The organism is Lacticaseibacillus huelsenbergensis, from assembly GCF_029726355.1.
In the GTDB taxonomy this organism is placed as follows: Bacteria; Bacillota; Bacilli; order Lactobacillales; family Lactobacillaceae; genus Lacticaseibacillus; species Lacticaseibacillus casei.
In genome coordinates, this window is record NZ_CP120687.1 from 980415 (window position 1) to 1038085 (window position 57671).

General features: G+C 48.1%; 53 protein-coding genes (2 of these 53 cut by a window edge). 12 read left to right on the forward strand and 41 right to left on the reverse strand.

The features are described 5' to 3' along the window. A protein-coding gene (locus tag LHUE1_RS04370; RefSeq protein ID WP_049172849.1) for a zinc-dependent alcohol dehydrogenase crosses the window boundary here: on the forward strand, positions 1-931 show its 3' portion. 134 nt of this gene lie to the left of the window's left edge; the window shows 931 of its 1065 coding nt (coding positions 135-1065); its start codon lies beyond the left edge, outside the window; its stop codon occupies positions 929-931. 212 nt (positions 932-1143) lie between these two features. On the opposite strand, the gene LHUE1_RS04375 is transcribed toward LHUE1_RS04370, so the two are convergent. The 5 genes from LHUE1_RS04375 to LHUE1_RS04395 form a co-directional block, all read right to left on the reverse strand. Then, positions 1144-1872 (reverse strand): L-ribulose-5-phosphate 4-epimerase, encoded by a 729-nt coding sequence (locus LHUE1_RS04375; protein WP_049172851.1) that lies wholly within the window; start codon positions 1870-1872, stop codon positions 1144-1146. Positions 1873-1922: 50 nt separating this feature from the next. Then, the gene (locus LHUE1_RS04380; protein ID WP_049172858.1) at positions 1923-2993 is read right to left on the reverse strand and encodes a galactitol-1-phosphate 5-dehydrogenase; all 1071 of its coding nucleotides are present in this window, start codon (positions 2991-2993) and stop codon (positions 1923-1925) included. A gap of 67 nt (positions 2994-3060) precedes the next feature. Then, positions 3061-4503: a PTS galactitol transporter subunit IIC gene (locus LHUE1_RS04385; RefSeq protein WP_049172853.1), complete on the reverse strand. Its 1443-nt coding sequence runs from the start codon at positions 4501-4503 to the stop codon at positions 3061-3063. Between the two features lie 52 nt (positions 4504-4555). Continuing rightward, complete coding sequence (locus LHUE1_RS04390) at positions 4556-4867, reverse strand: PTS sugar transporter subunit IIB (protein ID WP_049172855.1); 312 nt, start codon at positions 4865-4867, stop codon at positions 4556-4558. Positions 4868-4880: 13 nt separating this feature from the next. Then, on the reverse strand, positions 4881-5360 hold the full coding sequence (locus LHUE1_RS04395) for a PTS sugar transporter subunit IIA (protein ID WP_049172857.1): 480 nt from the start codon (positions 5358-5360) through the stop codon (positions 4881-4883). 466 nt (positions 5361-5826) lie between these two features. Here LHUE1_RS04395 and LHUE1_RS04400 point away from each other — a divergent pair, with 466 nt between their 5' ends. Beyond that, complete coding sequence (locus LHUE1_RS04400; RefSeq protein ID WP_049172630.1) at positions 5827-8214, forward strand: phosphoketolase family protein; 2388 nt, start codon at positions 5827-5829, stop codon at positions 8212-8214. Positions 8215-8334: 120 nt separating this feature from the next. On the opposite strand, the gene LHUE1_RS04405 is transcribed toward LHUE1_RS04400, so the two are convergent. Then, on the reverse strand, positions 8335-9090 hold the full coding sequence (locus LHUE1_RS04405) for a DeoR/GlpR family DNA-binding transcription regulator (RefSeq protein WP_049170800.1): 756 nt from the start codon (positions 9088-9090) through the stop codon (positions 8335-8337). Between the two features lie 180 nt (positions 9091-9270). On the opposite strand from LHUE1_RS04405, the gene LHUE1_RS04410 reads away from it, so the two are divergent. Continuing rightward, on the forward strand, positions 9271-9594 hold the full coding sequence (locus LHUE1_RS04410; RefSeq protein ID WP_047106919.1) for a PTS sugar transporter subunit IIB: 324 nt from the start codon (positions 9271-9273) through the stop codon (positions 9592-9594). 164 nt (positions 9595-9758) lie between these two features. After that, a complete protein-coding gene (locus tag LHUE1_RS04415) occupies positions 9759-10340 on the forward strand; it encodes a sugar O-acetyltransferase (RefSeq protein ID WP_049170802.1) in 582 nt (193 codons plus the stop codon). Between the two features lie 191 nt (positions 10341-10531). Here the strand turns inward: LHUE1_RS04415 and LHUE1_RS04420 are convergent, their stop codons facing one another. Further along, a complete protein-coding gene (locus tag LHUE1_RS04420) occupies positions 10532-11122 on the reverse strand; it encodes a flavin reductase (RefSeq protein WP_080978124.1) in 591 nt (196 codons plus the stop codon). A gap of 62 nt (positions 11123-11184) precedes the next feature. On the opposite strand from LHUE1_RS04420, the gene LHUE1_RS04425 reads away from it, so the two are divergent. Then, entirely contained in the window at positions 11185-11904 is a 720-nt protein-coding gene (locus LHUE1_RS04425; protein ID WP_049170807.1) for an ArsR/SmtB family transcription factor, read from the forward strand. 93 nt (positions 11905-11997) lie between these two features. Here the strand turns inward: LHUE1_RS04425 and LHUE1_RS04430 are convergent, their stop codons facing one another. The 4 genes from LHUE1_RS04430 to LHUE1_RS04445 are packed head-to-tail and all read right to left on the reverse strand — an operon-like array spanning position 11998 to position 15964. Then, a complete protein-coding gene (locus tag LHUE1_RS04430) occupies positions 11998-12915 on the reverse strand; it encodes an ROK family protein (RefSeq protein ID WP_049170809.1) in 918 nt (305 codons plus the stop codon). 30 nt (positions 12916-12945) lie between these two features. Then, on the reverse strand, positions 12946-13908 hold the full coding sequence (locus LHUE1_RS04435; RefSeq protein WP_049170811.1) for a N(4)-(beta-N-acetylglucosaminyl)-L-asparaginase: 963 nt from the start codon (positions 13906-13908) through the stop codon (positions 12946-12948). Further along, positions 13905-15224 carry a Sapep family Mn(2+)-dependent dipeptidase gene (locus LHUE1_RS04440; RefSeq protein WP_049170813.1) on the reverse strand — a complete coding sequence of 440 codons (1320 nt, stop codon included), beginning with the start codon at positions 15222-15224 and terminating at the stop codon, positions 13905-13907. The genes LHUE1_RS04435 and LHUE1_RS04440 overlap by 4 nt, the downstream gene beginning before the upstream one ends. A 20-nt stretch (positions 15225-15244) precedes the next feature. Then, complete coding sequence (locus LHUE1_RS04445; RefSeq protein ID WP_277848311.1) at positions 15245-15964, reverse strand: GntR family transcriptional regulator, LSA1692 subfamily; 720 nt, start codon at positions 15962-15964, stop codon at positions 15245-15247. Between the two features lie 457 nt (positions 15965-16421). Between LHUE1_RS04445 and LHUE1_RS04450 the strand changes: the two genes are divergently transcribed. The 3 genes from LHUE1_RS04450 (at position 16422) to LHUE1_RS04460 (ending at position 20225) form a co-directional block, all read left to right on the forward strand. After that, entirely contained in the window at positions 16422-17627 is a 1206-nt protein-coding gene (locus LHUE1_RS04450) for an MFS transporter (protein WP_049170817.1), read from the forward strand. A 16-nt stretch (positions 17628-17643) separates the two neighbouring features. Further along, the gene (locus LHUE1_RS04455; protein WP_049170818.1) at positions 17644-18705 is read left to right on the forward strand and encodes an alpha-L-fucosidase; all 1062 of its coding nucleotides are present in this window, start codon (positions 17644-17646) and stop codon (positions 18703-18705) included. A 296-nt stretch (positions 18706-19001) separates the two neighbouring features. Beyond that, positions 19002-20225 (forward strand): AAA family ATPase, encoded by a 1224-nt coding sequence (locus LHUE1_RS04460; protein WP_049170821.1) that lies wholly within the window; start codon positions 19002-19004, stop codon positions 20223-20225. Here LHUE1_RS04460 and LHUE1_RS04465 read toward each other — a convergent pair. Continuing rightward, a complete protein-coding gene (locus LHUE1_RS04465) occupies positions 20205-20705 on the reverse strand; it encodes a GNAT family N-acetyltransferase (RefSeq protein WP_049170822.1) in 501 nt (166 codons plus the stop codon). The two genes, LHUE1_RS04460 and LHUE1_RS04465, sit on opposite strands and share 21 nt — an antisense overlap. Before the next feature lie 73 nt (positions 20706-20778). On the opposite strand from LHUE1_RS04465, the gene LHUE1_RS04470 reads away from it, so the two are divergent. The 3 genes from LHUE1_RS04470 to LHUE1_RS04480 all read left to right on the forward strand — a co-directional run bounded on the left by LHUE1_RS04470 (position 20779) and on the right by LHUE1_RS04480 (position 22767). Further along, positions 20779-21342 (forward strand): helix-turn-helix domain-containing protein, encoded by a 564-nt coding sequence (locus tag LHUE1_RS04470; RefSeq protein ID WP_241484820.1) that lies wholly within the window; start codon positions 20779-20781, stop codon positions 21340-21342. Then, on the forward strand, positions 21332-22144 hold the full coding sequence (locus tag LHUE1_RS04475) for an ImmA/IrrE family metallo-endopeptidase (RefSeq protein WP_049170827.1): 813 nt from the start codon (positions 21332-21334) through the stop codon (positions 22142-22144). Before LHUE1_RS04470 ends, LHUE1_RS04475 begins: the two co-directional genes overlap by 11 nt. A 128-nt stretch (positions 22145-22272) precedes the next feature. Next, positions 22273-22767, forward strand: coding sequence for a hypothetical protein (locus LHUE1_RS04480; RefSeq protein ID WP_152902750.1), 495 nt, complete (start codon positions 22273-22275; stop codon positions 22765-22767). 55 nt (positions 22768-22822) lie between these two features. On the opposite strand, the gene LHUE1_RS04485 is transcribed toward LHUE1_RS04480, so the two are convergent. Further along, on the reverse strand, positions 22823-23995 hold the full coding sequence (locus LHUE1_RS04485; protein ID WP_049170831.1) for an AAA family ATPase: 1173 nt from the start codon (positions 23993-23995) through the stop codon (positions 22823-22825). A gap of 148 nt (positions 23996-24143) precedes the next feature. Further along, the gene (locus tag LHUE1_RS04490; RefSeq protein WP_049170833.1) at positions 24144-25517 is read right to left on the reverse strand and encodes a TMEM175 family protein; all 1374 of its coding nucleotides are present in this window, start codon (positions 25515-25517) and stop codon (positions 24144-24146) included. Between the two features lie 320 nt (positions 25518-25837). Between LHUE1_RS04490 and LHUE1_RS04495 the strand changes: the two genes are divergently transcribed. Then, positions 25838-27199, forward strand: coding sequence for a hypothetical protein (locus tag LHUE1_RS04495; protein WP_049170835.1), 1362 nt, complete (start codon positions 25838-25840; stop codon positions 27197-27199). 112 nt (positions 27200-27311) lie between these two features. Here the strand turns inward: LHUE1_RS04495 and LHUE1_RS04500 are convergent, their stop codons facing one another. The 27 genes from LHUE1_RS04500 to LHUE1_RS04630 all read right to left on the reverse strand — a co-directional run. Then, entirely contained in the window at positions 27312-28319 is a 1008-nt protein-coding gene (locus tag LHUE1_RS04500; protein ID WP_160312071.1) for a DNA glycosylase AlkZ-like family protein, read from the reverse strand. A 459-nt stretch (positions 28320-28778) separates the two neighbouring features. Further along, positions 28779-29102, reverse strand: a complete 324-nt coding sequence (locus LHUE1_RS04505; RefSeq protein ID WP_049170840.1) for an AbrB/MazE/SpoVT family DNA-binding domain-containing protein — start codon at positions 29100-29102, stop codon at positions 28779-28781. A 111-nt stretch (positions 29103-29213) separates the two neighbouring features. Beyond that, positions 29214-29843 carry an NUDIX hydrolase N-terminal domain-containing protein gene (locus tag LHUE1_RS04510; protein WP_049170843.1) on the reverse strand — a complete coding sequence of 210 codons (630 nt, stop codon included), beginning with the start codon at positions 29841-29843 and terminating at the stop codon, positions 29214-29216. A gap of 288 nt (positions 29844-30131) precedes the next feature. Further along, positions 30132-30338, reverse strand: a complete 207-nt coding sequence (locus LHUE1_RS04515) for a hypothetical protein (protein WP_049172020.1) — start codon at positions 30336-30338, stop codon at positions 30132-30134. Positions 30339-30517: 179 nt separating this feature from the next. After that, positions 30518-30730, reverse strand: coding sequence for a DUF3923 family protein (locus LHUE1_RS04520; RefSeq protein ID WP_049172022.1), 213 nt, complete (start codon positions 30728-30730; stop codon positions 30518-30520). A 5-nt stretch (positions 30731-30735) separates the two neighbouring features. Beyond that, the gene (locus tag LHUE1_RS04525) at positions 30736-31308 is read right to left on the reverse strand and encodes a helix-turn-helix domain-containing protein (RefSeq protein ID WP_049172024.1); all 573 of its coding nucleotides are present in this window, start codon (positions 31306-31308) and stop codon (positions 30736-30738) included. A gap of 274 nt (positions 31309-31582) precedes the next feature. Continuing rightward, a complete protein-coding gene (locus LHUE1_RS04530) occupies positions 31583-36946 on the reverse strand; it encodes a TIM-barrel domain-containing protein (RefSeq protein WP_277848310.1) in 5364 nt (1787 codons plus the stop codon). Positions 36947-37378: 432 nt separating this feature from the next. Next, complete coding sequence (locus LHUE1_RS04535) at positions 37379-39691, reverse strand: MucBP domain-containing protein (protein WP_213291481.1); 2313 nt, start codon at positions 39689-39691, stop codon at positions 37379-37381. Positions 39692-40172: 481 nt separating this feature from the next. Next, positions 40173-41618, reverse strand: coding sequence for a nicotinate phosphoribosyltransferase (locus LHUE1_RS04540; protein ID WP_213291480.1), 1446 nt, complete (start codon positions 41616-41618; stop codon positions 40173-40175). A gap of 35 nt (positions 41619-41653) precedes the next feature. Further along, a complete protein-coding gene (locus tag LHUE1_RS04545) occupies positions 41654-42214 on the reverse strand; it encodes a cysteine hydrolase family protein (RefSeq protein ID WP_049169516.1) in 561 nt (186 codons plus the stop codon). A gap of 111 nt (positions 42215-42325) precedes the next feature. Then, positions 42326-43036, reverse strand: coding sequence for an NUDIX hydrolase (locus LHUE1_RS04550; RefSeq protein ID WP_049169517.1), 711 nt, complete (start codon positions 43034-43036; stop codon positions 42326-42328). Between the two features lie 167 nt (positions 43037-43203). Further along, positions 43204-43698 (reverse strand): DUF4411 family protein, encoded by a 495-nt coding sequence (locus tag LHUE1_RS04555; protein WP_049169518.1) that lies wholly within the window; start codon positions 43696-43698, stop codon positions 43204-43206. Next, the gene (locus LHUE1_RS04560; protein ID WP_049169519.1) at positions 43695-44825 is read right to left on the reverse strand and encodes an ImmA/IrrE family metallo-endopeptidase; all 1131 of its coding nucleotides are present in this window, start codon (positions 44823-44825) and stop codon (positions 43695-43697) included. Before LHUE1_RS04560 ends, LHUE1_RS04555 begins: the two co-directional genes overlap by 4 nt. Before the next feature lie 106 nt (positions 44826-44931). Beyond that, the gene (locus LHUE1_RS04565; protein WP_160312065.1) at positions 44932-45102 is read right to left on the reverse strand and encodes a hypothetical protein; all 171 of its coding nucleotides are present in this window, start codon (positions 45100-45102) and stop codon (positions 44932-44934) included. A gap of 206 nt (positions 45103-45308) precedes the next feature. Further along, complete coding sequence (locus LHUE1_RS04570; RefSeq protein WP_047106888.1) at positions 45309-46007, reverse strand: glycerophosphodiester phosphodiesterase family protein; 699 nt, start codon at positions 46005-46007, stop codon at positions 45309-45311. Positions 46008-46088: 81 nt separating this feature from the next. Beyond that, a complete protein-coding gene (locus LHUE1_RS04575; protein ID WP_049169520.1) occupies positions 46089-47462 on the reverse strand; it encodes an ABC transporter substrate-binding protein in 1374 nt (457 codons plus the stop codon). Next, a complete protein-coding gene (locus LHUE1_RS04580; protein WP_049169521.1) occupies positions 47459-48274 on the reverse strand; it encodes a carbohydrate ABC transporter permease in 816 nt (271 codons plus the stop codon). The genes LHUE1_RS04575 and LHUE1_RS04580 overlap by 4 nt, the downstream gene beginning before the upstream one ends. After that, positions 48271-49203 (reverse strand): carbohydrate ABC transporter permease, encoded by a 933-nt coding sequence (locus tag LHUE1_RS04585; RefSeq protein ID WP_049169522.1) that lies wholly within the window; start codon positions 49201-49203, stop codon positions 48271-48273. Before LHUE1_RS04585 ends, LHUE1_RS04580 begins: the two co-directional genes overlap by 4 nt. Beyond that, entirely contained in the window at positions 49193-50308 is a 1116-nt protein-coding gene (locus tag LHUE1_RS04590) for an ABC transporter ATP-binding protein (RefSeq protein ID WP_049169523.1), read from the reverse strand. Before LHUE1_RS04590 ends, LHUE1_RS04585 begins: the two co-directional genes overlap by 11 nt. A gap of 252 nt (positions 50309-50560) precedes the next feature. Further along, a complete protein-coding gene (locus LHUE1_RS04595; protein ID WP_049169524.1) occupies positions 50561-51346 on the reverse strand; it encodes a serine hydrolase in 786 nt (261 codons plus the stop codon). Between the two features lie 134 nt (positions 51347-51480). Beyond that, on the reverse strand, positions 51481-52500 hold the full coding sequence (locus LHUE1_RS04600; protein ID WP_049169525.1) for a serine hydrolase domain-containing protein: 1020 nt from the start codon (positions 52498-52500) through the stop codon (positions 51481-51483). Continuing rightward, positions 52484-53404: an N-acetylmuramic acid 6-phosphate etherase gene (murQ, locus tag LHUE1_RS04605; protein WP_277848309.1), complete on the reverse strand. Its 921-nt coding sequence runs from the start codon at positions 53402-53404 to the stop codon at positions 52484-52486. Before murQ ends, LHUE1_RS04600 begins: the two co-directional genes overlap by 17 nt. Further along, complete coding sequence (locus LHUE1_RS04610; protein WP_049169526.1) at positions 53331-54263, reverse strand: MurR/RpiR family transcriptional regulator; 933 nt, start codon at positions 54261-54263, stop codon at positions 53331-53333. The genes murQ and LHUE1_RS04610 overlap by 74 nt, the downstream gene beginning before the upstream one ends. Next, positions 54260-54745 carry a PTS system mannose/fructose/N-acetylgalactosamine-transporter subunit IIB gene (locus LHUE1_RS04615; RefSeq protein ID WP_010490599.1) on the reverse strand — a complete coding sequence of 162 codons (486 nt, stop codon included), beginning with the start codon at positions 54743-54745 and terminating at the stop codon, positions 54260-54262. The genes LHUE1_RS04610 and LHUE1_RS04615 overlap by 4 nt, the downstream gene beginning before the upstream one ends. Positions 54746-54774: 29 nt before the next feature. Then, positions 54775-55611 (reverse strand): PTS system mannose/fructose/sorbose family transporter subunit IID, encoded by an 837-nt coding sequence (locus LHUE1_RS04620; protein ID WP_047106871.1) that lies wholly within the window; start codon positions 55609-55611, stop codon positions 54775-54777. Next, the gene (locus LHUE1_RS04625) at positions 55604-56440 is read right to left on the reverse strand and encodes a PTS mannose/fructose/sorbose/N-acetylgalactosamine transporter subunit IIC (RefSeq protein WP_049169527.1); all 837 of its coding nucleotides are present in this window, start codon (positions 56438-56440) and stop codon (positions 55604-55606) included. The genes LHUE1_RS04620 and LHUE1_RS04625 overlap by 8 nt, the downstream gene beginning before the upstream one ends. Before the next feature lie 296 nt (positions 56441-56736). Beyond that, a protein-coding gene (locus LHUE1_RS04630) for an endonuclease/exonuclease/phosphatase family protein (protein WP_049169528.1) crosses the window boundary here: on the reverse strand, positions 56737-57671 show its 3' portion. 133 nt of this gene lie beyond the right edge of the window; only the last 935 of its 1068 coding nucleotides appear in the window; its start codon lies beyond the right edge, outside the window; the stop codon is at positions 56737-56739.

Here is a 57671-nt window from a genome sequence, read left to right on the forward strand (position 1 = left end):
AGTTTATACAGGTGTCAACAAAGTTCACTTTCCATTTATTGGCGGTCATGAAGAAGCAGGAATTATCATTGATGTTGGGAAAAAAGTTGACACCGATTTATGGCAAATCGGAAACCGGGTTGTTGTTGGCCTGCTGACTTCTTGCGGCTACTGCGATAATTGCCGGACAGGCCACGAAGGAAGTTGCACCCAGTTCTCTTACGAAAATCATGTTGGCGGTTTAAACATTCGCGGTATGGGCGGGCTCGCAGAGTACTTAGCCGTTCCGGTGACTAAACTCTTTAAAATTGGTGATCAATTAACCTACGAAGAAGCGGCACTTACCGAGCCGTTGTCTTGTGTCGTTCATAGCGTAGATACGGCAAAGGTTGAATTGGGTAATGATGTAGTGGTTATTGGTGCAGGCATTATGGGCATATTCCATGCGATGCTTGCACGAGAGCGCGGTGCGCGTGTTATTGTCAGCGAACCTGATGGAAATCGGCAAAAATTTTTGAAACAGCTTGGGTTTCACGAAATAATCAATCCTAAACATCTGGACCCAGTTAACGCAATTAATACATTAACAAACGGAAAAGGTGCAGACGTTGTATTCGACACCCTGCCTATTTCGCCAGTTGCCGAACAGGCCGTATCAATGGCTGCTATTGATGGGCGAGTTATTCTATACAGCTCTTTTCATCCAGACATGCCAATTTCTATTAGTCCTCACACCCTTCATCGGCGAATGACAAAGTTAATGGGCAGCGCAAACTCAGATTCTGGCGATTTTCTTAAAGCTATGAAGTTGCTAAATAACGGAAGTGTTGATGTAAAGCCATTGATCGCGGGTACCGTGCCTTTGTCCGAAATCGATAAAGGTATGCAATGGGCGCTTAAGCCAGAAACTTATCGTGTCATTGTTGAGTTAAACCGAAATGATGACAAATAGATACATTTCGAAGAGACAACCAAAAACCATAGTGATATGAAATACCCCGCAATCGTAGTCAATGCTCAACTGCGATCGCGGAGTATTTTTCGGCTTTAATACAAGTTTTTCACCGATTCAATCGCATATCTCAAATGCTTCGGATCGTTGAATAAGAATCTAACTTCCAGCCTTTTTCCAAAAATTTTTTAAGCGGACAACGAACGCAGAGCTTAAAGTTTTACGGCATGGCTCTTTGACTTAGCATTATTCTGCCCGTAATATGCGTTTTTCCCGTGCTTACGATAATAGTGCTTATCCAGCAGATACTGAGGAACATGAACATCCGCATGTGTTAACGTCAGGGCATGATAATCGATATCGGCAACTACCTCGAGAACTTTTGCGTTGTAAACTGCTTTTTCTGGTGTTGCGCCCCAACTAAACGGGCCGTGCTGACTAACAATGACTGCAGGAACGGCGTTATGATCAATTCCCCTGTCCTTGAAAGTCTTAACAATTACCTTGCCTGTGTTTTCTTCGTAAGCTTCCTCAATCTCTTGTTTAGTTAATGCTTCAGAGACTGGAACATCACCATAGAAAGTGTCGGCAGCCGTCGTATTTAGATTCGGCACATCCATATGAGCTGAGGCAAATGCAACTGCCCAAGGTGAATGGGTATGAACAATGCCGCCAATGTCTGGAAATTCGTTATACAATACCGTGTGGGTTGGCGTATCACTAGAAGGGTTTAAATCACCTTCCACTACTTCCCCTTGAAGGTTAACCACCACCATATCGTCTGGCGTAAGATCTTCATAGGCAACACCTGATGGTTTAATAACGAATAGGCCTTTTTCTCGGTCAATTCCAGATACATTTCCCCAGGTAAAAGTAACCAATCCTAATTTAGGTAGCTGCATATTGGCATCGTAAACCTGTTTCTTTAAAGATTCTAACATTTTAAAATCTCTTCCTTCCTATAGTGGCGCTTCCAGCATCAGTGATTTTGTTAATCGATATCTTGATTGATCTTTACGACTACCTTGTTAAATTCAATTTCTTTGTTGTACATTTTCTTCAAGGTATCTCCGAGCTGATCTAGACTAATCTCATGTGAAATCATTGATTTAAAGTCCAGCCGGCCTTTGCTCATGGCATCAATGACGATATCCCATGCCCGACCAGGATATGGCATGGTGTATGACATCCATGATCCGTGAATATTCAAGCCGCCGCGCAAAACATATTGTTCAAAGACATCTTTAGGAATCGGCAAATCATCTCCTGAGATACCGATATAGACAACATTGCCGTCTCGCCGCGTAATTTCCAGGGCTTCAATTTCGGTGAACCGACTGCCTGCACAGTCCACGGCAACGTCTACCCCATGTTTGGTAATCTTTTTAACTTCTGCAATGACGTCCTGCGTCTTTCCGTTGATGGTATAATCCGCACCAAGCTTTTTCGCCAATTCAAGTTTGTCGTCAAATACATCAACAGCAATGACGTTGCTTGCGCCATAAAGTTTTGCATTCTGAATCGCAAATTGGCCGATTGATCCGGCACCAAGAATTGCAACAGTATCTCCAGCCTGAATGTGCCCGCGAGCTAATCCATATCCACTAACCGTAGCCGGTTCAATGCCAGCTGCTGTCTTCAAATCGACTGAATCAGGCAGATGCAAAACATGACCTTTGGGTACTTTAACGTATTCCGCGAATCCGCCATTGCTACCTGTCCCTATCAGGTTGTAGTGTTCGCTGAACCCATACAATCCCATTTTGGTGTAAATCGAATCCGGATTAGGCAGCAACGGCGCAATGGCAACATGATCGCCTTCCTTAAATCCTTCGATGTTGGCGCCCATTTTTTCCACTGTACCGCTAAATTCATGCCCCATAATCAACGGATACAGTCTAGCTCCATTTTCTTTTTGGCTTCTGGGTAGATCTGAACCGCAAACGCCTGAATAAGCAACTTTAATCAGAAAATCGTCATCAGAAATTTCCGGAACCGGGACATCTTTGTACTCGACGTTACCAGCACTAATCAACACAGCAGCTTTCATTGTATTAACCATGAGAATATTGCCCACCTTTTTTAAATCTTTCGTCCGCGTTAACAACTTGTTCTAATCTTTCCAAACATCAATCATCGGTTGCCGCAGTGGCATTTTTAGCAGCAGCCCGTTCCAAATAAGCGCGGAATTTCTCTTTGTTCTTTTGGAACGCTGCCCATAAAACGAAGTAAAGAACGATAGTCAACCCTATCCAAAAAATATTTTGGCTTAAAAAGGCATAGAAGATTAAGCCAAAGAACGGCTTGCCAAGAATGTTAAAGCTTGTGACCATCAATGCGGCTGTTGGAATAGCAACGCCAATTCCAGAACTTGCAATGTGTGTGAATAAAGGAGCAGTTGCGGTACACATATAAAGCCCTAAGCTGAACCAGATGACGGCATTGATCATTGTTTTGACCATGTTACCGTTCGACAACGCGATCAGACCTTCAATCCAATATGGGATCGCAAGCAAATCAATAACCGGTAAGACTTTATTACCTGGTAACAAGATAGCCAGAACAACCATGATAGGAATCAGTAAAATTCCTGTAATCAGAGTAGCTGTTTCACCAAAACCAACCGCATCATTGACACCCAAGAACCATAGACGAGGCTTTTTACCTTCAGGTTGATTTGCCGCTTTGCCTTTATTGCTTTTACGAATCGAGCGACTGGCAGCTTGAGAAAGAGGTGCAAAAGCTTGAGCAAAAATACCAGCAATTTTAGGGAAGATAGCCATAATTGCACTTGTAGCAATCGCCACTTGCGTAATTTGTCCCCAAGATGCTAATTCGCCGAGATGTTTAAAGTTACCAAGGATACCTAGCAGAAAGCCTAAGAAAAATCCCAAGGAAATCGGTTCCCCTAAGAAGCCCAACTTTTCTTGAAGGTACTCAGGACTTAATTTAATTTTGTTAATGTGCAATTTGTTCCAAATGGGATCCATTAAAATGCCAAAAATTGCCGGCTCCAAATTATGCAGAGCAATGATTGTCGTTCTGGGATAACCATAGTAAGTTGACCAGCGTTGAGCGATTGAGTCTGAAAGAAGAAGACTATACATATTTAAGAGGCACATCAAGAGTAGCGAAAGCCACATGTTTTTCGTGACGTAGTAACACATCGATCCCCAAACCATGTAGGAGTAGTTATTCCATAAATCTGAAGGCTGGAAGACGTCTGTCCAACGAACTAAGAACAAAACTGTTTGCAGAATAAACGCCACAACCAGAAAGATCATACCTGCTTGGGTGGAGTAAGCCACTAGCGATGCCCCTTGCCAACCAATATCGAAAACAGGCAAGTTAACTCCTGTGTCACTAACCATCTTTTTGATGACTTTACTAATGATCGGTGTATATGAGTTCAATAATAGAGTGAATCCAGTTAACCCAACACCGGCATATAAAGCCGAGAGAAAAGCTTTTTGGGTCTTAACTTTTAGTATTAAGGCGATGAAGAATAAGATAATCGGAACAAAGACGTTTGCTCCAAAAGTGTCAAAGACGAGCTTTACTGTCGTTAGCATTTCGGCATCTCCTCGTATATTGATGATTTTGTATAAGAACTAACAAAGAGCTCTAAGCTTTCGCACTAATTCCAGCAACGGTCTTTTTTAGTTCTTCCCAAAATTCGTCCTCGCCAATGCCAGTCAACAAGCCTGTCCCATTTATAACCGGAACTCCATAGTCAGCTTTAGGGAGTGGGCTTGTATACACTACTAAATCAAATTTGCCACTATCAATTAACTGTTTGGCTTCTGTTGGCCGAGCTTCTGTTGCCTTGACTGTGTAACCGTCATCGCTTAGTTCATCTTGGATTTCACCAGCGACCATAGATGACGTTACAGTTCCCGAACCGCAAACTGCCAATAAATTAATACGTTTGGTCATAAATTCCATCCTCCTAAGATTTGCTGCTTTGCTCCTTAACGGTATTTGACTTCAATAACTTATAAATCCCTGATGCTGTATCTTCTGACATAATTTTTTCCATCAAATCTTGATCTTGGAAAAGGCGCATTAATTCGCGTAAGATTGTGACTTGTCCTTTAGGGTCGCTAACGGCGATCATAAACATCATGCTGACCGGTAATTCTTGTTCCGGATCAATCATGCTGTGGACTTTAACTGGTTCTCTTAAAGTGGCAACCGCTACAGCTGTTTTCTTGACATATTCAGCTTCCGTGTGCGGAATACCAATATTCATGTTTGCCAATACCAATCCTGTCGGAAAATTCTTTTCCCGAGCAAGCACTTGATCGGGATATTCAGAAGTGACATAACCTTCCTTTAAGAGATTTTGTGACATTTTACGAACCGCATCTTCATAACTTTTGGCGTCTAGCTTTGGATAGATAAACGCCTCTTCAAATTTTAAGGCCATCTGGCTTTCTCCTTTCACACACCCTGAAAATCGCTTATAGCTTTGTTTGTTACCTGAAATCTGTCCCCGTCAGAAACAAGAAGGAAACGCTTTCAACGTCATCAATGTATCACCTTTGCTTTTTGTTTGCAACAACATTGCATTAAATTTTTTAGCAAAGAATTTTAAGGCATATCGTGTTTATTGATATTGCAAATTTCTTAACAAGGTTCATAAAAACTAATGCATCGTTAACTTCCCTTTATTTATAGGCATTCCTTCTTAAGTATAGATGCACTTCAAGTTCTTAATCCTAAACTTCGCTCATTATTTATCTTGGCAAAAAGTCTGCTTCGATTTTTTTACGGATTTTTTGTGCTCATCTTGCCCTTTTAGCGAATTAACAATTGCAATCGGTTACATTTAGATATACTATACGGTTTGTAGACAACAATATGCGAACATTTTGCAAAGGAGATTGCCAATTATGGACCAAACAATTGAAAAAACCACCGACTATTCGTCGAAAGACTATCTGGCTGAAGTCGATAAGTATTGGCGGGCGGCTAACTACCTGTCGGTCGGTCAGCTTTACTTGAAAGACAACCCGCTGTTGAAGCGGCCATTGAAGGCGTCAGATGTTAAAGTGCATCCGATTGGTCACTGGGGAACGATTTCGGGTCAAAACTTTATTTACGCCCATTTGAATCGGGTCATTAACAAGTACAATCTGAACATGTTTTACATTGAAGGCCCGGGTCATGGCGGCCAGGTGATGGTCTCTAACTCCTATTTGGATGGCAGTTATTCGGAACTGTATCCAAAGATTGAACAGAACGCGCAGGGCTTACAACGGCTGTTCAAACAGTTTTCATTCCCTGGCGGCGTTGCGTCACATGCCGATCCCAAGACACCGGGCTCCATTCACGAAGGCGGCGAGCTGGGTTACTCCATTCTTCATGGAGCCGGTGCGGTGCTGGACAACCCTGGTTTGATTGCGGCGGTTGTCGTGGGTGATGGCGAGTCGGAAACCGGTCCGTTGGCAACTTCTTGGCAAGTCAATAAGTTTCTCAATCCAGTAACCGATGGAACGGTGCTGCCGATCTTGAACCTGAATGGTTTCAAGATTGCCAACCCAACCGTTTTGTCGCGTGAATCCCATGAAGAGTTGGAAGATTACTTCAAAGGCTTGGGTTGGGATCCGCATTTTGTCGAAGGCAAAGATCCGGCCAAGATGCATGTGCTTATGGCAGCCGAAATGGACAAGATCATCGAAGAGATCCAGGCGATTCGGAAGAACGCTAAGGACAACGATGATGAAAGTCGTCCGGCATGGCCAATGTTAGTCTTCCGCGCTCCTAAAGGCTGGACCGGTCCGAAAGAATGGGACGGCGAACCCATTGAAGGCTCCTTCCGTGCCCATCAGATTCCAATTCCGGTGGACCAAGGCGATATGCAACATGCCGATCAACTCGTTGACTGGTTGAAGTCCTACCATCCAGAAGAATTGTTTAATGACGATGGCACCCTTAAAGCTGACATTAAGGCGATCATTCCTAAGGGTGACAAACGTATGGCGATGAATCCGGTGACGAATGGTGGTCAGCTGGCCAAGCATCTGGAGAAGCCAAACCCATCTGATTACGCCTTGGATAACAAGGATCATGGCGCCATCGAAGGTCAAGACATGATGGTGCTCGGTGCCTACATTCGTGACCTGATCAAGCTCAATGATAAGAACAAGAATTTCCGCGGCTTTGGACCGGATGAAACCTTGTCCAATCGGTTGAATAAAGTCTTTGAAGCCACGAAACGGCAATGGATGGAACCGACCGACCCGCCATATGATGCCCTGTTGGCGTCACATGGCCGAATCATTGATTCAATGCTTTCCGAACACATGGACGAAGGTATGTTAGAGGCTTATACCCTGACCGGCCGTTATGGCTTCTTTGCCAGCTACGAATCCTTCCTGCGCGTGGTTGATTCCATGCTCACCCAGCACTTCAAGTGGTTACGCAATGCCCATGAAGAAGCCGACTGGCGTGCTGATGTGCCATCTTTGAACGTCATCGCTTCTTCCACGGCGTTCCAGCAGGATCACAACGGTTATTCCCATCAGGATCCTGGCGTCATCAGCCACTTGGCAGAAAAGAAGACCAAGTACATCCGCGCTTATCTGCCAGCCGATGCCAACACATTGGTGCGGGTCTTCGACAAGGCCGTTGATTCCAAACAACTGATTAACCTGATCGTTTCCAGCAAGCATCCGCGTCCGCAGTGGTTTACGGATACTGAAGCCAAGGATCTGGTTGAAAAAGGCCTCGGCATCATCGATTGGGCCAGCACCGACCAAGGCGCTGAGCCGGATCTGGTTATTGCGGCTGCCGGTTCGGAACCAACGCTGGAAAGCTTGGCCGCCATCTCCATCCTGCACAAGGCCTTGCCAGACCTCAAGATTCGCTTCATCAATGTCGTTGATCTGCTTAAGCTGAAGAAAGACGATCCGCGTGGCTTGTCCGATGATGAATTCGATATGTACTTCACCAAAGACAAACCGGTCATCTTCGCTTATCACGGCTATGACGACCTGATCAAAGACATCTTCTTCGATCGTCATAACCACAACCTGCATGTTCACGGCTATCGTGAAGAAGGCGACATCACGACCCCATTTGATATGCGGGTACGGAACGACCTAGATCGCTTCCACTTAGTCAAGGAAGCTGTCCTGGATGTGCCGGACTTCACGGAAAAAGGCGCTCATCTGATGCAGGAAATGGATGATCTCCTGCAGAAGCACCACGACTTCATTCGTGAAGCCGGGACCGATCTGCCGGAAGTCGAAGAATGGAAATGGGAACCGTTGAAGTAAGTTTCCTCCTCCTTGGGAAATAGTTTAAAAAGCTCCTCTGCAAGCATCTTCCAATGTTCAAAATTGGAATGCTGCTACAGAGGAGCTTTTTTGTCGAAGCAAATTTTCAAAGCTCAATGTTCAAACTACAAGGTTTTTCACGCCTATATGCTGAACTAGATCCTTATTGATACCAGAGTCGGAGATGATGAAATCAACGTCATCTAACTTAAACATGCTGACTAATGAGCTAGCGCCAAATTTACTATGATCCGCCAAAACAATGCTTGTTCGGCAATGCTGTTTCATTGCTTTGGCCGTTTGGGATTCTTCCAAGTAGCGGTTCGTAATACCTGAAACTTCATCGATCCCTCCACAGCCAAAGAAGCCAACGTCCGCATAAATCGACTCAATTGCTTGCAAGGCAATTGGCCCTGATACCGATCCTTCATCTCCACGGACGACGCCGCCAAGCAAAACAATTTGGATACCTTTCATAACAAGCAAAGTCTGCGCTACAAAGGTGGAACTAGTAATGATTGATAAATCATGGCGAGGTTCCTGCTTAAGGGCTTCAGCTAATTCATATGAACTGGTTCCGGAGTCCAAGAAAATCGTGGCGCCATCTTTTATATACGACAGAGCTCGTTGTGCCATTTCACGTTTTGCATCTTGATTGACCGCTTTCCGCTGATCAAATCGTGATGTCGGATCATCATCGACTGCCTCTGCTCCGCCTCTGATCGCGCTAACGAGCCCCTTCTCCGCCAAGTTATAAATATCTTTGCGAATGGTTTCCCGTGAGACCGCCATCTTCTTGCTCAACGCTGAAATTCTCACATTTTTATTTTGATTAACGGCGTCTAGGATATAACGCCTGCGTTCATCGATTTTCATACGATTACCTCCGAAGTCCCTCTTTAAAATAATTAACGACCAGTTTGCAAACCAATTATATCTTTTTTGCAAACAATTTGCCAATGATAGAAAAGCTAAATCCTTGCAATTTCAAAAAATGAATGCCATAATTGTTTCGATGTAAGGGCTTTCTACACTATGATAAAAGGGGTAAGCACTATGAGCAAGCGAATTAATCTGTTATCTGTCTGCGGTTCTGGTACAGTGACATCATCGATGATAGCCGGTGAGATCACGGATAACTTAAAAAGTGATGGCTATCATGTCAACGCCACCGAAGCAAGACCGACAGAGGCAAAGCAATTAGTCGATAGTGGTCATTATGACTTGATCGTTTTTACTAGCCCATTGCCAAAAGCGGACTATGGGATTCCTGTGATTAACGGAACTGGATTACTAACTGGTATTGGCGAAGATGAATTCTGGGACGAACTCAAATCAACACTTGCCAAACTTGAAACGGATAAAACAAACAAAGTCTGATTTCTTTTAAATTCAAAAAAGTACTGTCCTCACCGTAATAAATGAGGTCAGTACTTTTTCATTGGCCAAACTTCTAAATCAAACCTTCTGTCCCAACCACCCAACCTCCTGCCCTTGCCCCCGCCAAAAGAAACCGCTTTAATTTAACCAAGGAAGTGATTTCATTGACGACGGAGAAGCAGAAGTTCCTTGCTGGGCAGCCTTATCGGATTTTTGATGAGGAGTTGGCGGCGGATGAGGAGCGGGCGCGGGCGTTGTGTCGGGAGATTAATCGTTGTACGACGGATGATGCGCATAAGATTGGCTTGATTCGGCAGTTGTTTGGCAGTGTTGGTAAGAATGTTTATGTTCAGCCTGATTTTCATTGCGATTTTGGGTACAACATTCATGTAGGTGATAACTTTATTTGCAATTACAACAATGTGATGCTGGATATTGCGCCGATTACGATTGGCGATGATTGTATGTTTGGGCCGTTGGTGCAGCTTTATTCGGCGTCGCATCCCCTTGATCCGGAGAGGCGGCGGGAACGCATCGGTGAAGGTTCCCCGATTACGATTGGTAACAATGTCTGGATTGGCGGTGGCGCTGTGGTGTTGCCTGGCGTTTCGATTGGCGATAATACGGTGATTGGCGCCAATGCCACGGTCACGCACAGTTTTGGTGCGAATTTGGTGGTGGCTGGTAATCCTGCGCGGGTGATTAAGCAGATTCCACAGAAGGATGGCTCGTCGTCGGCCTCGTGATTCATTCATTGTTTGACAGCGGGTTAACTATTGGGTGCTAGCAGCTTTGCTGGCACTTTTTTGACTGCCTTTTTCCAACTGCCTTCATACTTGAGCTTCCGTGTCGTGGACATTGGCCATTCCGGTGTTTCTTGGATAGTGCATGCAGAGGATTACCTCTATGATCATGATTTAAGCCAACTTTTTAACGGCTATCCCTCGTGATGCTTGTTTAATTGGGTCCGCTGACGGAAGAATTGCCCGGTTGTTTTGACTTGCTGATTGACTTCACGATAAACCCGCTGATGATGATCGCCTGCATAAAGCGCTGGTGTGATGGTGGCAACATTGAGGCGCCCATTTTGAAGCGCGTCTTCTTGTACCAATCGGCGGGTAATGTGGCCGATGAAGTTGATGTAGCCGTGATAAGGAACGCTTTTTTCGATATCAATGAAGAGTGTGCTTAAGGCATCCGTTAGAATCGGCAGATCAGTTTGGGGATCAATTTGGTGGGGCAGTTGACCACTGTTTAACTTTTCGCGGCGATGTAGGTAGCCGGCATATTCAATTTGATCTAAGTGAGCGCTTGTCATGTAATTGATCGTGCAGTGCCGGGTTCTTTGCAATTGTCTGGCAACATTTTCGTCGTTGGCCACGCTGAAGGTGAACATGTCGCCTAAGGAATATGATGAACTGCAGGTGGTTACATTGTAGCGGCAACGGTCATCTTGATAACCAATGATGAAGATTGGATAAGCGTAGTAGAGTTTCTTAGTCGTGTAGGGTACCAGCATTGCCAACATTCCTTCCTTGACCAGTTAGTGGTATAACCATAACAAAAGTAATAATCGAGGTGGATCGAAATATGGCATGTTCTGAAGATCGAATTGTCGCGGCTCCGAACGTGACGGATTTGGCGGCGATGCTTGCTGATAACACCCGTTCGGCTATCATTGATGTTTTAATGGACGGCAAAGCCTATACCTTATCTGAGATCACGCAGCGGCTGACGGTGACGCCGCAAACCGTGAGCTATCATTTACATAGAATGTGGGCGATTGGCGTTGTCAATCAGATTAAAAGTGGTCGGCATCATTACTATCGCTTGGCTTCCAATGAATTAGCGGCCACTTTTGAATCCTTAAGCACAGTGGCTCCTAGGCAAATCGAACATCGCTTGAGTCAGCGGCAAAGTGCCACCGCAATGACTTATTGTCGCTCCTGTTATGACCATTTAGCCGGCAAAGTCGCGGTCAGCTTACTGCATGCGTTGGAAGAGCGGCATTTTGTGATGGCGCATTCGAACCATCGTCTTGAAGTATTGTCAGCTGGTAAGGATTTTCTGAAAGCGGAACTGGCCATTGATCCCGATAGCATCGATCGTACCAGACGCCAAAACACCGTTGCCTGCCTCGACTGGAGCGAACGTGACTTTCATTTGGGCGGCGCGTGGGGACATGCACTTTTCAAAGGGCTGTTAGCCAACGACTATGTGCAGCAAACGCCAAATTCGCGCATTGTCACCGTAACAGCAGACGGCCGCCAGTGGTTTGCCAGTAAGCTGGCACTTCAGCTGCATGCCTGATTCCTTGAAGGATAAAAACCAAAACAGCAGCGCAACTTCCTGTCATTTGGAAGTTGCGCTGCCGTTTGTTGATCATTTGATTCTTTGGCGATGCTAAGACTTAGAGTGGATGCCCGTGCGTTGCAGCAATGGCACCACCGCGCCAATCAAGTTTGCCTCGTTGTGGTATTTAGCTGCTTCAATCACTGGCATCTGGATGGTTCGCGCAGCAAGCGGCGTCACGTCGCGGTATGCCGCCACGCCTGACTGAATAGCGGCGATAACGCGTGGTTGGGCGCTGATACCGCCGCCGATGACGACTTTTTCCAGATCCAATACGGTTTGCATGTTGTAGATCATGGCTGCCACGCCACGGGTGAAGATTTCGAGGATGGCTGCGGCAGGTGTGTTGGGTTTGAGCGCTTGGAAGACGCGCGGACCCAGTGGTGTTCGGTGGATGTTGAGGGCAGCGGCCATGGCGTTGACGGTTTTGACCGCGGAAAGTCCGGCTGCAGTCTGGTCGCGGGTGATCGGGCGCAAGCCGTTGGTGACCATGAAGCTAGGCTCGCCGCCGACTTGATGGCTTCCGGTATAGAGTTGGCCGTTGATAAATAGCGAAGCGCCGACACCGGTGCCTAAGACGACCATGGCGCTGTTGGTGGTGCCGGCGAGTTGCCCGCGCCAGAATTCGGCTAGTGCTGCTGCGTTGCCATCATTTTCGAGGACCACGGGCACCGTTACTACGGCAGCATCAGCGAGCCGTGTGGTTAACGCGACATTTTCCAAAAATGGTAAGACAGCGCAGGCTTTGACGATGCCTCGTTGCGGATCCACAACGCCGGGTAATGCCAGGCCGATGCCGGCAATCTGGGTTTGATAGCGTTTGATGAGCTGATTGATGGCCTGTGCGAAGTCGGTCAAGTTGCTGTGGACGGTTGCTTGTTTGCCTTGTTCGGACAAATCGCCTTGGTCAGAGACTAACGCATATTTGGTCGTGGTGCCGCCAACGTCAATGGCTAAATATTGCTTCATATGGCTGTTTCCTCTTTTTCCAAGATAATCTCATTCAATCGGCGCCTTGATGCGCTTTTCATAAGCATCGAGCCATGCCTGCGTGATCGGTTCGATGTTCGTCGTTTGGTTCGGGCCCGGATGCGCGATCAGAATAGCCGGTTCTTGGCTGGCGGTGCCCACACTGAAGGTGAATTCCACGTTAGTCGCCACGCCCCAATTGCCTTGACGATCCAATGCAATCAAGGAGAATTCGCCGGCTTTGCCGTAGCGGCTTTTCAACTTTTCGATAAATGGGTAGACGGCTTCATCGCAGGCTTGTTGCGGGGTTCGGCCTTCGCCCATGCGGCGGACGATGTCATAGGAGAGACACCCTTTCATGATGTCTTCGCCTAGGCCGGTTGCTGCGGCGCCGCCAACGTCACTGTCCACGTAGAAGCCGGAGCCGGACAGCGGTGAATCGCCCACGCGACCCGGACGCTTCATGAACAAGCCGGATGTTGACGTAGCCGCGGCCATCGATCCGCCCGGTGCCAGCGTGATCGCGCCGACTGTGTCATGACCGTCATAGGGTTTGACTTTGGCGTCGGCAATTTCCTGACGCCGCTTTTCCCAACGTTGCTTGGCGCGATCGGTCAACATATTACGCATTTCAAAGCCGTTTAGCTGCGCGTATTGCGTGGCCCCTTCGCCAACCAGAAAACTGTTGTAATGCTCGTGGCTGAGTGCCCGCGCCACCGATACGGCGTGGAAAACATTGTGAATGCCGGCAACGGCGCCTTGAGCCAGGGTATCGCCGTCCATAAATGCGGCGTCCATTTCCACGACCCCATTTTCATTAGGTAAGCCGCCGTAGCCAACCGATTTGTAATAGGGGTAGGCTTCAACGGTTTTGATCAGCGCTTCGACGGCATCCCCGGCGCTGCTATTGGCTTGCAGCATCTGGCTGGCCTGCTTAACGCCATCATGCGCCATCCGCCAAGTGGCAATTGCGCCCCACGTAGTTTTATTCAATCGGTCATTCCTCCTAGTTTCATCATCGCAGTCATATCAATCAGCATATTCAGTTTAAGATCCTGTTCGTCCATCCATTCATCCGCGTTATGGGCAATGCCTTTTTGCCCGGGAAAAGACGGGCCAAATGCCACGATATTCGGCATTGCCCGGGCGTAGGTCGCGCCGGTGGTGGTGACGAGTTGCCCCGGTTGGCCGGTGATTTGTTCATAGGCTTGGCTTAAATCCTGCAGGCGCGGATCCTGGCGATCGTGCAAAACGCCAGGCAGGCTGCGAATGACCTCAATGGCTGTTCGCGGTAACACCGCCGCAGCCAACGCCTGCATGACATCGGCCTCGTGGTAAGTGACCGGATAGCGTATCGCGAGGCGCAAAGTCAGCGTTTGGCCTGCCTTTTGCCATTGGTATGGGGTAACGATGAGATTGCCACTGGCCGCATCGGCAAACGCCATGCCCAAGCCCACGCCATTGTGCTGGTCGGCTAGTTTGGTGACTAGCCACCGGCAATAGTCGGCGAATTGCCCGTGGACTGCAGGTTGGTTGAGCAATGTGTCGGCTAGGCGAGTGATCGCATTATCGCCAAGTTCGGGCGCATTGCTAGGTGCCCGTTTGCCGGTGACCCGGATCAGCTGGCCGTTAACCATTACTTCCAGCTGATCGGGAACGTGGTCGCTGGCCTGATCGCCGCGGATTTCGCCGATGTTAGCGAGCGACCCATCCGTGATCGGCGTGGTTAACTGGTAATTCACGATCCCACGTTCGCCATACACGACCGGGAATTTGCAATCCGGCGTGAAGCCAAAGTCAGGCGGTGCTTGGCTGGCGAGGTAGCGCGGTACATCAGCCGAACCACTTTCCTCGTCTGAACCCAAGATGAGGCGGATCGTTTTGGTCGGTCGATAACCAGCCTCTTTCAACAGCTTCATCCCAAACAAGCATGCCATGCTCGGCCCCTTATTGTCGAGAATGCCGCGTCCATACAAGCGGCCGTTTTGCTCAGTGAGGTCGTATGGGGGAAAATGCCACGCTACTTCACCGGCCGGAACAACATCTAAGTGGCCGACAATCCCGATATAGTGTTGATCGTCGTCACCCCACTGGATGGCCGTCATGGCGCCATTGATCACTTTGGTTTGAAAGCCGTACGCTGTGCCAAGTTCGGCCGCTGCATCCAGTGCTGCGCGTGGGCCGGAACCGAATGGCGCGTCGGGGCGACTTGGGCCGCGCACGCTTTTGATTTGCATGATTGAGCGCAGTGCATCCATGAATTCTGGCCTCTGCGCATCGTATAAGGCAGCCAACGTTTCTTTTTTCACCGGGTTCTGCTCCTTTGGCTTCAGACGTGATCGCGGGTCAGCGTTGACTTAAAGGAATACTTGTCGGCGCGGTAATAGGAAATATCGTACAGAATCGGTTTGGCATCTGCCGTGTAAGTCACAGAATGGACCAGTAGGATCGGATCGCCTTTTTTCCCATCCAGTAACGCAGCTAAATCCGGATCCATCAGCACCGCTTCGACTTCCTGATGTGAGTAGGCGATCGCCACCCGCTTTTCGAGTAGCGCAAAAAGCGAGCCTTCAAAGTCCTGCGGCTGCAGGCCTTCGATGTATTCGTGGCAGATGGCGATATGTTCGACCGTCATCGGCTCTTCGTCCCAGAACCGGCGCCGCACCAACAAGTCGACGGTTTTATGAACTTGTTGGTCACAGCCCAACACGCGGCCGATTTCTTCCGGGATCGGCTCCAGCGGCCCAAAGCTGATGACTTCGGTGCGGCTTTTTTTGCCGTATGCTTTGGCGGCTTCGGTGAACCCTTGCAGCCCCATCCGCCCGCTTTCGACTTTATCCGAATATGACATGACATACGTGCCCTTGCCTGGCGATTTGACCAACAGTTGCTTGCGAATCAACAGGTCGATGGCTTTGCGAACCGTCAACCGACTGACCGCGAACTCTTTGGCTAAATCATATTCGGATGGCAGGCGCTGACTTGTGGTGTAAATGCCATCACGGACACGGCGACTCAATTCATCTGCGACTTCTTCAAGTTTTGCCATTTTGTAGCCTCCGGTTTCTTGGTGGGCGGACTGTCGCTAGGTTTCATGGTGTTCAAGTTCATGCGGCCCGCTGCGCATCTATACTTTTTAGTATATACTATTTGATCTACTTTTAAACTGCAACCGTTTGCGTGAATTTAAAAATGGCACCCACGAGCGGCTCTTGCATTTAAGGTTTCCGCCGGCGCAAAAGAACATCCTGAATCGGCAGCGTGAACCTGGTACCACACGAAAATAACTTCACACCGCCAATGTATGCCCTTTCATTTTTGCTTGTCATTCAAGAAGCGGCCGGTTATAATCAGTATGTACTAACTAGTATATACTAAAATATTCATATTTTTACAGGCGCCTCGGTTGATAAGTCGCCGCAAACCGTGTCATACCACACATTGCCGGCGCATTTTTACTGGTTGGGTAACGAAACGCGACAAAACTTAACGAAGGAAGTGGCATCATGTTAACATCTACCAACGTCCCCGAAGACAAGCGCTCACCGTTTTTAGCGCTTGGCATTTTATCGATTTCGTTTCTGATATCGGTCAGCAATGCCGTGTCTGGCACGATCCCGTTAATGGAAAAATATTTTTCCGATGTCTCCCGCGCCAACGTGGAATTGCTGGTGGTGATTCCAACCGCTGGCGTCCTGCTGGGAACCGTTATCAGCGGCTTGGTCTCCAACTTGCTGGGTAAAAAGTATACGGTGATCGCTGGCTTGACGATTTCGCTGATTTTCGGCATTATTCCGGCGTTCTTCTTCAGCTATCCGGCGATCTTGATTTCCCGCGCGATGTTTGGCGTCGGCATGGGCGTTTTCACGCCACTGAGTGTGTCTTACATTACCGACCTATTCCCTGAAGAAACCCGGAATCGCCTGTTGGGTTGGCGTAATTCGGTGGGCTCGATTGGTGATGCGATCATGCTTTTCATTGCCGGGTTCTTGATCAACATCAGCTGGCACACGACTTACTTAGTCTTCCTCTTCTTGCTGGTGCCGATTATTTTAGTCATGATGCTGGTGCCTAAGCAATATGACAATATCGTGGTTGAAGAAGGTGGCGAAGTCGTTGAAGAAGTGGCCAAAGCCAAGCCAACAACCAACGGCGGGGTCATTCAACTGGCGATTATTTTCCTCTTCGTTTGCCTTTTCTACTCGGCGATCGGACTGAAGCTGGCCAGCTACATGGTCAACAACCACGTCGGTACGGCCGCCGACGCAACCCGCATCTTCGGCTTTTTGGTCCTGTGCTCGATTGTCTCCGGCGTGGCGTTTGAGAAAATTGCCAAGTGGTTTGGCAAGTATACCGTGGCCATCGCCGAACTGATCGTGGCCACCACCATGATCGTCATGGCCTTCACCGAATCGATTCCACTGTTACTGGTGCTGGTACTGGTGTCAGGCTTCTGCAACGGCATCGTCCATCCTGCATTAACCGCCAGAATGGTGCACTATTCGCCAAAAGATTCGATGAACTTCACGACCTCCATTATCATCATCGGCATCAACATCGGCGGGCTGGTAGCCCCGTACTTCTTCCAATTCTTCGGCGGCATGGTCGGCAACGCTGGCCCAGGCAATATGATTTTATGGAGCGGCTTTTTCTTCGTCCTCCTCGCCGCTTACGACCTGATTATTGTTAAAAAGGATGAGCTAACCATTTAAAAAGGAGGGCATTTTAGTGAACGATCAAGTGAAATGGTTCAAAGACGCCAAGTATGGCATGATGATCCACTGGGGGCTGTACTCGTTGCTGGCTGGGGAATACCGCGGCGAATCATCGAGTGTCTACGCCGAATGGATTCAATCCAAGTTCCAAATTCCTAACGCCGAATACGAGCAACTGGCCACGGCGTTCAATCCCATCTACTTCGATGCGGATAAGATTGTTTCGTTAGCAAAAAAGTGCGGCATGCAATACCTGGTGGTCACCACCAAACATCACGATGGTTTTGCCATGTATCACTCCCAAGTCGATGCGTACAACGTCTATGACGCCACCCCGTTCCACCGCGACGTCATCGGCGAGCTAGCAGAAGCCTGCCGCAACGCTGGGCTGAAGTTCGGCCTCTACTACTCGCAGGACCTCGACTGGCACGAACCAGACGGCGGCGGCTACAAATCCAACCATGTTGAAACAGCTGGAACGACTTGGGATAACAGCTGGGACTTCCCGGATGAAAAGCAGAAAAATTTTGATCGCTGTTTTGACCGCAAAATTCTGCCGCAAATTAAAGAAATTATGACCAACTACGGCGACATCGCCACAGCTTGGTTCGATGTGCCGATGACGCTGTCGGAAGCGCAAAGCCAAATGATTTACGACACGGTTCGCGACCTGCAGCCAAACTGCCTCATCAACTCGCGCCTAGGCAACGGCAAATACGACTATGTCTCGCTCGGTGACAACGAAATTCCTAAACACAAGGAAGACATGACCAAAACCGATGTGGACTTCAATGACCTATCCGGGTTCAAGCCATCACCACTGGGCTTGTACGAAACTGCCGGCACCATCAATGATTCGTGGGGATTTTCATATCACGATCAAAATTGGAAAACACCGCGCACGCTCTTCCGCTATAAGCAGCACCTCAACGACTTCGGCATCAACTACCTGCTCAATATCGGCCTCGATCCGCTGGGCCGGGTGCCGATGATGGCCGAGGAGAATTTACTGGCGGCTAAAGCGTTGGAAGATGTGGCTGACGTTCAGGAGGCCAGGGTGGCATCGGTGGTTTGATGTTGCAAAGTTAAATCTAGGTAAAGTCGGCTTTTGAAATGTAAAGTTAAGCCCCCATTCGTCATGGTTATTGGCGGATGGGGGTTTTGGTTTGCGGGGTTGTAAGGCTCCAGGCAGGTGGTACAAAGGGCATCGGGTCGGCTGTTGCGTAATCTATGATTAAGCAAGTTGGAACAACTAGATTTTCCTAGCCAACGCTTACCTTCCAGTTGTCTTACTGCTCACTCGCACTTTTAAGTTTCAAACGTGATCCGCGTTTGAAACTATGGTAAAATCACCCTAAGAGGTGAAAATCGATGACAAATCCGCACTTAAGCTTCCTGAGAATCGACATTTTGGACCACCCACTGTTTGCACAGAAGACGTCTTTTTCCTTAACCGCCAGCCAACGCGTTCCGAATGATGCCCACGACGATATGACACATTTATTTGGATCAATCTGGATTAACAATCTGACAACATTGATCGGTCGCAATGCCTCAGGGAAAACCTTGACCATGAAACTTGTCATGGGAATCCTGGATCTTTTGCTACACCAAAAGTCGATCGGCCAAACCCACCTAAATGAAACGTTAATGGGTAGCCAACCGATTTCTTTTAGCGTCTATTTTTACGGTAGTGACCATTTCCTTTATCGGGACGACCTCACAATTGCGCCTGTTCCAGACCAAGCGAAGCAATGGCAAGTTAAAGACGAAAGAATCTGGGCCAAGAAGGTACAAAAATCAATGACGCGAAAATCGATTTTCGACTTTTCAAATGCAGAGCTATTAATGGATCGACTGCAATTAGACACTTTTCAGCAAAGCCTGCTGGCAGCTGATGATTCTTTCATGCGGTCGTTAATTGCCCAGCATCATTATCAGACACAAAAGGTTTTTGATACTTTCATGTTCACAAACGCCAATCTGCCATTCTTCCCTAGCAGCAATGGCCAAGTTCCTGACGCGATCCTGGCTTACCTTGATCCGACCATCGACTATCTCTTCATCGAAACCAACAAACATGGCAAAGCTTTTTACCGCTTAAAGTTCAAGCAAGACGATCAAGAAATTACCGACAACAATTTCGCCACGATTGAGTACTATCTTTCTTCAGGTACTGTCAAAGGCATCACGCTTTACCGTTATGTCGTTCAGGCATTGCAAAGCGGGGGACTCATCTTTGTCGATGAACTCGAAAATCATTTTAATTTGGCGATTGTCCATACATTTATGGAATATTTTGCCAACCCCAAGATTAATCAGCATCACGCCACGCTCGTCTTCAGCACCCACAATGCTGATTTGCTGAACGACTTGTCTCGCGGCGACCAAATCTTCATTACTAGACGTCGACAAGGCAAGATAACCCTTGGCCGCTATTCAAAGATCGCGGATCGTCAGGACATCAACCGCGCTGAAGTCTTCATGTCAGACTATCTCGGCGGGACTGCCCCGGACTACGCGACTTATCTCAAGTTACGCAGTCAGACGATTGATTTGAATCAGCAACCCGCCTCAGGCAAGCTTCTTCAGTAAAAACTGATCCATCAATTGATGTTGCGCCGTCACCAGCGGACCGGGCAGCGAAGCGAACCCGAACTCCTGGTAAACATGAACCGCAGTTTTAAGTGTGTGATAGGTCTCCAGATAAACCGACTGGTAGCCGACCTGCTGCGCGTAATCCAAGGCGTGGCGCAATAGCCTTTTGCCGATGCCATGTCCTTGCAAATCACCATGCACATAGAACTTCTGCAATTCGGCAACGCCATGGGTCGGATCATATTCGGCGATGCCGACACCACCCAGAACTCGTCCATCTTGGGTCGCAACAAAATAATTCCGGTTTGGTGCTGCACCATAGAATTGGCTCAAGTGATCCAGTCCCGCGTCAAAATAAACCGTTCCCGGTCGATCCAAGTCAGCGGCTTTCAAACATTCACGAATCAGTGCTGCAACCGGTGCATCATCTGCTGCAGTCATGGGCCGAATAACTTCTTCATGGGTTGGTGTTGACATGCGCATCCCTGCTTTCAAAAGAGTTTAACCAAAATCATAGTATTTTTTCAGCTAATTGCAAGGGTAGCGTTGAATGTTTCACGGGAAACAATTATTAGTTGCTACTATACGCTGTCATTTTCCATTTAGGTTTGTCCTTTTACCTGTTAAAGCCGCCTATTTTTTCCTCAGCCTTTTTGGTTATCTTTCGAATATTTACAGTACGACTTTTTCTTTTGTAAATATTTACATTTGTTGTTATAATGAGCCTAAACTTAAAGTTTGTCTCATCCGTGTTAACCCAGAAAGGAAGTTGCTAATGAACAACCCCAGCACTTTAAAACTCATTCAAAAATGGCTGACCGATAACCAAAAGACCCAGGCTTGGTTAGCTGGCCAACTTAACATGTCCGCTGCCCTTTTAAGCCAAGTTATGAATGGTAATCGAAAGTTGCAGACAAAATATATCATTGCTATTTCCGATATCACTCAGATCCCTTTGGAACAACTAGTTGGCACCAAAGCAAATGATAATCATCAACCGCAGATTGCCTTAAGGGGTAGGTTGTCGACCGATACTGCCAAAAAACAAATTGATCAACTGCTTTTGGATATACAGCATTGCGTCGACTTAGAGGAAACAATTCATGCAAAGTAATTCATTGACTTCCACTTTCTTGTCAGAATCGGTAGCAGAAGATTTAGCTGAGACTTTTTTGATTAATTACTTTGGCTCTGATTTTTTTATTAGCGCGGATATCGAACGTGTTCTCGCTGAACAAGTGAATATCGTCTATCAAGATGTCGACGATTCTAACTATTCCGGGGCTGCCATTTCGTATAAGGGCGTTCATTTTATTGCTTTAAATACCCATCAGACATTACGCAACCGCTATTACAGCGCCGCCCATGAACTCTGGCATTTAGTTGTGGGCAGTGACTTATTTAGCATTGACCACACCAAGTATCAGAAACTGATTAGCTTGCCTGAATTTAACACGGAACGTGCAGCCGATCATTTTGCCGCCGCAATCATGATGCCGCGGGACGTTATGATTAGAACTTGGAACAGGTATATTCAAAACCAAACTTCGCCAAATATTGATATGGTAACAGATGCTATCATCCGAATTGCCAATGTGTCCGCGATGCCCTACGCAGCTGTCACGCGGCGGTTATCAGAGCTTGATTTATTGGCTAACAAAAAAGTGGCAAGGCTAACCGACAAAGAATGGCAAGACTTAGTCACTAAATCCACTTTTCCGCCTAGCCCATTAGATAAAATTGAGCCTTTTAAAAAATTTTCTCGCCTGACGAATATCGTTGATCAGCTCGTGCAGCAGAAGCAGTTATCCTTATTAGAGGCTGCTCAGCTAACCACCTATGCAGACCCCCACACTGCAGCTCAATATTTAAATAAACGGCAGGAACTGGTCAACCATCTTGAGGCGGGTGAATAAATCTGAACCGATACAAAGAACGTGTCTTTATTGATACAAACATGTTGCTCTTTGCTGCTCAGTATAACAAAGAAAATATTTTCTCGTGGTTCAACAAATTATATGGCAACATTTGGATCCATATAGACGTGCTTGACGAAATGTTGCTTAAGCGACAACGCGTCGAGGCCGAAATTCAGGCTGGTCGCTGGCGCCTTTTTGACCCTCTGACTAATTTTTCGAGCGCAGAACGTTTCATTTACAATGCGCAAGTAGAAGAAACCAAAGAAGCTTTTGCGCGCCTCAACAGCAATCGTGCCGCCTCTGGTAAACGCGTGAAAAGCACAGCCAATACCGGAGAAATCTCAACATTGGCTATGTGTCTGATTGAAGATGCACATTTAATATGCAGTAATGACTTTGATATTCGCGATGTTGTTTACAGCGAAAACTACACTTATATTGACGACGATGGTGAGCATTTAATCGTTCAAGACACCGCCGAGGACTTTTGTTTTCTGTGTGTCGCTGAAAGCGATATCACGAAAGCCCAAGTGCGGCACTTTTACAAGACGCTTTTTGAATGCCCTGACATCAGAAATGCGAAATTAGCCTCTCTAGATAAACGTCTGGTTCTCTTGTAGGAGCGTTGAAAAAGGAACAACCTGTTTATCTAATATCACAGATAAATAGCCGCGCTTAAACAGATATCTTTTTTGTCAGTTCCTTCTTAAGCGCAGCAAGGTGTTCGTCGATAGGCGCGGTTCCACCAATATAATTCGATTTGAACACTTCGCTCTTTTTTAGATCCCCGCGAATATCAAGATCACTGTATCTATAAACACGGGTTCGTTGTTTTTTTGCCAAAATATAGTTTTCATCTTTGCGCACGGAATCATCAATCAATTCAAGATATTGCGTTGAATAGACTAACGACGCTTCGGCAATATTAATCCTCGAATTCTGGAAGAATGCGATAAAGTCCTCGATAATGCGCTTGTTAATGTGTAGTTCAACCTCATCTATGAGCAAAGTCGCACCAGCTCTGAGCGCCTTGAACATCTGATAAAACAACGTGATTCCTCGAATCGTTCCTGAAGAAAGATAATGCATGATGTCCTGAAAGGTAGATGCAACGTAAGAATCCTTCTGACCCTTGAACTTTAACCGAACATCAATCAATTTATGCGTTTCTTTGTCGGTTCGACAATCCAAGTATTCAATTGATTCATCTAAATACTGAATCAGGCTCGTCGGCGCCATATCAATAAATGTTATGATCCGACTTGCATCCACTTCGTCGACTATTGAGAAAACCCTTGAAACACTTTCGTCTCCTTTGTACGCGCGAAACGAGGAGTCTTTGGAGCTCAGCATTTTCTTAACTTCCACACGTAAATCAGAACGTCTTTGTACCAATTGCGAAGGTTTAAAGTTAAATTGATCTTTTTTTCGCGCCAAAGTACCCAGCTGTTTTCTGTATATCTCCTCATTGGCGACGACCCACTTGCCATCCTTATCTTGCCTAAAAATGGTCTGCACTTGATAGCGAACGCCATGGGTATTAGCAATATTAGCGACCACTTTTATGTCGCCTTTGCCGCGTAGACTATCCTGCAACACCGTTTGGTCGATCGACTGGTCCTCCAAATAGAAAGCATTCAATCCATCAAACAAATTGAAGAGTGTGGTCTTCCCAGAAGCATTCAACCCAACAACACCGATCGTCCTGTTGAGATACAAAGCGTAACCATAATCGATAACCCGCTTAGCAGTCGCTTCATTGTTTTGTCCGGTTGCTTGGATCGAAAACTTCGTACCGTCTTCAAACAACGCATGTCCCGATATTTCAAAATCAATGAGCTTGATCATAGCATCCCTCCTTATTGGCAGTTGTTACGTTGATAACAAAACTATAAAGGAGTTTTTAGATTGTGTACAGTAACAGCAAGCATGTTGAAAACGGAACGATCGCTATTGCTGATGGTTCCAAATTGAATGGTGGCATCATCTAGGAGCGCTAATCCTGCTTATGTACAGATTCTCCTCTCTTTTTGGACGTGGACGCCTCTTGTCCAGATTCCTCAACCGGAATGCCAGCTTTTCTAGCTATCTTTGCCCGCCGCGCTTGTGCCTTAACTTCCTCTCGCTGGGCCTTAAGTCGTGCCTTTTGCACTCGCCGATCCATCCGCAGTTGGTGTTTTTGCAGATCCAAGGCCTGTTCTGCAGCTTTGGCAGCCATTTTTTGTTCATGTTCTTTAGCTTCTTGGGCTAACTTTTGTCGTCTTGCCAAATCGTGTCTGGCTGCTTCTTGGGTATCTTCATCAATTTCTTGTTGCCGTTCACGCTCTTTTGCCGCTTGTTTGGCCGCATCGGCCTGGCGTTCTTGTTGCCGCTCTTGCTCTTTGTCCGCCTGCTTCTGCGCCTTCTTCTTCAACTCAAGCTGTTGCGCTGCCGCTTTGTCAGCATCTTCTTGTTCGTGATGCTCGGCATGGTGGTTGTCTTTTCCCTTGGCGTGTTGCGCTTTTTGCTGCATCAAAAATGTTGCCCACTGTTCCCTGCGTAATGCCCGTAATTGCTCGACATCAATGCGCCCACCAGGCGTGCGCGGTGCTGCAGTTTCGACACCGTTTCCTACTACCCGATCGAGCCAAGGCAGAACCGGGCGGGATCCATTATTGGCTGGGCGCGTGGTGGTGTTACCTGTTTCCGGCGCAGCTTGATCGGCAATCATTTTCCGAAAAGCGGCCATCTTTTCACGCGGCAGTTTCAAATAGTCCGCCCGCTGTGACGGGGTCAACTGCGCGACATCGTACATTTGTTGGCGATCACGGCTGCTAAGTAACAGATAAACAAGCGGATACGGCAAGTAAAACCACATCACAAAATGTGGGAAGAAATAAGCCAACCCGATCAAGATAAAATTAAACAGCGTATAAATGCGATTATGATCCCCAAAAATTTTGCCATAAACTTGCCGCATATCCGAGGCCGCGGTGTATTGGAAGTGGATGATGGCGCGCGCCAAAAGCCGAAAAGAGAACGACACAACTGCCAGCAAGACCCCGTATGCCATCACTGTCACCTGCGTCGTGTTGCTCGCCATCATGTTGGTTGCCAGCGGCGTCAGCGATAACAGAATTAGGAAAAGAAAATCGTACAACATGATGCGGTAACTCATGTCGTCGATTTCGTTAAACAGGGTGCTGTGCTGGTACCACATATTCGCCACAAAAGCATAACTAATCAAATACACCCCAAGCTCCTTGCACAACACCAAATAGTTCGCCCAGTTATCCTTCATCACCGGCGTCAGATCCAGCACCATAATGGTCAGAATAATGGCAATCACTGCGTCACTGAATGCATCAAGACGGACCTTCAACTTTTTCATTTCGAACCGTGCTCCTTAGTTTCTGCCGGGACGATAACGTTTACTGCTGTTGTCAGATACGCCATTAACTTCAGCATTCTTGTCCTGTTAGCTTCCCAACTTGCTATTAATTTGTTTATTAAGCATTTCACCGTTATTTATATGCTTATCGGGAGCAGACTGCAAACTTTGTTGTGAATATGGGTTTTATGCTGCTGGTTAGGTTGACATTTTGGCATCTCTCGGGCACCGAGAATCAGTATCTATCTATTGTTTTCAGCGATTATCTGCCTTAAGCTCGATTTATGCTAATAAACGCAGCTGAAGGAAGGCTGGCAAGTATGGGTGTAGCGCCTTTAACAACTAAGGGTAAGTGGCTTCAGGGTGGTTTATTCGCAGTGGCTAACCTTATTTCATTGTTGCCACTGCTTGTTTTTGCAACGCTATATCACGGCCAATCGCCCACAGCTTACTTGCCTTATATTTTCTTCTACACCGGAACGAAAACCGGTCTATTGCTGGTAAACGGCTTAGGTGATGTCCAGAATGCTTATCGTTTGGCCCGCAATTGTTTATGGCTGTGTACTGCAGCATTGATTTTGCTCAGTGTATTCTCACAGGCAGTCATTCAAGATACGGCAGCTTTCGTCCTCGGCTGTGGTGCCAGTGCCTTTTTGCCAGCATATCAGGCTGTTTATTACCATGAGCGGCGTGTCTGGCATTGGAATTTTGCCGCGATTGAAATGCTAGGATTCGTTCTTTATGGCATCGTAACGTTGGGCCTAATCCTGTGGAGCGGACAGTTAACAATGCGCGTAGGCTTCTGGGTATTATTGGCATTTGTGGTTGGTGGCTTGTTGTTCTTGATACGCTTGCCCCAATTCGCAAAGTCCCCGCAGACACCAACCTTTGTTGCAAAGACATCCTCAAGAACTGACTTAGAACTTTTCTTTTGGCTGACCGCGATTGTCTTTTGTCTGCGTTTTACCCGTTTCTTTGCTAATTCGCTCGGCATCGTCTTGATGGTCGTGTTCACGTTGGGGTTTTTCCTCTTTATTTTGCGCATTGCCCTTCACCATCAAATTCGAATCGACTTTCCATGGTGGCTCATTCAAAGTTCGTTCATCAACGGTGTCTATGAAACCTTTGCCATGTTATACATTCTATTTGCCATCCATAACCAAAAATTGATGGTGGGTGCTTATATCGCCTATGGGCTTGGACTCATATTGGCACAAATTGTGCGGCAAGCTATTCAAAACAAATTCCGCCATATTGCAAATTTACAGTTACAATTAATTGGCTTCATGCTAGGTGGTTGGCTCATGATCATCCCCAGTATCTCCGCAGCCGGCTTTTTCCTGATCGGATTTATTGGCAGCGCCAACAGTATTTTGCTTAACCACCAAGTTTACAGATTCAACATATCGACCCCGGCTAACCGTTTGGCTGTTAAGTATCGAAATGCTTATTTAGGGAGCATTCTGCTGCAAGCGATGCTGGTTTTCGGGGGCCTAATTGCCGCTCTTTTATCCCACACTGACTTGACTCGCCTTTTTGACCAAGCCAATGCGCATTCATCAATCGTGATCAGTGACTCGTTAGTTCAGCTTGTTAGTCTTGGTATCGTGGTGATTTTGACCATCGTGACGTTTGTGTTGGGAAGGAGGCTGCCGCGGATTAATGAGCGAAAACTTTTGTAATTTGCATTTGTCCTTCCCAAATGATAGGTATGTTTCTAGCCCATTATCGGATCATGTCATGGCTTATAATTAAGTTTCCTCGTCGACACCTTTCTAGTGTTTTATCAATTCCTTAGTGTGAAATAAACCTGCCAAAACGCTGCAAAACATCGTCCAAGATTGCGCTATTGGCTCGATTATTTACCTTCTCATTTTTCCAAACAAGTCGGTTCACGGAAAGCTGTTTGCGGGCTCTATCAAATCGAAGATCAACCGTGCCGACAATATCACCATAAATCAGGATGGGTAGTGCAAAATAGCCGAGCTTCCGATCAACAGCTGGCGTATAACTTTCTAACTTATAGTTGATGCCAAATAATCGCAACGTTCTAGCTCTGTCACGAATGAGATTGTCGAAAGGCGTCAACAAAATGGCGATGTTCGGCAAGATATCGTTGTGATGAAAGGCATCTAGATCAGATACCAAGATGTAATGGTCTTGTCCTTCAACCGTGATGTTCGTTATCTGCTTTTCTTTGAGCAACTCGTCAAAAACACTATCGAATAAACGCTTTCGAAAATGCGCTCCGTTAAATACGTCGGTTTTAGTGGCTACCCCAAGATTATTGAATGTTAACAGAAGTAAGTCCGCATATACCTGTTTTTCCAGTTCGTTAACATCAGCGGGCGAATCGTCGAAGTCATCCTTAGCGGCGATCAATATTTTCCGAAACGAGCGGTCCCGCTGGATATCGATGAGTCCCGCGCGCCAAAGTTTGTCGATTGCGTTGTCTTCTTTAGACATTTCCCACTGCGGTAAATTGTGATTGGTGACAAAGTCCTTTTTATAAACCCTGCCGACTTGAATTAGCTGGCGATATATCTTTATGTAATCGGGGTAATTGACATCGTTCTGAAGCTTAGCTAAGTTCATTCGGTGCAGATTTCTCACTAATTGCGAATCTTTCGTCATCAATGAAAGAGCATTTAAATAAATCTCGACCACATCACCCTTGGTATATGCATCGACATAGCTTGTATTCCGATAATTCGTAAACCGGGACCACAAAAAGATGTCCTGGCTTCTGGCGTTGGTGACATTGATGCTGTCAAGTTGAATGTAGCCGATTTTCCCTAGCAACGTGAAAAGTGCTGGCTGCGAAAAAGGCTTCACCTCAGTAACCGCCAACTGCTGCTTGAATAGTTGAAATCGTTTGACGCGTTCATTCGTATACATATAGATCCCCTAACAACTTGCGTAGCGACTGCCACAGACCGCCTCTAGTGAAGTGAAAAAAGGCCCGGCTACCATCAAGATGACCACAAATAGCTTGGCACTGCTTCATCGGCCTCAGTTAAAGTTAAGTGTACTAAAAAAGCCCGAGCATCACATCACTTTTGCTCCAGTGGTATGTGGTGTCGGGGCAGGTGTACTGTTGATCTACGGGTGGTGCTTAACTGACGTAGCTTTTACTAAGCAGAAAACGCATTACAGCGGTTTTTTCCAATGAGGTGTAGCGTTCGCCAAGTTTATGGTAAATGTTGCCGAAGCCCTAATCCTATACGCAACGCGATATTCGGACTTTTGATACGTTCAATATCAGAGACCGATTCGTTTCTCCAACTTTTTACGAGAAAGAGCCAGCGTATCATCATCGTCAGCTAAACTACCTAGTGATTCCGAAATGGCGCGTTTTTGACGATCAAACTCACTAACTAATTCGCTGCCAGTTAAGCCTTGGGCAACTAGGAATTTAAGAATATCTGTCGAAAAATCAAGAAAGTCGTCTCCACCGTCAACAAACCGGTAGAAAATTCCGTTAGCTTTTAACTCCGGCATAACCTTTTGTCCAGGTACAATATTGAATTCTTTCGGAACTGTTAATATGAGGGAGTTCCCCTGTTTACGCGTTTTAGTTTGCATTGCTTTTCTCCTGTAATTACTATGCTATTAGCACGGTGAATATGACTCAGTATAGGGGTGTTCCAATGCAGTCCGCGCTGTGTTCGCTCATCTTTTTTCGCTAGCAACTGATCAATCAAACTGCGTCTCCCAGTATTCAGCCACGTGCGCCGCAAACGCCATAGCAATATCAGCAGGAAGGTTGCGTTGCAACGATAGCGGCAGTGCCAGCGCTTCTTCACGACTGAAAGTTTTGACATTTTCAGTTTCAATTCCTGTCTTTAATGCGTTCGTTACGGGTTCGCAAGCAATGAAAAACTTGTACACGTCACGGGTGCTCTGCGGCGCATAGTCGCGTTTGCGGACTGAATAGACCGCCAGAAGCTGAGTGGGTTTAACCGTCAAGCCTGCCTCTTCGCGTGTTTCTTTAACCGCAATTTCACTGGCACTATAGCCCAAATCAGCCCAGCCACCGGGAATGGACCACGTTTCTCCGGCCCGCTCCTGAACCATTAAAAGGCGATCATCGATAAACGTGACGGCCCGCACATCGACTTTAGGCGTTACGTAGCCAATATCCTGATCCACAAACAATCGTGCTTGTTCGGGAGTTGCATCCCCTAACAACATCACCAGCTGCTTGGTGATCGCTGCCAACTGATCGTAGCGTTCGCGATCAAAAACATCTTTTGTATAATAGCATCCAGACTGTGCGATCGCTTGCAGCTGCGCGATTAACAGATTCAGATCCTTCGTTGCCATCCCTATCACCTCACTTACCATTGTAATTGATGATATTTCATGACTAACGTATTTAGTGATGAATTTAAGCAAAGTTGAAGGCGTTGCTTTTCGATGACAAGCACGGTATCCGAATCGTTAAAAACGGGTTCCACTATGAATTTGAACCTGTTATAATAAATGTGTAAGCAAAGAGCGCCTTGCTCTAACAAGACGCCCCTTGTGGTACAGCAGAACCGTTAAAAGTACGGTGACTATAACGCAACTAAAAGCCGCGACTCGTCAAAGTTAACGCGGCTTTTAGTCTGCCTACTTTTCTCGGAATTTTCCGAGCGCTTGCTTCAGCTCGTAAACTGCATGACACAGTTTCTTCAAAGCCTTGATCAAACGTGTGAACACGTTGACCATGACAATGGCCGAGCCGAGGCCAGCCGTGATTGCCGCAAAGGCGTCAATCACAGACGACAAACTGGCACCTCCTTTCGTTGGAATGTGGTTCGATAGTCCTAAAACCATCGGCATCACCTTCTTTCGATTGCGAAGCGCCACCGCTTATTTAACTTTCTGCTTAGTCATAGCTTATCAGATGCTACGCCCGCGACCAATCATATCGTGGGTTTTTTAATTTCCATAGAGTGCCATTGTTCTACAGACAGACACTCCGCAAACAAATCTCAATATTAATCAATCGTCGTTCATGAATGGCGATTAGAAATAAACAAGTAAATTCCTTCCACAAGGGCGATTACTAATATCACAACCCCTATAACTGCCAGTGACGCTAAACGTGACTGCAACGTCTCCACATGACCTGTCCCATCAACTTGACGCACCAGGACTGTGATGGTTAGACCGACTATCGCAATCGCCAAGATACCGTTTACTAGCCAAAGTACTTTACGTTTCAATTTGCCTACCTCCGTTTGAATTTTGTTACGAGAAGGTGTCCTGCTGATGACAAAGCTTTTCTCACAACTGGAAATAACAAAGTGACCGCTGTCGCCATGTAAACAACTTGCAGACTGAAGGCCATGTCAAAAATATTTACCCATGCAACACCCACCAACCCAAGCGCCAACATGCCACAGAATCCCTTCAGGTAATAAAAGTTTAGCCAATCACGCCAGCGTCCCACTAACAAACAGGCCAGTATAACTAGAACAAAATCTGTAAAAATTAACATTCCCGGCAGTGCTGCTAAGCTAAGCCGACCAACAACCATAATGGCGAACGCTGACCACAGAAATGTCATGGTATGTTTCTGTGTTTTTGGGGGTTCTGAAGGTTGTCCAATTAGTTCATCAACCGTTATCTGATACCACGTTGCTAGCTGACAAATTGTCTGCAAGTCTGGTTGATGCCGCCCAGTCTCCCAAGTTGATACAGTTTTACGAGAAACGAAAAGTTGCTCAGCGACCTGTGCTTGTGTTAGCTTTCGTTCCATTCGTAATTGTTTTAAATGTTCGCCTAAAGACAAAGCAGCCATTGCTATTTCCTCCTCCAACTTATACCTGTCCACTTGAATTAATCTAGCTACTCTTACTAGCATGCCTGGTATTTCAAGGCCTTAAATTTTAAAAGATACATTTTTGATTGAACGATGATGTCTATGTGACCATAGTATATAGGTTTCAACCAATTTATCATATGGTAACTCTGACATACCCTGACATTATGTTTGAGCCTCTAAACAAGCAACGGACCGCCACCTCATTTGAGATGCCGGCCCGTTGATCTAACGTCACTAATGTTACAACCTATTATTCATGCTTATGCTTCCGCAACTTAACGTACCCCAGCAACCCAATTAACGCAGCTCCCAAAACAGCCAAGACTGACTGCGTTTGCTCGCCCGTTTTAGGAATGGTGTTTGTATCGTTCGTTTCTTTCCGGGATTCCGGTGTTTTGCCGGATTGCGTTGGCTGCCCCCCTTGGAATCCGCCGCCTGGGGTTGGTTTCGGTGTAGGCGTTGCCGGATCCTTTTTGCCTGGATTCGGTGCAGGCGCTGGCGGCGTTGTCGGATCTTTTTTGTCTGGCTCTGGCGCCGCTTTCACAAGGTGATCGATCGCGGTTTTAAGGTCAGCGACTGCCTTGGCAACTTGTGCTTCCGTTGCTTCAGGGTCTTTTTGAACGGTGCGCGCTTGCGCTAAAGCAGCTTGCACGTCGTTAAAGCTTGCCTCTGTGTAGGCGTCTTTTTTGAGTCCAGCTGCTTGGGTGATCAGCTTGACCAGTTCGGTTTTATCCGGCAGTTTGACGAGCTGTTGAAGTGCCGTCAAAACAGCATTGGTTTGTTCCGCGACTGCTGCCTGCGTGGCGTTCAGGTCGGTTAAAAGTGGGCGCGCCGTTTTCAATGCAGCTTGCAGTTTCGCGTAAGAACTGGCGGTGTACGCGCTCGCGCTTAACTTGTCAGCTGTTGCAATGACCGCCTCCAGCGACTGCTTGTTGGCGCGTGGCACCAGCGCGTCAATCGCGGCCTTTAACTGATCCACGGCTGCCTGTTGTGCAGCGGTGGATGCGTTTGGATCTGCCGCGACCTTTTTGCCAGCGGTGATGGCATCGGTTAGTTTGGCATAGCTGGCAGGTGTATAGTCGTCTGCTTTAAGCGCTGCCGCAACCTGAAGCCACTGCGTCAAATCGGTGACTGGTGTTGGCTGCGGTTTGAGTTCAAGTGCCACCCAAGCGGCGGTGATCGCCTGAATGGCCGACTGAATTTGCACTTGGGTCGCGTGTTCGTCAGCGTTGACTGGCTTAGCCGCAGCAACCGCAGCCAGCAATTTAGCGAAACTGTCCTCCGTATAGGCGTCTGGTTTCAAAGCTTCCGCTGCGTTGATGAGACCCTTTAACTGTGCCTGGGTCACGCCGCGATCAGCTTCCAGTTGTTGCAAGGCCTTTTGCAGATCGGTATATGCCTTCGTGAGAGCTTCGATGGAAGCAGTGTCATCTTTCACTAACTGTGCAGCCGAGTCACTGGCGGTTGCGACTGCCTGCCAGCTGGTAGCGGTGAACAGCTTAGGATCCAAGGCATGAACCGCGTCCAACAGCGCCATTAGCTTAGTCTTAGCCTGCGCCTGTTCGCTTGCAGACTGTTGCACGGTCACAGGTGAAGGGTCTTGCGGCAATGCTTCCGGCCCCCACTGATTGGTCAACATCAGGTCACGTAGCGCAAACTGCAAGTCAGCTTTGGTCATCTGGGTTTTGGTTTTCAGCGTGATCGTTGCCAGTTTCTGATCACCGTACAAGCGTGGTTGTTGGCCTTCATTGGCAAAAATCAGATAAATATCCCGGCTGTTATCGCCGTGGGTCCGGATTTTGCTGAAGTTGACCATGTTGGCGGTCGCTTTAGTCGGTTCGACTTTGACCAAGTCCACATTCGGATTGGTCAACGGCAGGCGGGCAAATAGGCTGTTCACCTTGTCTAGATGATTGCCGACTAAGGATAACGTGATGGTATCGCCTGGTACATAAGTCGGTTTGTCAGTCTGCAAGGCCAATGTGCCAGCAGGCGTCGTTTCGTCCGGTTTGGTCACCGGCTGCTTACCCAGCTTGGTCATAACATAGTTGATATCGAACGCATCGATCACCCCATTGCGGTTCAGGTCGCCATTTTGGACATAGCCGTTAAAATCGCTGTCGATATTGGCAGTTAATCCGGCGTAGTTCATCAATGACGTTTTATCATCATCATTCACCTGACCGTCATTGGTAATATCGCCAAGCGTGGCCTTGTTGGTGCCATCGCGTTTGAAAAGCAGAAGTTCCCGACCGGAGACAAAATCGCCGACTGTTGACTTTTCCGGAATAACAAAACGGACATACTTGGCTTTTTCTTTCTCGCTAAAATTAATGGTTTTGTCGGTACTATCCCATTTCCAGCCCTTGCCTTCACCGGCCTGATGCCAATGAATGCCGTCCAAACTGGTTTCAACGGTTAACGCTGACAGATTGCCGTTACCGCCGTTTTCGCGGGGGACATAGGTCACGTGATCCAAATCATACACGCCATCCAATTCGGTGGTGATCGTCATCGGTGTCGGCGACTGTTTTGGCGTGTCCGAGAACCAATTGCTGTGCGCCATGGTGTCTAGATCCTGGTCAAAAAGATTATCAACGGTATCGTCACCCTGCCAAACCGGGGCGTCCTTGATCGGCGAGGTCACTTTCGGATTGTGCATTTTCACGGCTAGGCGCATCGGATTTTCTTTGGAACTAAAGGTCTGCTCGATGCTCCACTTTGAAACGGCCTTGGTCGTGACGGTCCGTACCTGGAACGTGTGCTTCGAGTTGTCTTTGACCTGATCCAGCACAAACGCCGGCTTATTCAGATTGCGATAAATGACGCCGTCCGCTTTCACATCGTAGCTTGCCGCGTCTTTAACTGGACTCCAGTTAATACCGATAGCTGTTTCCGTGGTGGTTTTATCGTCTTGTTTCACGTCGGTCGGTACAGGAACCTGGTCACTTTCCGGCAGGTCGCCAGTCGTTGGATCGTCAGTGGCGTCGATACCTGACACGGTTAACTTGATCGCATTGGTTTTCACATTGGTTTTGTCCAGCTTAACCTGCAGGAAATTTTGATCAATCTGCTTGTCGGCCAACTTCTCCAAGTAGGTATTCGTGTGATACTGCTTGTTGACAAAATACACATTGCTGCCGGCTTCATAGTCTTGAAGATTATCAACTGCCTTTAGCGTGACCGCCTTGCCGCCAACCATTGCGGTTACTTTTTTCGGCTGGCCGCTGGTGCGAATGGCAAACTCGCTGGTGCGTTCCGGATCCAGCCCGCTGTAATCACCAGTCAACGGATCAACGGTCACTTCCAGCTGATCTTTTTGCAGCTCGCTTGTGATTTTGGTTTGGGCGTGGGCACCTTTTAGGTATTTTTGCGAAATCCCGTCGTCTTCGTAAACGGTAAAATCATTCTTGCCAGCTGCCGGGAAAATCTGAAATTGCCGCTTGGTTTGATCAAACGCTTTTGGCGTATTGTGCGCCGGTGTTGTCGGGATCACGGCCCCTTTTTTGACGAAGACCGGCAACTTCCAGATCGGGGCGTCAAAATTGTTTAACACTTGCCCGCCGCGGTATTCCTTGCCGGTGTAATAATCGACCCAAACCTGATTTTTATCCGGCAGATAAATGCCATTGCGGACATCGTTTCCTTTATCGTCGGCGGCCGTATTTTGGTAAATCGGCGCCACCAAGAAGTTGTCGCCCCACAGGTATTCATACTTCACCAAATCCGTGTAGGCCTCAGGAATTTCCGGATAGTCCAGGAATAAGCCGCGGACCATTGGCTTGCCGTCGAAAACGCTTTGCGCCGAAGCCGTGTAATTGTACGGCATCAACATCGTTTTCTGCTTGTTATAAGCCCGATTGATGGCGGTTGTCTGGTCATCAAACGAAAATGGCGTCTTGGGATTACTGCCCCAGCCGTCCATGTTCAGCTGAATCGGGGTGAACGCCTTCCACTGAAAATCGCGGGCGTTGACAATCGGATTGCCGCCGCCAAAAATGCCGTCCATATCCGATCCGACATACGGCTGGCCGGATAAGCTGGTGCCGATGTACGTTGGAATGTGGAAGCGAATATATTCCCACTGGCCCCCAGTTTGATCACCGGTCCAAATGCCGGCGTAGCGCTGGGTGCCGGCCCAACCGTCCAAGGTAATGGCAAACGGTCGCAAATCGTCGCCTTTGACTTTGGTCAGCATCTGGTTAGCCTTTTCCAAGCCATCCAACCCAAACGAATAGCCGGAGCCGACCCAGGCAACATCCGTTTTCAACGCTTTGACGCCATTCGCCACTTCTTTGGCAAAGTCGCGGTCATCCGGTTTTGGATGTGCGGGATCCACCGGTGACAGATTTTGCTGGGTCCATAAGCCGGTTGCGACGCCATGTTTGTCGGCATAATCGGCAAATTCCTTGAGGTTGGCCAGATTACCCGCCAATGAATCGGTTTGCCCATAGCCGGCCCCGTAGCCATCATTCGGCAAAAGCCAGCCCAATGGCATGTCATTCTTGGCATATCGGTCAATCACGGCCCGGGCGCTGAATTGGTAATTGTTCAACTCGCCATTCAGTGATTCCTTGATGCCACTTTGGCCAGCCGGTACTTTCCCTGGCTGATACTCTTTATAATACTTGCCATCTTCAAACTTAATCGCACCCGGCGTATCGGCACTGACCGGCACCCAGGTATCGCGATTGTAGGCATTCAGATGCGCCTCATAAAAGCCATACCGCGGCATCATCGCTGGCGCACCCGTGAGATCATAATAGTCTTTCAACAAATCAGCCGGCTTGGCATCAAAGAAGTACACGGCATCGAAGCGCTCTTCTTGATGCGTGGTCTTAACCTGGCCATCCCCAGCCGCATCAAAATCATAAGTCCCCGGCGTAAAGGTGTTGCGCACCACCCCATAACCGGCTGTGGACCAGTAAAACGGATTAGGCGACGCCACCCCGCCGTCCACCCAGTTGTTGGTGTTTTGGATTTTGATCTTTTTGCCGGTCAAGGTGAAATTGCCGTTTTGCGTACCGCCGCCAAAGAAATGATCCTGGCCGCTACGCTTCAAGACCTGCGTCGTGTGATCGGCCGTCATTTCCAGTGGCTGCTGTTCGGCCAGCACCACTTTATTGCCTTGCAAAACCTGTAACGTCGCGGCGGCCTTATCAAAGGCAATCGTGATCGCCTTGGTTTGAACCTGCCAGCCCTTCGCTGCATTCGCTAACTGAGCAGCGTCAAACGGCTTGGTGGCCGAGGTATCGACAGTTTTGGTGAAAATTTTTGCATTCAGCCCATCGCCAGATTGCGCCGGCGCATCAAACTTGCCAGACGGATCAGCATAAAAGCGAAATTGATTGTCCGCCAAAATGAATAACCGCGCCTTGAGATTGTTCGAGTAAGTAATTTCAAAATAGTGTGCTTGTTTCGTGACACTGACAATTTGCAGGTTGCTCGTAGCTGCCTTGGCAGTCGCCTTGCTAGTGCCAGGATCCGCCTTAACCGCCGACACTGGAATGGTGCTGGTGTAGTAAATGGCCGTGGCTGTAAGTGATAAAACCGCGCTGCTGTAAAGTAATGAACGTGGAACCCGACATTGCCGCTTCTTTAACCCTTGGTGCATCGAGAAACTCCCCCTCAACGTTTGCATAACCCTCGCGCAACATTTTATTTAGGTGGTTGGTACCACCTGAGCGAATTGTAACCGCATTCATGAGTTACTTTCAACTGGAAAGTTCTTTCGATGAGAAGGAAAAATCGGTTTCCTAAAGTATTTTTCTGAAAATATAAATGTATTTATCGGGAGTTTGTCGCAACACTCGTTATATATCAAGCGACTTCAGCTAGGAGCGGCGTCCAAGAAAATGTCCCTGAACTTTTTTGATTATAATTTTTATATTCATGAGAGCCAGACTCATTTCATTCACGGAAGTTAAGCTTTGGCATCTGAACGCACAAAAAGAACGCGCAGATTAAATGTCTACGCGTTCTTCTTTGATGCACATATCAACACGGTTACAAAAGCTACTTTTGGAACCATATCTTAACTACCGCATTATTTTGCTTGATGTGCCAAGTGCCGTGCTGCGAGGCCAACAATGCCTGTCAGTACGATCATAGCGCCGACAATGCCAACCAATGCGTTGACCGCTTCGCTGGTTTGTGGCAAACGATGGTTGTTGTTGCCGCCATTGTCATTACCTGTCACATTAGGTAGTTGTGGGCCGTTGCCGCCGTTACCACCATTACCACCGTTGCCGTTGTTGTTGTCATTGATACCGGTGCCTGGGGTGACGGCGCCGGAAGCACTGGAACTGCCATTGCCGCTAGCACTTGGGGCAACTGAGCTGCTTTCGCTGGAACTTGCTTTTGAGCTTGGTTCGTTCGAGCTGCTGCTTGAGCTTGCGCTGGAACTTGGTACGTTCGAGTTGCTGCTCTCACTGGCACTTGAGCTAGAGCTTGGTACGTTGGAGCTGCTGCTTTCACTGGAAGTTGAGCTGGAACTTGGTACATTCGAGCTGCTGCTCTCGCTGGAAGCTGAGCTGGAACTTGGTACATTTGAACCGCTGCTCTCGCTAGAAGCTGAGCTGGAACTTGGTACGTTCGAGCTGCTGCTTTCACTGGAAGCTGAGCTGGAACTTGGTACATTCGAACTGCTGCTTTCACTGGAAGCTGAGCTGGAACTTGGTACATTCGAACTGCTGCTTTCACTGGAAGCTGAGCTGGAACTTGGTACATTCGAACTGCTGGAGTTACTGCCACTGCCACCGGTGCTTGGCAGAACACCTTCCTTTTCATAAACGAAGGTGACTGTTTGTGGATCGCTAGTGAACTTACCTGTAGGCTGCCCGGTTACTGACTTAAACTTGTAGCCTTCAAACTGCTTCTGCGTTGCGGTATAAGTTTCACCAACATTACCACTCAAGGTAACATCCGATGCCAACTTGGTCCCGTCAGTTGTTTCATAAGAAACCGTGACATTTCCGCCTTTAACAGGAGCTGGCTCGGCAACCGTCACATGCGCGGTCTTGGAAATGGTAACACCGCCGAGCGTGTAACTATATTTAACGGCATAAGTACCTGGTTTGCTAGTATCAACTTTGCCATCAGTCTTGATCTGAGATGAGATGTCGCTGTTGTCCTTCGGTGAAACTGCTGATACAAGATTATCTTTAGGATTCCAAGTGCTGCCTTCTTTAATCGTTGTATCTTTGGTATCAATCACTTGATGGATTTCAACGTAGCAATCAGTCTTAGGAATACTGATCGGCTTACCATTTTCATCAACAATCTGAACCTTGGTGTCAGACACGGTATCATACAGATAGCTCTTCACGAACTGACCATCCGCACCAACGTCAACGGAAAGTCCCTGATCCTTGATCGCGTTCATGATCCGCGTCAAATCAAGTTTGATAAGGCCACCCTTGTAAACAGTGCCGGTTTTATCCGGTTGATCAAGCAGATTCGAAAAGTTATACGCGGTGAAATCTGCATTAGGGGTTGTCGTTGGCATCAATTTCTGAATTGAGTCAGGTAAAGCGGTATATTGTGTAGCCGAATCTCTCTTGGCTGCAAAGTATCCGGTAAAGTTCATATCGTAAGGTTCAGAGAAGCGAGTCGTTGTTGTTGAACCCCATCCCTTGTCGCCAAACGCCAAGGTCTGAACGAACAAAGTCGAACGATTGTAGTCGCCTGCGCCAATCGTTTTATCTGTGGTATTGCTCAACGTAAGCGGCATGGTCATGGTAATTTTGCTATTAGCTGGCAAATCACCCATGACTTGAACGGCGATCAATTGGCTCCACTTATACTGACTCAGAAAATCGCTTTGTGAATCATACACGCCAGGCTTGCCACTATAGAGAACCTTCAAGCCCGCTTTAGCCATGTCCTGACTAAAGGTCGGTGCGGCTGCAACGTTGGCTTCAATATTGTTTGGGTCGACACCCTTAAAATCAGGTGTTTCGAAAATAACATTGATATTCTCAGCTGTTGAATTGCTGTTCTTCAACGTGCTGATTTCATCCACTTTGCTCAAATCCGTAAAGTTTGTGATTGAGTTTGAGTTAGTGGATACAGGTGTTATCACACTCGTACCATTCTTATAAGTTGTCTGGAACTGAGTGCTAAACGCCACACCATTTCGCTCATTCGAAGAATTATCATTGGTAGGATTCGGTATTAGATTGGTAACACTGTTGTCCTGCGTTGTCTTCAATTGAGTGGCAACATGATCAGAGCCGGAACCAGTACTGCTATTGCTTGCCGCATTCGACACGCTGGTTCCAGGCACACATAACAACGCAATGGTTGTCATGCATAAAACAGCTGCGCTATAAACATATAGCTTGGCCTGTTTCCACATTTGTATCCCCTCCATATGGTAACAACTGATCGTTTCCTGACAAAACTGGTTGGCCACTTATCAACACAACCCATTTGGCAGGAAGCGCATAAATCTTGAATCCACATTTAGTATACATCTAAATAATTATATTACAATATCATTTAATTTATTTTACATAAAAAGGACGTTGGTCTCTAAAATATGGCGTAAAAACAGGCCTTTTTATTTTTGACGCATCTACTTACAAATTGTTAAGAGAACAACAAGAGACAACTTTTTCGCCACTTTTTGTCGTCCGATTTGGTTCACCATGTTCACGGAATCGTCGTGCTAGCATAATTGTCCAGGCCTCCATAAAGCGCTAATAAAATAACACATAGCCAATCTAAGACTTCATGGTTTTACAATTCATTAACGCCAACAACGTTATCTTAAACCGACGAAAAAAAACGTCATCCAACTTAGAGCGGATGACGTTCAAAGAATCAGTTTATACTAATTATTTTTGACTATTTTGATGATGCTCATCAATGAGTTGTTGTTGCAAAGTTGCCAGCTTAGGTGTCAGGTAGACTGGGTAAAGATCAGGATTGACGAGCCGCTGTGTGGCTTCAGGCAGCTGAGCTAATTCTTGACGAGCGTATTTTTGAATCGCAAAGACATCAGTTGTTACTGACAATTCTTTTCCAGGATTAAAAGCTGGTTTCAGAAGTGGACGGGCGGAGAAGTCGCTCAGAGTAACCTGCGGATGGGTTGCCAGTGGATTGGCATTGACTGCCGCAATGGTTTCTGGCAGGGTTTCATCGGCTAAGGCAATGACATCGGCAAAGGCTTGCTTGCTGTTGTGATGATACAACCGATAAACCTGCTTGTGGCTCGGTAAGGTCGTTTTTTCGCGACTGGCGCTGACTTTGATCTTCGGCAACCATTGGCCATTTGCTTGCAAAGCAGCCATTTTATAAACGCCGCTCAGAACCGGTGACGAGGCACTCGTGATGAGATTCTCACCAATTCCGAAGTTGTCGATAGGCGCGCCTTCTTTTAGCAAGGACTGCACCACCGTTTCGTCTAGGGCATTAGAGGCTGTGATTTTGGCATCCGGGAAGCCGGCAGCGTCTAACATCTGGCGCGCTTGCTTGGCGAGCTGGGTGATATCGCCGGAGTCAATGCGAATGCCCACCGGATGATGACCGGCCGCTTTTAGCTCCTTGAAGACCGTAATGGCGTTGGGCACGCCGGACTTTAGGACATCATACGTATCGACCAGTAAGGCGCTGTTGTCTGGATAGACTTTTGCCCAGGCGCGAAACGCACTCAGTTCATCTGGGAAAGCCTCGACCCAGCTGTGGGCCATCGTTCCGGCAGCCGGAATGTTGAATTGCTGGGCAGACAACACATTGGAGGTACTGCTGCACCCGCCGATAACGGCCGCGCGCGCGCCGTAGACCGATGCATCAGGGCCTTGCGCCCGCCGCGCACCGAATTCCATGACTGGCCGGCCTTCTGCGGCAGCCGTGATCCGCCGCGCTTTGGTGGCGATCAACGACTGATGATTGACAATGTTCAGCAGTAATGTTTCCAGTAGTTGAACCTGCATCAGCGGTCCCTGAACGGTTAATAGCGGCTCACGCGGAAAGACCGGTGTGCCTTCAGGTAAAGCCAGAACCTTGCAGTCTAGGCGCATATTTTTCAAGTAGTCTAAAAAGGTCTCGGAATAAAGTTTCAGCGACCGCAAGTAGCTGATATCTGCATCCTCGAAGTGAAAGTTGTGCAACGCCTCAACGACCTGTTGCAAGCCGGCCGCGATAACGAAGCTGCCATGATCCGGAACGGTGCGGAAGAAAAGATCAAAAACCGCTTGATCCTCGTGCGGCAAGGCAGCACAATACCCGTTCGCCATCGAAAATTCGTAAAGATCTGTCAACATTGCCGGATTCATATTCATAATTTAATAAGCCTTCTTTTGATTCGTGAGCGATTTTAATCAGTAACAGTAGCACCAAGCACATGAGCAAAATGATCCAATGCCCATTCCTGCCCAGCTGGCGTTAACGCCGCCACACCATTTTTATGCACTACCATTTGGTAATTGAGGTTGTAGGCATCAACTGCCGTGTGCAGGACACAAATATCGGTGCAGACGCCAACTAAATGGACCGTGTCGATTTTACGTTCGCGCAAGCGCAGATCCAGCGGGGTGCCGGCAAAAGCAGAATAGCGGGTTTTGTCAAACATATTGACGCGCTCCTCATCCCGATGCGCGGCATACCAAGGCGCCAGTGGTCCGTAAAATTCCCGTCCCCAAGTACCGCGAACATTATGCGGTGGAAACAGCTTGCTTTCCGGATGATACGGATCATGCGGCGTGTGCACGTCAGTCGGTAAATAAACCCAGCCGTCCTGTTGCAAGAATTCATCTGCGAGTGCAACAATCGTAGGCGCCAGCACCTGCCCGGCTTTTCCGCAAGTCAAGGCGCCTTTATCTGCCACAAAATCATTCGTGTAGTCGATGATCAGCAGTGCTTCATTTGAATGTGCCATCAAAAACGTTCCTTTCTAATTAAAGTACTTTTTACTTAAAATAGGGTTGCATAAAAGTACAGAAGACTTTTATTTGGTGACAACGATACGCGGTCTGGTTGGCTTTTTCAACTATGCCAGCTTAAAAAGTTTCGGCGGTCGGCCGCTGCGACTACGGTCATGGGCAACCCCGACTTCGATAAACAGCCGCTGGTGGGTTTTTTTGAAGTTCGAGTTATCGATCGCGGCGGCAGTGGTATGGAGAAACGGCGCATAAACTTCGCGCGCTTCTTTTAAGGTAAACGTCGGCCCGAGAACTTGCAAAATAGTCGGCTGGTAATCAAGCTTGTTGCGGATCCGACCAATGGCGACGCTGAGAATACGCGCGTGATCAAAAGCTAAATCAGCTGCTTCCGGTTTCATGTGAAACGTGAGCCGACCGTTTTGCAGCTGCTCATCCCCTGCCACAGCATCGAAGGCGAACCAACGCGCATCGGTGGCGCCATAACCGGGCCGCAATTTCGGCATCGTTGGCAGATACGTCATGTAGGTCAACGCCAGCGCCCGTTCCCCTGGTGTGCGGGCCGGATCGGTGAACGTGGCGAGTTGCTCGGTTGAGCCGCGATTGACATGGATGCCAATTTTATCGCGAATCAGGCGAATCGCAGCCGCATCGGCACTTTCTTTCACTCGCAGCGTGGTCTCCGGCAACGCCCAGTATCCGGCAAACGGCTCATCAGCCCGGTGAATCAGCAAAATCTGCAACTGATGCGTGGTGCGGGAAAAACTCCAAATCACATTGGTTATGGTAATGAGTGGGTGCGCGACAAATTCATCGGCCATGGTTTCAACTCCTTGTTTTGAAAGTGGCAGTTCCGAAAGCAACGGTTAAATGATGCCAGTATATTTGACTTCCGTTTCACTCATTGAAAAAACGCGGCTTCAAATACAAAAATACCCCATTGAATTTGGCATTACCAATTCTTAGGGGAAGTTTTGGGTAAGAAGGTTTATTCGGCAATGAACTTTTCATTAGCAAGAAAGTCCCAAAAGTTCATTGTGGCAACGCCTAATTGATTAGCAACGTATGGAATCTTGGGCTCTGCCTTACTGGCCAGACCATTAGGACCAGTCATATTTTCATTTGTAATAATGGTCATCTTTTTGTTCAATGCACACGCGATTAACCACGGATCAGCCTTTTGATAATCACCAGTCCACTGTTCGTATCCAGCAGCAGTCCATTTTTGCGATGTCATTAGGTACTGTGTAACAACTTGGTATTCGGTAACAAATAAATCTGACACGATGGTTTTACCCTTAAAGTGCTCTTTGACCCAAACACTCAATTCATCATCCTTAGTTGTTATCTCTTCATACACTCGATCAAGCATGTACAGGTGCTCCGTGTTTAAGAAGAAATGCCAGACGATTGGAAAGAATCGCTGGCGATAATGCCTATTGGAAATAATCCAGATGTCTGAATCCAGCAAATAGCCATTCATGTCAGAACCTCACGCTCAATAAATTTTTCAATAGTACGATCCATCATCTTATAACTGATACCCATCAAGCTAGCGGCCTCAGTTGGCTGCACTGCACCACGTTCTTGAGCGGCGACCAAGGTATTCATGTACCGATTGTCGTTTAAGCTCAGTGCGTTATTATATGGGTTACCCCCAGTCGAATCCATACTGGCTACGGGTTGTTCCGTAAAATCTTCGGGCACAACATGATCAATAAGACCTAAGCCTTGCGCACGAATTGCGCCTGCTAAAGGACTCACATTGAAGAACTGAGCGGCCTTACGAATATCATATTCTTTAACGCGACGAATGAAGTCTTGTTCAGGCATCAAAAACGCAGCAGTTGCCTTGTTAATGAGTTGTTCTTCTTGTTTTTCACTGTCAAGATTCTTTAGCAGCTCGTCGGTGCCATGTAAAATATGCCCAAACTCATGAATAAGTGAAAAAATACGGGCGGTGTAACTGTCTTTTTGGTTAATGAATATCAAGGGGGCATAGTCATCAAGAAGGACAAAGGCACGGGCTTCAGAAACGTTTAACGGCCTATTAGTGCCAAAACCAGCACCACCCTTTTGCATGTTTAAAACACCCAGTTGGGATAGCTGAGCACGCAGGTCCTTGTAAAGATGTCTTGGTGATTCAGCATGATGCAATACAATGAAACGAGCCATCATCCGTTGTGTCTCTGATGCCGATGCACCACGAGCAGCGCCCACAAAGGTTAGCTGCTGATTAGCTACGCCGCTCTCGTGTTTGAACCAGTCTTGTTTACGTTGCATTTCGTATATAATGTCACGCAACGTGAGACTGACTTGCGCTGGCACATTTTCCTGGGTTCGAAAAGCCAAACGAATGTCTTCCTCTTTGGGCGGTTCATCCATCAGCAGATTGCCAAATGGCACATGAAGACGCCTCGCAAATAAACCCAGTTGCTTAACGGTTGGCTGTAAATAATGTTTGAAGTCGACTTGTAACCACTTATTACGCTGCTGGATGTCCGCCAAAACGTCATTGGGCAGGTCAGTGGTCGCCAATGCCCAGTCAATTAGCCGCTTATTTACTTGAACTCGGGTGTCTGCCACTTTCCTCGCCTCCTTAATCGCCATTATACGCATGTGTCTAACGCTACGCATTAATCACGGTTGTTATAATGAATTCGTTTTCTGGATCACAACATGAGTGTAACCTTTGTAACATCTGTTTTCGGATTCATCATCTATCCTTTAAATAATCCATTGCAACGTGATACTTATCCAACAGTACTTCAACGGCATTGTCCAACGCCTCTTTGTCATGTGTCTGATCATCTTTGACCACACGCAATTCAAGAACGCCATCCTTGTCCAAGTCAAAGCGGATTCTAGCACCTTTAGTGATGCCCATTCGGCGTCTGAATTAAGCCAGAATGGTTACTCGTCCTTTACTGATAACGTTTCCTTCTAAATATTTGTTCTCGCCAGTTGGCATCGTGAGGCCTCCTCGTATATGCTGTTTTCTGTTTGTTTAACATAACATAGCGGCAAAAACAAAAGCTAATATAAAAGAGGCGTTTCGAGTAAATTCTCGAAACGTCTCTTTTTTCTAGCCACTCACACCGGCGATTTACTCTCTTTCGCCACCAACTCGCGCATGTCCATGGCTTCCTCAAAACGGTTGGTGATGAGCCCGACAACGTACTTTTCGCGCATCAATTGTTTCATTTGCAGCGGGTCGTCAACCGTCCAGACGCGCTGGGCTTTGTCGAGGTGGGCATTATAGTGCTCGATGTGCACGGCTTCTAAGTAAGATGGTAAGGTAGCACCCATGAGCACCCGGCTGGTTAGCCAAGCGGTTTTCATCTTTGGCGCCAGCGTGTGGACCACGTTGATGCTGTCGTGATTAAACGAGGAGTAAATCACGCGATCCTGCATGTCGAACTGCTCGACATAATCCTGCGTCAGTGCCTCGATTCCCGGGTACCGGATTTTACCGGTCTTAAATTCAATATTGACCATCACGTCATAACGGCTCAAAACCGTGAGGGCTTCCCGCAGTGACGGAATGTGTTCGCCATTGGCCAGCCGCATTCCCTTCAACTGGGTTCGCGTCAAATCGGCGATCCAGCCAGTCCCGTCTGTAGTGCGATCGACGCGTTCATCATGCATGATGACCAAGTGGCCGTCAGCACTCATCTGCACGTCGGTTTCGATGCCGTCAATCCCATGCTCACAGGCATATTCGAATCCTTGCAGGCTATTTTCCGGAAAACGGGCAGGGTACCCGCGATGTCCATAAATTGCTACTGTCATGCTTACCCTCCGTTCATTGATAAAAGACTATCCAATGCCTGATCATACGCGTCTGCCATTCATTCAGCAAAATGAACCATTTTAGCGTTTGTAATCCAGCAGATTGCCGCTGACAGAGTTGGTTTTGGAAATTGCGGTATTGGTGTCTGACTCAGCCTCATCTAAAGCTTTCTTGACATCTTCTCCGCCGTAAATCTGCTGCATGGCCAACTCGACGTTTTGCCGTTCTTCCTGGATGTTGCTGAAGAAGGCGCCAGCTGTTGCGGCATTGATTTTACCTTGATTGAGCTGCTCAATTGGCACTGCCAAGGCAGGATTCTTCTTGATCGCAGTAGCTAACGTCTTAACCTTGTTGGCTTTCTGGTTGACCGCAAAGTAGCCGGTGCCGAGTTGCCAAGCTGCCTGGGCCTTTGGCGTCATGAGGTACTTCATGAACTGCCATGCACCTTCTTGAACGGCTGTCGGCTTGTTCTTGGTGATCCACAAGCTGGCACCACCGATCGCAACCCCATTGGCCTTAGTATCATCTGGATGCGGCGTGAATGTGACGCCGTAGTCAAATTTGGCGTTTTTCTGCAGCTGCCCTAGCATCGCGGAACTTTGCATGAAAATACCGACCTTCTGCGCCAAGAATGCTGCACTTTGGTTGTTGGCGGCGGCTGAACCGGTCCCGAAGTTTTGGAAAGCGCCTTGCTTGATAACATCCTGCAGCCAGTTCATACTTTTGACCATTTCTGGCGAATTCAATGTGGCTTGAGTGGCCATTGCCTGGCGTCCGTTATCATGATTGACCACTAGCGAATTCTGGTTGGCGACCAATTCTTCCGGCAACCAGCCATAGATCTGCATGGTCATCCCTTTAACGGCGCCTTTACTTTTCTTGGTCAAAGCAACGGCAGCCTTGGTGATGTCGCTATAGGTTGGCGACAACGGCAAATCCGCAATGCCATATTTCTTGAACAGTGCCTTGTTATAGTACATGACCGAACTGGACGAGTTAAACGGCATGGAAGCTAGCTTGCCATTGATCTTATAGGCTGCCGTCACGCCGGGATACAGTTGACTCAGATCATAATGATCGCGGTCAATGAACTTTTGCACCGGCACGGTTGAATTGAGGCCGATCATCATCGACTGGTTAGCCTGGTCACTCTGAATCAAATCAGGTGAGACATTGCTGCCGACCGTATTGGCATATTTCATAATCGACAATTCATAACTGCCAGCGTAAATCGGCTTGACCGTGTACTTCGTCTGGCTTTTGTTGAATTGATCGACCAGCTTTTCCAGCACCTTTTCATTCGGGCCGTTCATCGAATGCCAAAACGTGATGGTGGTCCGGCCATTGTCCGACGCCGCAGCGGTTTTATGTTGATCAGTCAGGAAAAAGGCAAGACCTAATATAACCGCAAGCGCCGCGATCAACGCGATAATTTTCTTGTATGTGGTTTTCACCCCTTCGTCCCCCCTGCATTCAGATTACGCTTGAAGAACTTCTGGCCAATCAGCAACAGCGCCAAGGTCGGCAACAGCACGATAATCGCCGTGGCCATGACCATGCCCCAGTTGGCAAAAGTATCTTCAGCCTGTAACTGTTTCAACCCAACCTGTACTGGCCGGAAATCGTCCGAGAATGTGGTAATCAACGGCCACAGGTATTGGTTCCAGTGCGTCAGGAACGTATACAGCGAAAAGGTAATCAACATGCTGCGGCTGTATGGAATCGCAATTTTCCAGAGAAACTGCAGGCGACCAAGGCCGAGATACTTCCCAAAGTCCACGAGATCGGTGGGAATCTGTAAAAAGGCCTGCCGCAACATGAAGACCCCGAAGGCAGATGTGAAGAATGGAATCGTCAAGCCGGCGTAATTGTTCAACCAGCCAAACGCCTTCACCGTCTGGAAATTAGGAATGATCTGCGCTTCAAACGGCAGCATCATCGTGATCAAAAAGGCAAAGAACAACTGTTTTTTATACCGGAAATTCATGAACGCAAACGCGTAAGCCGCAAGCGTACATAAGACTAGCTGACCGATCGTGATCAATCCAGCGGTGACAAACGAGTTGATCATGTAGCGGATAATCGGCGTGGTCACGAATGCCTGCCAGTAGTTGTTTAACGAAATATTGGTGGATAAGAAGTTACCTGCCGCGATATCTTTTGTCGGCAGCAGTGAAGCCCAAATTCCCAGCAAGATCGGGAACAGGAGTACTACCGCCACAACAGTCAACAACAGATACCGTGTTCCATTTTTGACATGTGTCATGCGTAATACACCTTCCGTTCTGTGAAGTGGAATTGAACCCAGGTTGCCAACGCAATAATCACCGTCAAGACAATCGACTCTGCGCTTGCGGTTCCGAAATTATGGAAAGCAAACGCATCTTGATAAATCTTATAGGCCAAAAAGTTCGTCGCGTTGTTAGGCCCGCCGCCGGTAATCAGGTCAATCTGGGCAAACATTTTGAACCCATCGATAATTTCGACAACAAATAGGAAGAATAAGGTTGGCGAAATCATCGGCACCGTAATTTTTAATGTTTGCTTAAACTGGGACCAGCCGGCAATATCGGCTACTTCATAGTACTCAGGCGGTACACTCTGAAAGGCACTGAGCAGAATCAGAAAGGCAAAACCCAAAGCCATCCAGACACTGGCCAGCACAATGACAATCATGGCGCCGGTCGGATCAACCAACAAGTTGGCATTCGTGACGCCCATCGCCTTCAAGGCAAAGCTGGCGAGGCCAACAGACGGGTTGAACAGGAACAGCCAGAGAATGGAAGCCGCAGCAGCACTGGTGCCCATCGTGCCGGCAAAGGCGGTCTGGAACCAGCTAATCCGCCGCAGTTTCATCGTTGCCAACCGCGCCAAGGTCACCCCGAGAATGATGGTCACCAACGCAAACGCAACGACATACACTAAGGTGCCGGCCAGGCTTTTCAGGAATAACGGATCTTTGAAAATATCGAGATAGTTGCCTAGTCCGACAAACTTAGCCGATTCACCGCGAATGTTGGTCGCAAAGAAACTGTTGTAAACCGTCATGATCATCGGATAAAACGTAAATAAGGTCAGAATCAACAGCGATGGCATTAGGAACCAAAAGGCCGGCTTGTTGTTTTCGCGAAGCGTCGCAACCACTTTGCCTTTTGATTCGGTTGTGGTTTTATTGAGTTCTTTATTAAGCTCCATAACCTGCCGCCTCCTTTACCGGCGCCGCAACAATCCGCTCGCCGTCGTCAACGTTGAAGAGGTGCCATTCATCGGCACTGGCCGGAAGCAGTAAATTGAGTTCGGCACCAACCGCGACTGTGAACTGCTCCGGTACCCGGCTCACGAGTGGCTGGCCGTCATAATCGCAGAAAATCAAGGTATCGTTGCCAAGCTGTTGCAAACTTTTGACTTTCACGGTGATGGTATCCGGATTGGCAATGGAAACCGGCACCAATTTCTCTGGCCGAATGCCAAGATGATAAGAACCAGCTGGCAAATCGAATGGCAGAACAAAGGCGTTATCGGTCCAAAAGGCATTGCCGATACTGAAGCGGTCGCCTTCGTCATTGACCGTAATCGGTAGCAGGTTCATTTCCGGACTGCCGATAAATTTGGCCACAAACTCGTTGGCGGGATGATTATATAAATCAAGCGGGGTACCGAGCTGCTGGATTTTTTCATCATCCAACACTAAAATCCGATCGCCCATCGTCATGGCTTCGACTTGGTCATGCGTGACATAGATCAGCGTCATGCCGATTTCACGGTGCAATCGGGCAATTTCTTCGCGCATTTCGGTTCTTAATTGCGCATCGAGATTCGATAGCGGTTCATCCATCAACACCACGGGCGCTTTGGTGGCCAAGGCACGTGCCAAGCTGACCCGCTGTTGTTGGCCACCGGAGAGTTCTTTTGGCTTCCGGTCGCGTAAATCCGTCATGTGAACCAGATCCAGTGCCCAGTCCACCCGCTTAGTCTTTTCATCATCGGACAGGTCTTGATTTTCCAGGCCGAACCGAACGTTTTGCGCCACGCTCATGAATGGCAGCAATGCATAGTTTTGAAAGACCATCGCCAGTTTGCGATCCTTGGGCGGCAAATCCGTGACATCGCGCTCGTTAAAATAGATACGCCCATCTGTCACGCTGGTTAAGCCGGCAATCATCCGCAAGAGCGTACTTTTACCGGAACCAGACGGCCCGACCATCACAAAAAACTCACCGGGTTCGATCTCGACGGAAATATTGGAAAGTACTTTGGTGTTACCAAAAGCCTTTGACACATTCGCTAATCGAATACTCATTCCTCATCAACTCCTTACACAAAGCCTAACAAGCCTTTGTAAAGATCGATGTCAACCCGGTGTATTAATTATGTAAGTATTATGTAAAAACAGGTGTTTCGAAATGAAACATAGCATTTTTTGCGCCGAGTAACTGGACGAATCCCATTACCAGAACCATTAAAAAACGAGATCAACCTTAGCCGCATCTCGTGTTTTTGCAAAGCTATTTTCACTTCATGCTTGGAATTCCTAGCCGCCAGTCGCAACTAATCACAACAGCCGATCCCGCCGATGCTGAAAGTCATCCACGATTAACTGACCGACCTGCTGATTAAAGCGCATGGCATCCTCTCGCCGGTGATTGTACGTGGTGAGCACCACGGCATACAGCTGCTCGCCTTCTGCCGCAAAACATGCCGCGTCGTGTTCGCAATTTGACAATTCACCGCTTTTACCGGCCGTCCAGCCCACAAAAGCCTGCATCGTTGGTGCCAGCAACAGTTTCGTACGATTCTGCTGGTGCCGTAACGCCTGCGCGCACCAATCCCCGTCGGCTGACTGGTGGGTCGGCGTTAACAAGTCATGCAACAGCCGCCAAGCTGCTTCCGCCGTAATCCGATTATCGTTGTCTGCATGGGACTGCATCAATGCGCGGTTCAATTGGGTACCAGGAAAATGTTCAGCCAACCATCGTGAAATTGTCGGCAATCCATATAATTTCAATAGCGCATTCGTCGCCAAATTATCAGACACCATTAACATCAACGTCACCAAATCCCGCACACACCATGACGGCGCCGTCATGAAGCGCAGCACCCCTGCGCCACCAACAGTTGCTGGTAATTCAACCATTCGATTCCATTGAAAAGGATCCGCTTCGGCGCGTTTTTTCACGTAAGCAGCAATGCCGAGCTTGATCAGGCTCGCCGCGGGAAACAAGGTATCGGTCTTTGCGCCGAAAAGCAAGCGGCGATTATCAGCCAGCAAGAGCGCATGCGGCTCGGCAAAGTGGCGGTGCAACTGGTTAAGTTGTTCAACTAAATGGGCATGCTTCATCTAGACCTATCTCCGATCGCAAACCAAGCGCCAGACAGCCAGTAGCTAGCACTCAGCTCAAGTTACTTTCGATCATACACCCATTCGCCGTGTCAATGACCCTCGTTGAGAAAACATAACACGACCAACGCTTCTCATTCATCAGGCCATGAAGTGGCGACCCCGAAAAATCGGGCAAGCAATTGCAGGCGAATCCTCACCCACGCGCGGTTAGTCCGATTGGGATAGATCCGATTCGTCAGGCAAACAAATCCGCGCCGATTATCGCGATCAAAAGCAATCGAGGTGCCGGTAAAGCCGGTGTGCCAATACTGGTGGCGATTGGCCGACCAGCAACGCCATCCCAACGTGCGTCCGCCGACACAAAAACGCTCCAGCAAGGAAAAGGCTGCAGGTGGCAACACCGCTTCACCGTTTGGCACAGGCAACCCCGCAAACAACCGCGTGAACGTTGTCAAGTCACCCAAGGTCGCAAACAACCCGGCGTGACCGCTAACGCCATCCAGTAAAAAGGCCTTGTGGTCGTGAACCGTCCCTCGCAACACGCCGCCGCGCTCTGGCACCTTTTCAGTCGGGACAAAATTGCGCGCCGCGACGCCATGGGGTTGATAGCCCGTAGCCGTCATCCCCAACGGCACAAAAATGTGCTTCTGCAGACTGGCCGCTAATGAGCCATCGACTTGAGCCACCGCCCAGCCCAGTAGAATATAATTCAAATCCGAATAAATCGTGGTCGTGTCCGGAGGCGCAACTGCCGGCATTGTTTTTACAGCATTAATCAAGCCGTCGCGATCAAGATCGTGCGCGTTTGCCACATCTGCCGGCAGCCCGCTGCGGTGTAACATGAGCTGCTCTATCGTCAGTTGCGGATATCGCAAGCCATCTACAAGTGACCCGATCGGCTGATCCAACTGGATTTTCCCGGCCACCAGCAGCTGCAATAACCGCGTCGTCGTCCCCACCACTTTAGTCAGCGAAGCCAAGTCATAGCGATCCTGTGGCATTAACGGTAGCTGATCGTCGCCGGCACCTTGATAACCCAGAAAATATAACGCATTTTCATCCGGCGCAACCAAACTAAACGAAGCACCAAAGACGGCACCCGCGTGAATGGCCTGGGTGATCGGCGCCACTAAGTCAGGATTGTTGGCCATGTTCAGCCTCCCATGCCGTTAAAACCGCACTCACGACGCCATCATGCGCAGCCAACACTTGGGTTGCGGTCGCGGCATCCATGCCGGTTTTGGCCATGACAATTGCTACCGGCACCTTATGCGCCGCTGCCTTCAATAAGGAAGCAGCGTGGGCCTTGGTAACGCCAGTGGTTTCAACGATAATCCGCTCGGCCCGATCGACCAGCTTGGCATTAGTCGGCAGGACATCGATCATCAAGTTGCCAAACACTTTTCCGGCGCGGATCATCACACCCGTCGACAACATGTTCAGCACCATTTTTTGAGCGGTACCAGCCTTCATACGGGTGGAGCCGGTAATCACTTCCGGGCCAACCACTGGCGCAATCGCAATGTCGGCGTGGGTGGCCAACTCACTATCGGCCACGCAGGTGACGGACACGGCCAGTGCATGTGTCTGTTGGGCGTACGTCAACGCGCCAATCGCATAAGGCGTGCGGCCGGACGCAGTAATGCCGATCACCGTGTCATTGGCATTCAGATTCAAGTGCTTCAGGTCGTGTTCGGCCAGTTCAGCCGAGTCCTCGGCTCCTTCCACAGATTTGAACATGGCCGACATGCCGCCCGCAATCAAGCCCACTGCTCGCTCTGGCGGAATGCCATAAGTCGGTACCAACTCAGCCGCGTCCAAAACACCTAGGCGCCCGGACGTGCCTGCCCCGGCATAGATCAGCCGCCCGCCGCGATTGTACCGCTGACTGGCTTCATCAATAGCCGCGGCAATATGCGCCTCTTCCTTAGCGATCGCCGGTGCAATTTTGGCATCTTCGTGATTGATCAAGGCCACAATCTCAGGTGTCGTCATCGTGTCGATGTGCATGCTGGCCGGATTTCTTTGTTCGGTTGTTAGGTCTGCGATTGCCATTTTCCTCACCTCGAATTTTCAATTCCCCGGTTAGCTGTGATGTCGCCCGATAATTCTGCTCCGTGCGCTTAATCTCGCCATGAACCACACCTAAAAACAGAATATTGGCGACGTAGGTTTCCGTAAACATTGACGTCACGGCACCGATACGCAGGAGCGGTTCCGTCGGCGGCAAGGCAATCACGCAACTTGCCACATTCCGCAACGGACTCGGCTCATGACGGGTCACTGCGATCACCGGGGTATGATTACGCCGTGCCTGTTGCGCTGCCAACACAACTTCTTTGGTGATGCCACTGTAGGAAAAGGCGACCACCGCATCAGCCGAAGTCGTATAATACATCCGCTCCAACGCCGTGTGCGCATCATGATCAAAAATAGCCAGATAGCCCGCCCGGATCAATTTTAAATATAGGTCCTGCGCAACAAGTGCCGATGCGCTGATACCAACCAGATAAATATGCCGAGCATGCCGCAACGTGGTAATCGCCGATTGAACCGCATCTTGGTCCAATGCTTCCGGCAAATCCCGCACCGCCGCAATCGCTGTCTGACTAAGTTTGCGCATCATGGTCGGCAAATCATCATCGTCTTGCACCAGCGGATCAAGCGGTTGCGGATCGTCTGCCGTCTTGGTTTCGCGCACCAAGGCAAGCTTGAACGATTGTAAGTCATCAAAATCAAACAGGCGCACAAAGCGAATGACGGACGCAGCCGAGACACCGCTGGCTTGGGCAATCTGGGCCGTTGTCTCGGCGACAAACGCCTCCGGATCGGCCAATACGTGGTGGGCCAAGGCGCGGTTAACCGGACTCAACTGCGCAAGCCGCGCCTCCACTCTCGTTAAAAGCGGCGTCATTCGGCCTTATCAATAAACGTGGCGATTGACGTTTTGCTTTCATTAGGAACCATCTGCGCAGTAATGGTCACCCCTTGTTTGAGCAAACGCCGAATAATCGCAATATCATCAGGCGATAGCGCCACAGACGGCTTGATTTTCTTGGTACCGGGTTTTTCTGACAGGTTGCCAACATTAAACGACTTAATCGGCACGCCGCCGTCAATCAACTTCGCCATGTCCGGAACATTGCGGGTGATCACAAACACTTGATCCGCGGCAAACTTACCATTTTGCAGATTTTCAATGGCTTTGGCCACTGAGCTGATGGCCAATTTTTTCCCAGCCGGCCGGGCAATTTTCAGCCCCTGAATCGCCATGTCATCGTGGACGACTTCATCGTTGACGACCATCAGCCGATTAGCGCCAACCGTATTCGTCCACACCATCGCCACTTGGCCGTGAATCATCCGCTCGTCAACCCGTGCTGCCACAATTGTCACTGGAATCACTCCTTCCTAAAAATGCTTTTTTATACCAAGCTACCAATCCAGCCGAAAATCGCACCGAGATTGCCTAGCACCATGCCGATCAAAATCAAGACGAAAATCAGTCGGGTGGAATTCATATGCTTGCGCCCAAGAATCCAGTATGAGAACAAGGCAATCGCCAACGGAATCAAGGCTGGCATAATTTTATCGAGCATGGTTTGGACATTCATCGTGACCTTGCCGACTTTATAGGTCAAATCAAGCTTGTAATTAATGACGGCGGGAATCATCGCGCCGACAACTGTTAAGCCAAGGATCGAAGCGCCTTCCGTGAAAATCGCCATGCTGTCGGCGAAGGTCGTTGCCAGCCGCGTGCCTTGTGCCAGCCCGACTTGGAACAACTTCCAACGCACCCATAAAATGGCCAAGCAACCAACTACCGGAATCAATAGGCCGATCGGTTGATTCGACAATGCCATGTAGGCCGTGATGGAGTAAATAATCGCATTATAAATCGCGACGAAAATGGTATCGCCGACGCCGGCAAAAGGCCCCATTAACCCGGTTTTCAATCCGGCAATGGCTTTTTCATTTTCATCGTTCATCCCCAGTTGATCCTGCAAGGCAACATCCGCGCCGACAATCAAATGTGACATTTGCGGGGTAGTATTGAAGAAGCCCATCTCCATGTTCAGCGCCTGCTTCATTTTGGCAGGATCATCTTTATACAGCCGTTTCAACGCAGGCATCACTGAATACGCGTAGCCTAAGCCTTGCATCTTTTCGTAGTTCCAACCTAGCTGCAATCCCAAGACGTTTTGAATGAAGATGTGCTTGAGATCTTTTTTGGTTATTTTGTTTAATTTCAAGTCAGACATCGATCTCGACCTCCTCGTCGTCGCTACTGCCGCTGTCGTTACCACCATTGTCAGGCTTGCTTGGGCCATTACCGTTGCCGCCATTGTGCTTGCGTTCGTTGGCCTCCATCACGTGAATGGCCGCAAAGACGAAGCCGACCAGCGCCGTGCCCAGTAGGGAGAATGACTTCGTGAAGTAAGCCATGAGGACAAATCCGAGAATGAAATAAGGGTAGTACCGCTTGATTGGCAGGTACCGCATCAGGATCGCAATCCCCATCGCAGGTAAAATAATCCCGGCCGTCTTCAAGCCAACCATCAGCCACCCCGGAATCCAGGCATTGATGGCCTTAACAACCGCCGAGCCAAAGAACAAGCCCACAAAAACCGGCAACATACGTGAAACCGTCCACGGAATGATCCCGTAAAGGTTGTTCCGTTCGACGCCTTTATAATCACCCTTGAGTGCCAAGCGATCAGCATGATGCTGAAAAATCGTGTTCGTCATCCGCGCCAGAATATCCATTTGCGTCAGTAACAAGCCAATCGGAATCGCCAATCCGATTCCATAAGCAGCCCCACGTCCGGACATAATCGCAAACGCACTGCCCATAATCGAACCGGAAAGAAAGTCCGGTACCGTTGCGCCGCCATACGTCGCGACCCCCAACGTGGCCAACTGCAAAGTCGCACCGACAATCAAGCCAGTTTTGAGATCGCCCATGACTAGACCAGTTGCCGCACCACCAAACACCGGTGAAAATAACCCGATCTTCAGTGAGAGTGCATCGAGTTGTGCCAAGCCCACATAGATCGTCAGAAAAATAAGTGCAAAAGCAGATATCGACATGATGTTTCCCCTCCCTAATAAGATTTCATCGATCAACTTGATTATGGTCCCATATGAAACTGCATTTCAAGTATTTGCGTTATAAAAGTTAACATTGAAATACAGTTTCTTGTGGAACAAAAAAGTGTCACGTGTACCAATTAAGGAATTGCGAGTTAGTTTGCCAACAAAACAGTTTGATGCATCTGTATCTGCATGAGTGTGTACAAGAAAATGGTGCGCTTCACGTTGACGCCGCGACGAACGAATGCATAAAAAAGTGGCCCCAAATTTTCAGGCCACTAAGGATGTTCGGACTATTGCAACTGGAACTTCAGCACGACCGGATTGTGATCGGAATACTGAAAACCGGTTGATACCACATGCACACTTTCCGCTTTAATATTGGGGGACAGAATATAGCCGTCAATTAACGTCACAAAACTTTTTCCGGGTTGATACGGCCGATCAAGCGCGCGGGCGGAAGGCACTTTAGCTTCAGCCAAGCCCATGGTCGGGATGTGAAAACCAGCTGGCAGTTTCGACTTAGGAAACAGGTGCGTCCAGGTTTCTTCGAGATTTTTGGTGTGGAAAATCTCGGCAGTATTTTTCAATAGCCGGTGGTTATAATCGCCAGCGACCATGACGTAATTGCCTTGCTTGTATGCATGATCAATATACTTAAACAATTTGGCAAATTGCGCCTGCTGCACCTTCACGTTTGGGGTAAAGGCGGACATATGGATGTTGACCATGATGAACTGTTTGCCGTTTGCGACCGTCGTTTTCGTGGCTGTAAATGCACGATCCAAATCAATAATCTTGTTGAAGTCGGTGTCGACTGGCAAACTGTATCGGCGGGAACTGTCGATTTTAGCCTTGCTCAGCGTTAAAATCCCCGATTTCGCCTTCCCAATCGGCTGGGTAAACGGATAGAACAAATAGGCGGAATCGTAATTTTGCCCGTACACATTGGCGTATTGTTTTTGCGCCTGCGTTACCATGTTCACTTCATTCACGTGGCGGGAACGATCGCCATCCGGATCGATTTCCTGATAAAAGGCAATGTCCGGATTTTGCGCCTGCGTGGTTTTAATGACACCATTGATACTTTTTCGCACCGCTTGTTGACTATAAGCCCGCGAATATTTGCCGCCGTCCATGAAAAAACTATAACTCGGCGGATAAGAGCCGTATCCGATGTTATAGGTCATGGCCGTATACGTCTGGCCTAGCTTGAATTGGGCATCTT

What these genes read in the sequence shown, in the direction of transcription:
- LHUE1_RS04375 (WP_049172851.1), bottom strand. Translation starts at nt 1,872, where the DNA reads ATGTTAGAATCTTTAAAGAAACAGGTTTACGATGCCAATATGCAGCTA.
- LHUE1_RS04380 (WP_049172858.1), bottom strand. Translation starts at nt 2,993, where the DNA reads ATGGTTAATACAATGAAAGCTGCTGTGTTGATTAGTGCTGGTAACGTC.
- LHUE1_RS04385 (WP_049172853.1), bottom strand. Translation starts at nt 4,503, where the DNA reads ATGCTAACGACAGTAAAGCTCGTCTTTGACACTTTTGGAGCAAACGTC.
- LHUE1_RS04390 (WP_049172855.1), bottom strand. Translation starts at nt 4,867, where the DNA reads ATGACCAAACGTATTAATTTATTGGCAGTTTGCGGTTCGGGAACTGTA.
- LHUE1_RS04395 (WP_049172857.1), bottom strand. Translation starts at nt 5,360, where the DNA reads ATGGCCTTAAAATTTGAAGAGGCGTTTATCTATCCAAAGCTAGACGCC.
- LHUE1_RS04400 (WP_049172630.1), top strand. Translation starts at nt 5,827, where the DNA reads ATGGACCAAACAATTGAAAAAACCACCGACTATTCGTCGAAAGACTAT.
- LHUE1_RS04405 (WP_049170800.1), bottom strand. Translation starts at nt 9,090, where the DNA reads ATGAAAATCGATGAACGCAGGCGTTATATCCTAGACGCCGTTAATCAA.
- LHUE1_RS04410 (WP_047106919.1), top strand. Translation starts at nt 9,271, where the DNA reads ATGAGCAAGCGAATTAATCTGTTATCTGTCTGCGGTTCTGGTACAGTG.
- LHUE1_RS04420 (WP_080978124.1), bottom strand. Translation starts at nt 11,122, where the DNA reads ATGTTGGCAATGCTGGTACCCTACACGACTAAGAAACTCTACTACGCT.
- LHUE1_RS04425 (WP_049170807.1), top strand. Translation starts at nt 11,185, where the DNA reads ATGGCATGTTCTGAAGATCGAATTGTCGCGGCTCCGAACGTGACGGAT.
- LHUE1_RS04430 (WP_049170809.1), bottom strand. Translation starts at nt 12,915, where the DNA reads ATGAAGCAATATTTAGCCATTGACGTTGGCGGCACCACGACCAAATAT.
- LHUE1_RS04445 (WP_277848311.1), bottom strand. Translation starts at nt 15,964, where the DNA reads ATGGCAAAACTTGAAGAAGTCGCAGATGAATTGAGTCGCCGTGTCCGT.
- LHUE1_RS04450 (WP_049170817.1), top strand. Translation starts at nt 16,422, where the DNA reads ATGTTAACATCTACCAACGTCCCCGAAGACAAGCGCTCACCGTTTTTA.
- LHUE1_RS04460 (WP_049170821.1), top strand. Translation starts at nt 19,002, where the DNA reads ATGACAAATCCGCACTTAAGCTTCCTGAGAATCGACATTTTGGACCAC.
- LHUE1_RS04465 (WP_049170822.1), bottom strand. Translation starts at nt 20,705, where the DNA reads ATGTCAACACCAACCCATGAAGAAGTTATTCGGCCCATGACTGCAGCA.
- LHUE1_RS04470 (WP_241484820.1), top strand. Translation starts at nt 20,779, where the DNA reads ATGTTTCACGGGAAACAATTATTAGTTGCTACTATACGCTGTCATTTT.
- LHUE1_RS04475 (WP_049170827.1), top strand. Translation starts at nt 21,332, where the DNA reads ATGCAAAGTAATTCATTGACTTCCACTTTCTTGTCAGAATCGGTAGCA.
- LHUE1_RS04485 (WP_049170831.1), bottom strand. Translation starts at nt 23,995, where the DNA reads ATGATCAAGCTCATTGATTTTGAAATATCGGGACATGCGTTGTTTGAA.
- LHUE1_RS04490 (WP_049170833.1), bottom strand. Translation starts at nt 25,517, where the DNA reads ATGAAAAAGTTGAAGGTCCGTCTTGATGCATTCAGTGACGCAGTGATT.
- LHUE1_RS04495 (WP_049170835.1), top strand. Translation starts at nt 25,838, where the DNA reads ATGGGTGTAGCGCCTTTAACAACTAAGGGTAAGTGGCTTCAGGGTGGT.
- LHUE1_RS04505 (WP_049170840.1), bottom strand. Translation starts at nt 29,102, where the DNA reads ATGCAAACTAAAACGCGTAAACAGGGGAACTCCCTCATATTAACAGTT.
- LHUE1_RS04510 (WP_049170843.1), bottom strand. Translation starts at nt 29,843, where the DNA reads ATGGCAACGAAGGATCTGAATCTGTTAATCGCGCAGCTGCAAGCGATC.
- LHUE1_RS04515 (WP_049172020.1), bottom strand. Translation starts at nt 30,338, where the DNA reads ATGGTTTTAGGACTATCGAACCACATTCCAACGAAAGGAGGTGCCAGT.
- LHUE1_RS04525 (WP_049172024.1), bottom strand. Translation starts at nt 31,308, where the DNA reads ATGGCTGCTTTGTCTTTAGGCGAACATTTAAAACAATTACGAATGGAA.
- LHUE1_RS04530 (WP_277848310.1), bottom strand. Translation starts at nt 36,946, where the DNA reads ATGCACCAAGGGTTAAAGAAGCGGCAATGTCGGGTTCCACGTTCATTA.
- LHUE1_RS04535 (WP_213291481.1), bottom strand. Translation starts at nt 39,691, where the DNA reads ATGTGGAAACAGGCCAAGCTATATGTTTATAGCGCAGCTGTTTTATGC.
- LHUE1_RS04540 (WP_213291480.1), bottom strand. Translation starts at nt 41,618, where the DNA reads ATGAATATGAATCCGGCAATGTTGACAGATCTTTACGAATTTTCGATG.
- LHUE1_RS04545 (WP_049169516.1), bottom strand. Translation starts at nt 42,214, where the DNA reads ATGGCACATTCAAATGAAGCACTGCTGATCATCGACTACACGAATGAT.
- LHUE1_RS04550 (WP_049169517.1), bottom strand. Translation starts at nt 43,036, where the DNA reads ATGGCCGATGAATTTGTCGCGCACCCACTCATTACCATAACCAATGTG.
- LHUE1_RS04555 (WP_049169518.1), bottom strand. Translation starts at nt 43,698, where the DNA reads ATGAATGGCTATTTGCTGGATTCAGACATCTGGATTATTTCCAATAGG.
- LHUE1_RS04560 (WP_049169519.1), bottom strand. Translation starts at nt 44,825, where the DNA reads ATGGCGATTAAGGAGGCGAGGAAAGTGGCAGACACCCGAGTTCAAGTA.
- LHUE1_RS04565 (WP_160312065.1), bottom strand. Translation starts at nt 45,102, where the DNA reads ATGGGCATCACTAAAGGTGCTAGAATCCGCTTTGACTTGGACAAGGAT.
- LHUE1_RS04570 (WP_047106888.1), bottom strand. Translation starts at nt 46,007, where the DNA reads ATGACAGTAGCAATTTATGGACATCGCGGGTACCCTGCCCGTTTTCCG.
- LHUE1_RS04580 (WP_049169521.1), bottom strand. Translation starts at nt 48,274, where the DNA reads ATGACACATGTCAAAAATGGAACACGGTATCTGTTGTTGACTGTTGTG.
- LHUE1_RS04585 (WP_049169522.1), bottom strand. Translation starts at nt 49,203, where the DNA reads ATGGAGCTTAATAAAGAACTCAATAAAACCACAACCGAATCAAAAGGC.
- LHUE1_RS04590 (WP_049169523.1), bottom strand. Translation starts at nt 50,308, where the DNA reads ATGAGTATTCGATTAGCGAATGTGTCAAAGGCTTTTGGTAACACCAAA.
- LHUE1_RS04595 (WP_049169524.1), bottom strand. Translation starts at nt 51,346, where the DNA reads ATGAAGCATGCCCATTTAGTTGAACAACTTAACCAGTTGCACCGCCAC.
- LHUE1_RS04600 (WP_049169525.1), bottom strand. Translation starts at nt 52,500, where the DNA reads ATGGCCAACAATCCTGACTTAGTGGCGCCGATCACCCAGGCCATTCAC.
- murQ (WP_277848309.1), bottom strand. Translation starts at nt 53,404, where the DNA reads ATGGCAATCGCAGACCTAACAACCGAACAAAGAAATCCGGCCAGCATG.
- LHUE1_RS04610 (WP_049169526.1), bottom strand. Translation starts at nt 54,263, where the DNA reads ATGACGCCGCTTTTAACGAGAGTGGAGGCGCGGCTTGCGCAGTTGAGT.
- LHUE1_RS04620 (WP_047106871.1), bottom strand. Translation starts at nt 55,611, where the DNA reads ATGTCTGACTTGAAATTAAACAAAATAACCAAAAAAGATCTCAAGCAC.
- LHUE1_RS04625 (WP_049169527.1), bottom strand. Translation starts at nt 56,440, where the DNA reads ATGTCGATATCTGCTTTTGCACTTATTTTTCTGACGATCTATGTGGGC.